Raw genomic sequence first — 57,671 nt, 5'->3', positions numbered from 1 at the left:
TGCCGCTGCAAGTTCAAAGGGCAGAAGTGCTATCTAAAATTCAAACTGATAAGTAGTTTGAGGCTGATAGCAATCCCCAGAGCTCAACACCCCATTGTTGAGTCCCCATTCTGGTTTGTTTGGCCCGTCTGGAAAGTACTGCGTTTCCAATGCTAGGCCGTCATAGCGTTCGTAAGTTTTACTTGCACCTGGCGTACCGGCTAAGAAATTACCTGAATAGAACTGGATGGCAGGTTTGGTGGTTTTCACCTTCATCACCACATCTTCTTTTGGTGCAATTAAAACCGCAGTGACAGACACGCCATCGGTCACTTCAGGCGTGAATACAAAGGCGTGATCGTAGCCACCAGCAGTTTTCTGATCTTGCTCGGCAAGAAATTCTTGGCCAATCGATTTTGGCTCGGTGAAGTCGAAACTGGTGCCCGAAACTGGCTTTTGTTCACCGGTAGGAATTAACCCCGCATCCGTTGGCAAGTAATGCCCAGCATTGAGCTGTAAAGTATGATCCAAACTTTTCGCGCGGCTCGCCTCACCAGCCAAGTTAAAGTAAGCGTGATTGGTTAAATTCACTGGAGATGTTTTGTCGGTCTTAGCATCATAGGCGATAGCTAGTTCATTCTCGTCAGTGAGCGTGTACATCACCTTCACATCGAGGTTTCCCGGATAGCCTTGGTCACCGTCCGGGGAGCGAAGTGAAAATGTGACCTGTTGATCATTTTGCTTTTCAACCTTCCAGCGGCGTTTATCAAACCCTTCCAGCCCACCGTGCAGTGAGTTTTCACCGTTATTGATACCAAGTTGATACTTCTCTCCGTCTATCTCAAACTGCCCTTTCGCAATTCGGTTAGCAAAGCGGCCAACAATGGAACCGAAGTAAGCGTCTTGCTTCATGTGTTCAGCCATATTTGGTGAGCGCAACAACACTTCACGGTTTTCACCATTTACCGGTAATGTGCAACTCAACCACGTCGCACCGATATCCATAAACGACGCTGTCATACCATTCGCGTTGGTCAAATGAATCAGATTCGCAGTTTGGCCATCAAACGACGGCGTTTGCGCCATCGCTTGTTCTAGTTGTTGAAAATAGGCTTTCATCATCATTCCTTACAGCACTTCAACCAAACCCGCACCATTTTTGGCTTGGCAAACATAAATCGACTCTTTTAAGCCCGTAGCGGCTTGGTACTTCGCTTCAACTGCCGCTTTCACGTCATCAACCAGTGCTGGCGGTACAATTGCCACGATGCAGCCACCAAAGCCACCGCCAGTCATGCGCACGCCGCCTTGATCGCCGATCACCTCTTTGACTATCTCCACCAGCGTATCGATTTCTTTTACCGTAATTTCGAAATCATCGCGCATCGAGGCATGAGACTCGGCCATCAGCTCGCCCATACGCTTCATGTCGTGTGCTCGCAGCGCTTGCGCCGCTTCCACAGTACGATCGTTTTCTGTGATGACGTGACGGGCACGTTTTGCCACCATTTCATCCAGCTCAGCAACTTTCTCGTTGAACTGCTCAATCGTCACATCGCGCAGCGCTTTCACACCGAAAATGCGCGCCGCTTCTTCACATTGCTGACGACGAGTGTTGTATTCACTGTCGACCAAACCACGCTTTTTATTCGAGTTGATGATCACGACAGCCATCTCTTCTGGCATAGAGACAGCTTCAGTTTCTAAGCTACGGCAATCCAATAGCATCGCGTGATTTTCACGCCCTTCCGCTGAAATCATTTGGTCCATGATGCCGCAGTTACAACCAACGAATTCGTTCTCGGCTTGCTGACCGTTTAAGGCGATTTCCGCTTGGCTGATCTCAAGATTGAACAGCACTTTGAACGTCTGGCCAATCACCACTTCCAACGCCGCCGATGAGCTCAAACCCGCACCTTGAGGCACGTTGCCGCTGACTGAAATATCCGCTCCCGTGAACGCGTAACCGCGTGCAAGAAGGCACTTCACCACGCCGCGAATGTAGTTCGCCCACACTTTGTCTTGCTGGAAAGTAATGGCTTGCGTGATATCGAATTCGTCCATTGCGTTACCGTAATCGACCGACACCACACGCACGATATTGTCTTCACGCTTTGCCGCCGCCACGACCGTTTGGTAGTTAATGGCACACGGTAGGACAAAACCATCGTTGTAATCGGTGTGCTCACCAATCAAGTTCACACGACCAGGCGCTTGGATAATATGGCTAGGTGCGTAGCCCAACACTTGCTCAAATGACGCTTTCACATTTTGGATAAGTTCAGACATAGGGACGTTCTCTTAAAATAGTAATTTGTGTGGGATAGCGCGTTGAGCCTAACTTTCTATCTGGAAAGTCGCGCTATCCCGTTATTCGTAATCAGTCCAATTTAAAGACTTAGCATTCTTTGTAATGGACATCACTCACATCACGCAGACGCTGCGCCGCTTGCTCTGCGGTGAGGTCACGTTGGCTTTCTGCCAGCATTTCGTAGCCCACCATGAACTTACGAACCGTGGCACTGCGCAGTAGTGGCGGATAAAAAAGTGCATGAAGCTGCCAATGGTCGATGTCTGTGCCTTGGTCAAAAAACGGTGCGTAGTGCCAGCCCATTGAGTAAGGGAAAGAGCATTGGAATAAATTGTCGTAACGGCTGGTCAGCTTCTTAATCGCTCGCGCTAAATCGTCTCGTTGCTCATCGCTGAGTTCGCTCATGCGACGAATGTGCGTTTTCGGCAACAACATGGTTTCGAACGGCCAAGCAGCCCAGTAAGGCACCACCGCCAGCCAGTGTTCGGTTTCCACCACGATGCGTGAGCCGTCTTTGAGTTCCGCTTGTACGTAATCCACCAGCAAGTTGCTGCCGTGTTCTTGGTAGTAGGCTTTTAGGTTGTGCTCTTTGCGCTCGATCTCATTTGGTAAGAAGCTGTTCGCCCAGATTTGACCGTGTGGATGCGGCTGAGAACAGCCCATGGTTTCGCCTTTGTTTTCGAACGCCTGAACCCAAACGTACTCTTTGCCTAGCTCTTCAATTTGCTCATTCCATGTATCAATCACGCCACGAATATTATCCACTGGCAGCTCCGGTAAGGTTTTGCTGTGATCTGGCGAGAAGCAAATCACTCGGCTCAAACCACGCACACCTTGCGTTTTGAATAGCGGGTTGTTTGACTCTGGTGCATCTGGTGAATCCACCATCAGCGCAGCAAAATCGTTATTGAACACATAGGTGCCTTGGTAGTCTGGATTGACATCGCCAGAGATACGTTCGTTGGTTGGACAAAGGAAACATTTACCGTCATAGCTTGGTAGCTCATCCAATGCGGGCTTTTCATCTGCGCCGCTCCAAGGGCGTTTTGCACGGTGAGGTGAAACCAAAATCCATTGCCCAGTCAGAGGGTTGTAACGGCGGTGTGGATGATCCACTGGGTTAAATTCGACATTCGACATGTTACTTACTCAACTTTTAAGAACTCTTTCATCTGCATTTCTCAATGGAATTGGAAAGTGCAGACAACAATGCGGTGACATAAACTACGCAGGGGAATAGCCACTAGGGTTATTTGACTGCCAGTTCCACGTATCGACAGTCATTTCAGCTACCGTGCGTGTTGCTTTCCAGCCTAGTTCACGCTCAGCTTTTTCCGTGCTTGCCCAACATTCAGCAATATCCCCAGGACGACGCGGGCATAACTCGTAAGGCACAGGTTTACCGCAAGCGGCCGCGAACGCATCCACCATCTCAAGTACGCTCGAGCCTTTACCTGTACCTAAGTTGTAAATGTGCAAACCCGATTTCTCACCCACCGATTTCAATGCGGCGATGTGGCCGTCGGCCAGATCCATCACATGGATGTAATCACGTACGCCAGTGCCGTCAGGGGTTGGGTAGTCGCTACCGAATACCGCGAGTTTTTCTCGGCGACCAACAGCGACTTGGGCGATAAATGGCATCAGGTTATTGGGAATGCCTTGTGGGTCTTCCCCCATGCTGCCCGATGGGTGCGCGCCAACTGGGTTGAAGTAACGCAGTAAGGTGATGCTCCAGTCGTTTTCAGCATGGAACAGATCGCTTAAGCACTGCTCCACCATATATTTGCTGCGTCCGTATGGATTGGTGGTTGCGCCTGTTGGTGAGTCTTCCGTAATCGGCACTATTTCAGGGTCACCGTAAACCGTTGCCGATGAACTGAATACGATGCTTTTCACGCCCGCTTTACGCATACTGCGCGCTAACACCAATGAGCCATTGACGTTGTTGTCGTAGTACTCAAGTGGTTTTGCCACCGATTCGCCAACTGCTTTGAGGCCAGCAAAGTGGATCACGGCTTGGATGTCGTGCTGCGCGAATACCGTATCCAAAAAGGCTTCGTCACGGATGTCACCTTGGTGGAACGCAGGCTGTTTGCCAGTCAGCGCTTCAATACGGTTTAACACGTCCAGTTTGGCGTTACACAAGTTGTCGACGATGATAGGTTCCATTCCCGCTTCAATCATCTGAACGCAAGTGTGAGTACCGATGTATCCCATACCGCCTGTGACAAGAACTTTCACTTTTGCTTCTCCACGTTTGCTGCTTTCTGTTCATACCTCACTCTGATGCGCTAAAAGCCAATCGCCATTGCATCGAATCGGTACGCCCATTTCTTAACTGGCTAAAAGTCTAGCAACCAATCTCGATCCAGATCCGTGATCGAATTCAAATTGTGTAAACGTTTCCACAAAATTACACGAAAGCCTTATTTTAGATGCAGACTTTAGTTAAATTAAACCGGGAAGATGATGAGCAGTGAAGATGAGTCGAACAGATACCGCTCTCTTTCATGGATCGCACGATTTTACTAAAAGTTTGTGCATCCCTAAGTAGCTGTTTACAATAGCCAGATTATTGAGTTCTCACTTGGACTGTGAGCAATGCCAACGGGAAATGTACATGGCAACACTAAAAGATATCGCCACTGAAGCGGGCGTCTCACTTGCAACTGTATCGCGAGTTTTGAATGACGATCCGACGTTGAGCGTTAAAGAAGAAACCAAACGCCGCATTTTAGAAATCGCAGAAAAGCTGGAGTACCGCACCAGCAGTTCGAAGAAAGCCACCAAAGAAGCCAAGCAAAAACATCACTTTTTGGCCTTGTACAATTACAAACAAGAAGCAGAAGTGAATGACCCGTACTACTTGTCGATTCGTCATGGGATTGAAACTCAGTGCGACAAACTCGGCATTACGCTAACCAATTGCTACAACAGCGAAATTGATGTTGAAACGCAAAAGATCACGGGTGTCCTTTTAGTCGGAAAAGTCGACCAAAAAGTGGTCAATAAGTTACCTAAACGCTTAGCCGATAGCATCTGTTACATCGACTTTTCAGATCCAACTAGTCCTTACGATTGCGTTGATATCGATCTTGTAAGAATCAGCAAGCAAGTGGTTGATTTCTTTGTACAACAAGGCTACGAGCGCATCGGATTTATTGGTGGACAAGACGAGCCCAACACCGCAGACATTCGTGAAAATGCGTTTGTGGACTACGGCAGCCTAAAAGGTGTGGTTTCTGAAGACGACATTTATCGTGGCGATTTCTCTAGCTTGTCCGGTTATGACTTAGCGAAAGAGATGCTGGCCAAAGGCGATTTCCCAAAAGCGATGTTCATTGCTTCGGACTCCATTGCGATTGGTGTGTTACGAGCAGTGCATGAGTTTGGTTTAAACATTCCTGATGATATTGCGCTGATCAGCGTGAACGACATCCCTACCGCGCGCTTTACCTTCCCACCTCTATCTACCGTTCGTATTCATTCTGAAATGATGGGGATTCAAGGCGTGAACTTGTTAGTAGAAAAATACCGTGACGGACGCGCACTGCCCCTTCAAGTGCACGTTCCAAGCAAGCTCAAGCTACGCGGCACAACTCGATAAAAACACCCTCAAAACTGTTCAAATAAAGCACTGAATTTTCAGTGCTTTTTTATTTCTTCTTTTATTTTCTACCGAATTTTTACTGTTTTTACTTTCCAAAACAATCTAGATCTCATTCCTTTACGCTGATCACATCTTGCTCAACATTGGTCATTTAAAACGTGACCAAGTTAAAGTAAAACGTTTTCACTGATTTATTTTAGTAAAACTTTTACTAATATCTTTCTCAGATTATTCATAAGCATTTTTCACAATACATCGGCCGTTATTTTTGCACTGATGTTGAGCCGCGATGAAACCAATCCGCACTCCAACATAAGCGCACCAAGCCGAGGGGAGATCAAAACGTGAACAATTGGGAAAACTTCCAACACTTACACGAGAATCGTATGGCACCACGTGCGTACTTTTTCTCCTACGACTCTGTTCAGAGCGCACAAACCTTTCAACGTGAACTGAGTCGCCGCTTTATGTTGCTCAGCGGCCAATGGACATTCCGTTATTTCACCAACCCAATGTTGGTGCCTGATGCGTTTTACTCACAAACAATGAACGACTGAGGACACATTACCGTCCCAAACATGTGGCAAATGGAAGGCCACGGCGATCTGCAATACACCGATGAAGGCTTCCCATTCCCGATCGACGTCCCGTTTGTACCAACCGACAACCCAACGGGCGCTTATCAACGCACATTTACACTTGGTCCACAGTGGGATAACCAACAAACCATCATCAAGTTCGATGGCGTGGAAACCTACTTTGAAGTGTACGTAAACGGCGAGTACGTCGGCTTTAGCAAAGGCAGCCGTCTTACTGCGGAGTTCGACATTTCTGCCTACGCACACCAAGGCGAAAACTTGCTCTCTGTACGCGTGATGCTGTGGGCCGATTCCACTTACATTGAAGACCAAGACATGTGGTGGACGGCGGGGATCTTCCGCGATGTTTACCTTGTGGGCAAAGAGCAGGTTCACGTCCAAGACCTAACAATTCGCACCGATTTCGCCGACGATTACCAAAGTGCGACGCTCAGTGCTCAAGTCGAATTGGAAAACCTTTCCACCGCTATCGCGTCTGGCTACACGCTGGAATACGCGCTGCATGACAAAGGCACTGTCGTAGCCAGTGGTCAATGCGATTCACTGACCATCCAAAACCACCACTCAACAAGCTTTGCGATTGATATGGTGAGCCCAACACATTGGACGGCTGAAAATCCTTACCTTTACCACTTGTTCATTACCTTAAAAGATCACCAAGGCAACGTAGTGGAAGTGATCCCACAACGCGTGGGGTTCCGTGACATCAAAGTGCGCGATGGCCTGTTTTACATCAACAATCAATACATGATGCTGCATGGTGTAAACCGTCATGACAACGACCACCTAAAAGGTCGCGCAGTGGGCATGGACCGCGTGGAAAAAGATCTGATTTTGATGAAGCAACACAACATCAACTCGGTTCGCACCGCACACTACCCGAACGACCCACGCTTCTACGAGCTGTGTGATATTTACGGCCTGTTTGTGATGGCAGAAACCGATGTGGAAACCCACGGTTTTGCCAACGTTGGCGACCTGAGCCGTATCACCAATGATCCTGCTTGGGAAGCGGTGTTTGTCGATCGCGCAGTGCGTCATGTTCATGCGCAAAAGAACCACCCTTCTATCATCATGTGGTCACTCGGTAACGAATCGGGTTATGGCTGTAACATCCGCGCCATGTACGCCGCAACCAAAGCCCTTGATGACACCCGTTTGGTTCACTACGAAGAAGACCGCGATGCTGAAGTGGTGGATGTGATTTCCACTATGTACTCACGCGCTCAACTGATGAATTACTTTGGCGAACACCCACACGAGAAGCCACGCATTATCTGCGAATACGCACACGCGATGGGTAACGGGCCGGGTGGTTTAACCGAATACCAAAACGTGTTCTATGCGCACGACCACATTCAAGGTCACTACGTTTGGGAATGGTGTGATCACGGCATTCTAGCGCGTGATGAACACGGCCAAGAGTTCTACAAATATGGCGGCGATTACGGCGACTACCCAAACAACTACAACTTCTGCATGGATGGTCTGATTTACCCAGATCAAACCCCAGGCCCAGGTCTCAAAGAATACAAACAAGTCATTGCACCGGTGAAAATCCGCGCCGTTGAAGGTTGCTATGACCGCTTTATCGTTGAGAACAAATTGTGGTTCACCAGCCTCGATGATTACACCATTACTGCTGACGTGCGTGCCGAAGGTGAAACCCTGCGTAGCGTGCAATTCAAAGTCGAAGCTTTGGTCGCCAACAGCGAACGTGAAGTGACCATCGACTTGCCAGAATTGGATGAGCGCGAAGCCTTTGTTAACTTCACCGTACGCAAAGACAGTCGCACGCTTTACAGCGAAGCCAACCATGAAATTGCGGTGTATCAGTTCCAACTGAAAGAAAACACCGCGACGTTGCCTGCGCTGGTCAACCACAATATTCAACCCTTGGCGCTTGAAGAAAGCCGCCTAGAGCACGTGATCACAGGTCATAACTTCGCGCTTACTTTCTCGAAAGTAAACGGCAAGCTGACTTCTTGGCGCGTAAATGGCGAAGAGATCATTCAATCAGAGCCTAGACTGAACTTCTTCAAACCGATGATTGATAACCACAAACAAGAGTATGAAGGTTTGTGGCATCCAGCGCATCTGCAAATCATGCAGGAGCACTTCCGCACACTTGCTGTGGAAGCAACCAATGATTCCGTCTTGATTACGACCACCAGCATCATTGCGCCGCCGGTCTTTGATTTTGGCATGCGTTGTACCTATCGCTATCAAATCAATGCTCAAGGCCATTTGAACGTGGAACTGAGTGGCGAACGCTACGGCGACTACCCTCACGTGATTCCGGTCATCGGCTTGGATTTGGGCATCAACGGCAGCTTTGATCAAGTGAGTTACTACGGTCGCGGCCCAGAAGAAAACTACCAAGACAGTCGCCAAGCTAACCTCATTGATGTTTACCACACCAATGTGGCGGACATGTTCGAGAACTACCCGTTCCCGCAAAACAACGGCAACCGCCAACACGTGCGCTGGGCATCGCTCACCAACCGTCATGGCACAGGGTTATTGGTGAAACCTCAGCAAGAAATCAACTTCAGCGCGTGGTTCTACACCAACCAAAATCTGCATGAAGCGCAACATACGATCGAGCTAGAAAAGAGTGGCTACATCACCCTTAATCTTGACCATCAAGTGATGGGGTTAGGCTCGAACTCATGGGGCAGTGAAGTGCTCGACTCTTACCGCGTGTACATGGACGAGTTCCGTTACGGTTTGACGCTGATGCCACTGCAAGCAGGCGATTGCAACGCACAAGTGATGGCAAACCATGATTTCGACAACGCATTTTTCACTCAAACCAATACTCAATCAGTCAACGAGGCGTAATCCATGATCGTGTTAGACAGCTTAGAGCAATTCAAACAGGTATATCGCAACGGTCGTAAATGGAACCGCTGTGTGGAAGCCATTGGCAACATCGGCAACATCAAAGATGGCGTGATGCACTCGATTGGCGATTCACTGGTGTACATGGTTGAAGATGGCATCGCGAAACAAACCGAAATGTTCATCGGTAACCGTCGTTACTTCGATGTGCATTACTACCTCGAAGGCCGAGAAACCGTTGAGTTCGCGGATAAAACCGCGTTGACACGAGAACAAACTTATCGTGATGAAACTGACCGCGAATTTTTTTCTGGTCAGGGTGAAACACGTGAGCTTTGCGAAGGCCAAGTGGCGATTTTTGAAAACAGTGAAGCGTACCGCTTCCATGGAGACAACCGCGTAAGAAAAGTGGTGCTCAAAGTGACCATCGAAGATGGCTACTTCCTAAATAAATAAAACAAGAGAAGGGCTGTGGTCACAGCATTACAAGCCCTTCCTCCCTACAATTCCAACGTGATTCACCGGAGATAGAACATGTCTGAATCCAAACGTAATACGATAGGTAAATTCGGGTTGTTATCCCTCACCTTTGCCGCAGTATTTAGCTTTAATAACGTAATCAATAACAACATCGAGATCGGTCTAGCTTCTGCGCCAATGTTCTTTCTGGCGACCATTTTTTATTTCATCCCTTTCTGTTTGATCATCGCAGAATTCGTATCTCTGAATAAAGATTCTGAGGCGGGGGTCTACGCATGGGTAAAAAGCTCACTCGGCGGTCGCTGGGCGTTTATCTCTGCCTACACTTACTGGTTCGTTAACCTATTCTTCTTCACGTCCTTGCTGCCGCGTGTTATCGCTTATGCGTCTTACGCGTTCTTGGGCTATGAATACATTCTGACGCCATTCACCACTACCGTGCTCAGTATGATTTTGTTTGCGTTTGCGACCTACGTATCGACGAACGGCGCGAAAATGTTGGGGCCAATTACGTCGGTGACCTCCTCCCTCATGCTGCTACTGACAATGTCGTACATTTTACTGGCTGGCGCAGCGTTGATCGGCGGCGTAGAACCAGCTGACCCAATTACTGTAGAAGCGATGATCCCTGATTTCAGCTGGGCATTTTTAGGCATTACTACATGGATCTTTATGGCGGCAGGCGGTGCGGAATCGGTCGCGGTTTACGTAAACGATGTGAAAGGCGGCTCGAAATCGTTCGTTAAAGTCATCATCATCGCAGGTATCTTTATCGGCGTGCTTTACTCAGTTGCGTCTGTTTTGATTAACGTATTTGTTCCTAGCGAAACCCTAAAATACACGGGCGGCTCGGTACAAGTATTTGAAGGTTTGGCTGCGTACTTTGGTTTGCCAGAAATATTGATGAACCGCTTCGTAGGCTTGGTATCCTTTACCGCTATGTTTGGCTCTCTACTGATGTGGACAGCAACGCCAGTGAAAATCTTCTTCTCTGAGATTCCAGAAGGCATTTTTGGTAAGAAAACCGTAGAGCTGAACGAAAACGGCGTGCCAGCTCGCGCAGCTTGGTATCAGTTCCTTATCGTTATCCCATTGATGATCATCCCAACATTAGGTTCTAACACCGCTCAAGATCTGATGAACACCGTGATCAACATGACCGCGGCGGCATCCATGCTGCCACCGCTGTTCATCATGCTGGCTTACCTGAATCTGCGCTTGAAACTGGATCACGTCGAGCGTGATTTCAAAATGGGCTCACGCAAAATGGGCATCGCTACCGTATCGGTACTGATCGCTATCTTTACAGTTGGTTTCTTAGCATCGACCTTCCCTACTGGGGCCGACATCATGACCATCATTTTCTACAACGTTGGCGGTATCGTGATTTTCCTTGGCTTTGCTTGGTGGAAGTACAGCCAATACGAAAAATCATTGAATCAGGAAGAGCGTATAAAAGAGGCCGCGCCAGCTTCGCAAGCGGTATAACACAGACTCTCAATGACAAACATTCTGGGCACCCTTTGGTGCCCTTTTTATATGTGAGAGGTGATGGTCGAAGAAACCAACTCGCGTAGCCAAATCCCTTTTTCTTCATTGTTTCGGCTGGAATGCCACAGCATGGCAATATCAAAATCCGCAACAGCGAGCGGCGGCTTAACAGTAATGAGATCGTCCGAAAAGCCCTCCGCCAACGCCATTTTTTCTGGCACGATGGCAATGAGATCGCGCTTTTTCAATAAATGCCGAATAGTGAGAAAGTTGCGCGACGCCACGGTGACTTTACGGCTCAAGCCATGTTCTGCGAGCTTTTGGTCTACTTGTGTCTTTAAGCTCCCATCGGGACTTACCAGAGCTTGCTCTATGTTCGCGAACGCTTCCAGAGACAGCTGTGTTTCCCCTTTCAATACCTGTTTATCACACATACACACGTGTTTTTCCGTGTACAAGTACAAGCTCTCAAAGTTGTCATCCAACACCGGCATACTGCCAATAATGACGTCGAGCTTTTCGTGCTCAGTTAATGCCACGTAGTTGCTACGATTGACGTTAATAAAACTGATCTGCGCCTCTGGTGCGCGCTGGCGTATTTCGTCATAAAGCCGAGGAGCAAAGATAAACTCGGCATAATCCGTTAATCCGATGCGACATACACCCGCGTAATTTTCAGGTTGGAAAGCAGACTTAGTGAGCAAGTCTTTGGCGATAGAGTCCAGCAAATGATGCACGGTTGGCGCGATGTGGTGAGCGTGCTCGGTGGGCTCCATCTTGTGTCCTTTTCGCTCAAAAAGCGGGTCGTCAAACAACAACCTTAAACGAGACAAACTATGACTCATCGCCGACTGGCTAACGTAACTTTTCTCTGCCGCGACGCTAACGCTTCGATGTCGATACAAGTAGGAAAACGTCACCAATAAGTTCAAGTCAATGTTGCGCCACTGAATGTCCTCTTTCACCTCAACACCTTTATCCCATTTCATTCATAGATGAAATTAAATTTATCAATTTGAGTCATTTTAGAGCATTCGATAAATTAGCAACAATGCTTTTTAGATAAACAGGCTCGACATGTTCACCATCTTCAAAACTTTTTTCTGGCTAGGTTGGTTCAGCTTCGGCGGCCCTGCGGCTCATATTGGTTATTTTCGCCAAACCTTTGTTGAGAAACTGAAATGGCTTGATGACAGCGAGTACGCGCAAATTGTCGCGCTCAGTCAGTTTTTGCCGGGACCGGGCTCAAGCCAAGTTGGCTTTGCTTTAGGCTATAAACGTGGCGGTTTAGGTGGCGCATGCGCAGCATTTGTCGGATTCACGCTTCCTTCGGTGATAATCATGTTGGCGCTGGCAATGGTGAGCAGCCAAATCACCGACACAGCAGTGTTCCAAAACATCGTTCACGGCCTAAAACTGCTCGCAGTCGTCGTCGTGGCGGATGCGGCTTGGGGCATGTACAAAAACTTCTGCCAAGGCAAACTGACCGCGGGTTTGTGCGTCGCGACTGCGATTGCGTTGCTGGTGGCACCAAGCATCATGACGCAAATGCTCGTGTTGCTCGCAGCAGGTTTTGTCGGCATGCGATATCTGAAGAAAGACTCCGCGCCATCAGCCGAGCCGTTTAAACCGTCTATCGCACCATTGGCTCTATTTACGGTGCTTTTGCTCGGCTTACCGTTAGTGGCTCATACGTTACCTTTGCTTGGACTGTTTAGTGATTTTTTCCAAGCTGGTAGTTTAGTGTTTGGTGGCGGTCATGTGGTGCTGCCGCTTCTACAAAACATTGTTGGCGACCAGCTCAGCCAAGATGCATTTTTAACAGGCTACGCCGCTGCACAAGCTGTACCGGGGCCAATGTTCACCTTTGCGACTTTTATCGGTTATGAGCTTTCGGATACGCCAATTTTAGGTGCGCTGATCGCAACGCTTGGCGTATTCCTCCCAGGGTTTCTTTTACTGCTTGGCGTTCTTAAAAACTGGCAAGCACTGGCAGGCAAACCGCTGGTCTCCGGCGCCATCAACGGTGTAAATGCCTCAGTTGTAGGGTTGCTACTCGCGGCACTTTACCAGCCAGTATTTAGCAGCGCAGTTGTTGCTCCCATCGACATGGCGTTAGTGATTGCGGGTTTCTATCTACACAAAAAGCTCAACCTTTCGGTGCTGTGGATGATCGTGTTTTTTGTGGTGGCAGGCCTTGTCACGGGCATGATGTAAAAATCTTAAACGACAAACTCTTAGCGGGCACTTAAATACAAGCGCCCGTTTTCTCAACTAAGCTTAATGACATTGGAAGGATAGAGATGATGGATCGTCGATGGAACAAGACAACAATTACCAGATCAACGTAAGTTGGCAGCAAAAAGCAGCGACTTGGCTCCAGTCTATGAAGAACGAGTTATTGATCGATAAGATTTTCTACACCTATTGCTTTATCTCGACTGCTGTCATTTATCTTTGTTCTTTATATCTCGATTTCCCTATTGATTACTCTTTTACCACTTACCTTGAAACGCTCATGCAAGCTTTGTATGTCACAGGTTTAAGCTGGTGTATCTATTATTATTTCTATCTCATACTGCGCAAAGAAAAACAGCCTGCAAAGCGCTTCATACGAAAACTGAAGCATCTTATTTTTCCACTGCACCGCCCTGTATCAATGTTTGTTTCGATGATGGCACTTAACCTGATTTTCTCTAACCACACGTTTTTGAAATCGCTTATTCCAATCATCAATCCTTTTAAATGGGATCTAACCTTTGCGAATATTGATACGCTGTTGCACTTCGGCTTTGCACCTTGGGAATTGACCCATGCATTGTTCTCCAATGCTTGGGCCTCACTGGCGCTAAACGTTGCCTACAACGCATGGTTTTTTTGTATGTGGGGTATACTCATCTTTTTCCTTATCTACAAAAAATACCCGTTGGTAAGGCAACAATTTTTACTCACGTTCGCATTGTCTTGGATGATTCTTGGTGTCTTCTTCGCCACGTTACTCTCTTCAGCAGGTCCTTGCTACGTGGAGCTTATCACTGGAGATGAACAGTTTGTTCCTCTGATGAAAACGCTCGAAGCCCAAAGCCAATATCTTACCAATGTGGACGCTGGGCAATTGTGGGCATTGCCTACACAGCAATATCTTTGGGATGAGTACATCGCCAATGCCAATGGTATTGGTTCTGGTATTTCGGCAATGCCGAGTTTGCACGTCTCCATTGCTGTTTTGATGGCGCTATCAATTTATAGACTCAACAAAACCATCGGCTACTTTGCTTACGCTTTCGCAGTCATCATTCAAATCGGTTCGGTACATTTAGCCTGGCATTATGCGATTGATGGCTACCTCGCAACACTCTTGACGGTGATGTTATGGAAGATAGTTGGTTGGGCTTTGCGGCGCTATGCTTCTTACCCTGAAAGAAGCGAATGAACGGCTAATTGAACAAACAATTTTACAACGGCACTACTCCCCAGAAATGAAAAAGTCCCCAAAAATGAAAAAGCCACTCTATCTTACAGAGTGGCTTTCTTTTAAAAGAGTCTTCGAATCTATTGGAGAAGCGCGGTAGAGGTATCCCCTCGCTCTCTGACCATTGCTAATGCTCGCTCTAAGTTTTTATTTGCCAGTTCATAGTAGGCAGGGTTCTTATCAATAGCCTGTTGTAAATAAGGAATCGCCTCTCCTGGTTTGCCTTGAAGGATCAAGAAATAACCAACATTGTTGAGCGCTTCCGGCTCTGTCATGTGTCGACTAAAAATACTCAGAGCTTGTCGTGGTTGATCTTTTGCCAGTGCAATGAGACCCAAGTTATTGATTCCCTTTTCATCCCCCGGCTTAATGCTCAGCGCAGCTTGAGTAAAGTGCGCCGCTTTTGAATAAGCTTTTTCCATGTAGTAGGAATAGCCTAGACTGACTAAAGCGTTGACGTTTCTTGAATCAATATCCAACGCTTTTCGAATTAATGCCTGCGCAATATCGTGGTCGCCACGAATGTCGTAAAGTACACCTAGACCAGAGTAAGCAGAAACCGGTGATTTATCATCATAGCGATACGTTGCAACGCTCTCAGCTGTAATGTTGTCTTTGGTGATAATAGGATCGCCATCCATACGAATTTGGTCAGCGTTCAAAGCGCGGATGTAGTAACTCTTCCCGACGTCCTTTTCGCCACGTTTCGTATACAGAGTGCCAAGTTCTGTGAGGGAACCAATGTGATCAGGGTTCTCTGCTAAAGATGCTCGAAATGATTTATCCGCAAGTTCTGAATTCTCTCTTGCCAAATGGATACGCCCCACGGTGTATAAGGTTTTGTCTTTATGGACCGCGTTAGGAAAAGAGAGCGAGCGAATGTATTCATACAACGCTAAGTCGACATTTTTATTGCTTAATGCAATATCCCCTCGAGAGATTGCCTCCTCCTCTGTTTTTGGAGGTTCATCATTGGTGAGTGACTCAACGGGCTTACCTGAGTACAGCGTTGAATCGAAGTCTGATGACTGTTCAGTTGTTGAACATGCGGTAAGCACCAACAACGAGATGATGACGTATTTCTTAATCCACATAACGATCCCTATTTTGCTTTTTAATTAGAAAATGCCTCAGCCAATGAAATTAACGCAGGTCCAATAGCCACGATGAAAAAACATGGCCAAATAAACAGCACCATTGGAAACATCATTTTGACTGGGATTTTTGCAGCAATTTCTTCTGCTGCTTGTTGACGCTTATCCCTATAGTCTTCGGTATACTCACGCAAGGAGTTGACTAAGCTCCCACCTATTCGAGAGGCGTGGCTAAGCATGCTCACCAGCCCCATCAATTCTTCTAACCCTGTCCTTAATACTAGCTCCCTTAAGGCTTCAGGCATTGGTTTACCCGCTTTAATTTTGTTGCACACCGTGTCGATTTCATCGGCAAGCTCTGGGTGAGAGATAACCAGCTCATCTGCAACGCGACGCAAAGCCGCATTAAAGCCAAGCCCTGATTCGGTACAAACCACCAGCAAATCGAGCATGTCGGGCACACCTGCACGAATCGCTTGCTGACGCTTGTTGACCATTCGGCGCAAAATAAAATCAGGAATCAGAAGCCCAATAAATACGGATAACGCCATGTAGGTGTACAGATATTTAGATTCCGGAATCGAGAAATACACCAGTGCTGCCACCATCACACCTAGTATTGTTGTGACCGATTTAATGGCATAAAACATCGACAATGCATTGCTTTCATGAAACCCAGCATGCATCAGTTTATTGCGTGTCGTTTGGCGCTCTTTTTCACTGGTTGGCGAAGTTAAAGGCGCTAACGACTCCAATGTGTCAGCCATTTTTTTGTTGTGGTGAGAGACTTCCTTTTTATCACCAGACAGTTCGGCTAACTTTCTTTTAATTGGCGAGTTGACCCCGATAATTATCGAGCCCAGCGTCATCACCACTAACACGGTGGTGATGAGGATCAACCCCATGAGTAACGTCTCTTGGCCGACAGCAAAACCGTTTAACCATCCTTGAATGCTTTCCATAGCTACACCTCAATATTGACGATTTTACGAATCCACAGCGTCCCGATAAATAAGGCCACCATCCCACCAATCACCATTTTGATCCCCATTGGGTGCGTATGAAGCAGCTCAATATACTCAGGCCGAACGAGTGAAATGATGACGTACAACCCAAAAGGCGCTAATACTAATACCCATGCCGACATTCGAGATTCCGCAGAAATGGTTTTGATTTTTCGAGCGAGTTTGAAACGAGCACGTAGGATATGAGAGAGCTTTTCAATGTTTTCGACTAAGTTACCACCCGTTTCTTTTTGCAGTAACACCGCACTCGAGAAAGCAAGCATGGATACCGTAGGGGTTCTTTCCGACATTTGCATAATCGCCAAGCGGAGGTCATAACCATAGTTGAGTAAGTTAAAGGTATTCATGAACTCAGGGCCAAGCGGCGCACTGACCTCTCTGCCTACTTCCCCAAACGCTTGTGTAATTGGCTGACCGGCCTGTAGTACTCGCTTAATGATATCGAGCGCCTCTGGTAGTTGCTCTTCGAACTTCATTAAACGATCTGCAATTCTTTTCTGTAGGTAGAAGTAAACCGACACCCAACAAGCGACAGCAACACCGGCACAGAGGTACCAAACTTGCCCGAATAAGAACAGAAATAGCCCAACCGCAACCCCACCGAGGAAGGTGAGAAAAATAAACCGACTGAACCCCATGTGTATCCCAGCCAATTCCAACTTCTTCTTAAAGTTATCGAATAGGCTGAACCTCACAAGCCATCGCTCTAATGGAGAAAGGTTTTTGAGCGAGTTTTCCCTTAGTAGGGAAATACTCTCTTGATCGATGTGTTTATGACTTTCGTGTATCCGCTTAATTAACTGCTTATGCTTAACCTTTTTACCCGCAGAAGGCAGAATTAACGCCTGGCTAATAAAGAATACGGACAAAAAAAGCAGCACAAGAAAAAGGGGGAATTGACTATCCATAGCAATCTCCTAACGGGCTTTTTCATTGAATATTTCAAATGGTACGTCTAAGCCTCGTTTTACTAATTGGTCATGACAGCTTGGTACAATCCCTGTTGCCATGTAATCACCTAATACATTGCCTTCTTGATCGACCCCTCTTCTTTGGAAGGTGAAGATCTCCGACATGGTGATAACGTCGCCTTCCATGCCATTGATTTCTTGTACGCTGACCATGCGGCGTTTACCATCTTCTTGGCGATCCATTTGCACGACAATATTGATGGCGGAGGCAATCTGCGCTCTCAAGTTTTTGGTCGACACATTCCAACCCGCCATCGAGAACATATTCTCAATACGGCTCAACGCATCCCTTGGTGTGTTCGCGTGAATGGTGGCCAGCGACCCATCATGACCCGTGTTCATTGCCGATAACATATCCACCGCTTCTGAGCCACGAACCTCACCAACAACTATCCGGTCAGGACGCATACGTAGCGAGTTTTTCACTAAATCGCGCTGAGATATTTCGCCTTTACCCTCGATGTTAGAAGGACGTGTTTCTAAGCGAATAATATGTGGTTGTTGGAGTTGTAACTCTGCCGAATCCTCAATGGTCACAATACGTTGATCACTTGGAATGAAGCCCGACAAAATATTCAGCGTGGTTGTTTTACCAGAGCCTGTACCACCAGATATCAGGATATTCATTTCCCCCACAACCGCAGCATTGAGAAACTTCGCCATCTCTGGAGATAACGAACCAAGCTCTAATAGGTTATCCATATTCAAACGTTCAACCGCAAAACGTCGAATAGAAACGGAAGGGCCATCAATGGCAAGAGGAGGAATAATCGCATTGAAACGCGAACCGTCTTTGAGTCGAGCATCCACCATTGGTGATGCTTCATCGATTCTTCGTCCAACCTGGCTAACAATGCGATCAATGATGTTGCGCAGATGGCGCTCATCTAAGAAGGTATGTGGCGTTTTCTCGAGCTTACCAAAACGTTCGACAAAGATATTTTTCGGACCATTGACCAAGATATCTGAAATCGTTGGGTCTTCAAGCAGCGGTTCCAGCGGCCCTAGACCAAACACTTCATCTTCAATTTGATGTATCACGCGATTGCGAGCTTCAGAGCTCAACGGGTGTGTTTGATCTTCAGCAATGAGCTGAACGACCGCTTCGCGTAACTCCTCTTTCGCGCGATCTTCTTGCAAGTGCGATAGAAGCCCGAGATCCAAGGTATCCAGTAGCTTTTTGTGATAGTAGTGTTTGATCGAGAGATCTTGTTCTAGCTGTTTTTTCTGCTCCTCGATCGCTTTCATCTTGGCTTCAACAGGCGATAAAGCCCTTTGCTCATCTGACGTATCTTCGTCAGATTTTGCCAACTCGACATTCACAACTTTGGATTCTTTTGTTTCATCTACGGAATTGAAAGAACTCCCGACGCCTTTCCGTTTGAAAAACATAACTCCCCCTTACTAAGAAAATAGTTTTTTGATCCAACTTTGATTCTCTTTGGTCGGACTTTCTAATAAGTGCGATATTTCAGCCAAAGAAGCTTTCAGCGCACTATTTTTCTTAGATTGAACAATTGGGTTACCCAAATTAGCGCTCTCGATAGCAATAGCAAAATTATTAGGTACTAAATGTATCGCATGTCCACTAACTGCATTTTCAATGTCTTTCAAAGATATTGTTGATTTCTTTTCAAAACGATTAACAATCAGTTCAACCTGATGACTACTTAAACCATAGTCTAATTCTAAAGAACGTATGTAGCTGACAGCATGCTTAACCGAAGTAACATTCTGCTGCATAATTAAAAAGATATGCGTAGCCGGAGAAACAATTTGTTGATAAACATGCTCAACACCATGAGACAAATCCACAATAATATGTGAGTAAAACTGCCTCAGAATAGGTAATAACTTACTGACTTGAACTGCGTGTTTATGATTATCCTTGGTATCATTTTGGTTAAAGCACAAATAATTCAAACCTGAAGGATGTTGATATACGAGACCTTCTAGTGATAACTCATCCAAATCATTAACAGAATCAATCACATCATTAATATTGTATTTTGGCTTACAGTTTAAATAATCGGCCGCATCACTAAACTGCATATCTAAGTCAATGAGCAATACTTTACTCTTCGCGTAACTTGACAGTTCTATCGCGGTGTTGATCGCCAGTGTTGTTGCACCCGAACCACCTTTTGTATTGATAAATAAAGTTAAGTCGCCCATTTGTTTATTGGCAATCTTTTCATCCGCGGTCGATTTTAATAGCGGATAAAGCTCACCAAGATCAACAGAACGCGACAAATAGTCTGTTGCGCCAAGCCTCAATGCCATTTTGAGAGATGCAGTATCGTTTTCATCACCAAAGACAATCAAAGCGGTGTGATTATGCTGTAAGCTACTGTCACTAGAGTACACATGAGCCACTTTCTGCGCCCAACTTTCACCGGTTTCAATATAAATAAGATCGGGAATTTGCTTATTTTTAACAAAGTCTAAATTAAAAGACTCTAGCTCTATCCAATCAATATTTAGATTGACACATCCGGATAATTCATCAGCAATATGAATTTTAAAGTTTGACGTAGAATAAACTATCCAAACAATCAAGTTAGTTTTTAAACTTTTATATGTTTCTTCATTTATTTTAACTGGTTTCAACATAAAGCTACTCCATTAGCAATCCGTAATGACATTGGTCCCTTCGGGTCTAAGTATTCCTAAACTCTCTGCAGGCAATATAGTTTCAAAAGCTGGAGTACTCCCTACTGCATTAATTAAAGCAGCTAAAACAAAAAACTGAAAAGTATAATTCACCGCTCTTGCTCGAACATATTTAATTTGAGAAAACTGCGCATTTAATACGTCATTAGACGCTGGAGGGGTAGAAAGAAAGCCTGATACATCAACACTTGCACCAGCTTCATCAAGATAATCTATCTGTAAATTACTCGCAGAAAAGCCTGATGGATAGAGATCTGATACAGCTGGTAAGTTAGGAATGTCATCCCTATCAGCGATATAGCACACGGTAGCAAGCCTCGCAGCTCTTCGTGTTACCTCATTGACCATTTGCACCGAAAAGAAATAGATCGCAAACTCGATGATCAAAAACAGGACTAATATAACGGCCAAAGCGATTACCGAGAACTCAAGCTGCGTCACTCCTTTTTGTTTCGTTATCAATCGTTTCATGGGCCTGTCCTCATAGACGTGGTCGCCCCAATGCTAAATTGCAAAGAAGTGGTCGAAAAAGGTAAGGTCGAGAATATCGGCACGTAATTGTAAGTCGCCGATAGAGTGACCACCTTATTGGTACTCGTTGGTTGGGTAATGACAATATCGTCCACACTGATATGGTCTATCACAGGTGTAGTAGAGGCAATTGGGCTTCCATACACAACGACATTCTTGATACTGGTTTCGTCAGCAATTGACTCAAAGTTCAACGTGCCGTACGTATCAACGACCGCATACCTTGCCCCATTCTGCAGCGCTTTATTGACCTCGGTATACTGAATAAAAGCCCGGCTCACATCGATCACTAAAACGGTGAGCATCAATAGCACTGGCAAGGCGAGAATAAACTCTATGATTGCCAGCCCTTGTTGACTGCAAATATTTGGCCTTTGATGCTTTCTATTTGAATACAACATATCAAGAGGCCCCGCTAAACGGATCTTTGTACAGCTGGATACGGTAGAAGCCTTTATCTGTCGGATCCGTGCCAGTCGAACCGTTATTAATTAAACAATCATAAAGAAATTGCCCAAACACTGATGATTGACCTGAGTTACTGACTTTTTGTAGTAAAAAGAAGCAACCAAAGCCCAAAACATCAAAATCAGACTTACCTGTAGAAGCCGTACAATCTACGATAGGGATACGCAAAATCCGGCGTCCGTTCAGACCACCATCACCTGTATAACTACTGCCATCACAAGCACCACCGCTTTCACAAGAGCTTAGCTCCTGACGATAGTTGGCGTAATACAGGTCGCCTGCGTACTCCGCATCGGTCTCAGCCAAAACATCGGGCTCTCTCACGTATTTGTCTGGTAAAACCGTTCCGTCATTTTTAATCGGTCCCGAAAAGTCGTTGAGCCTCACATTCAGTCCCTGTGCAACTGGACCTGCACTATTACCTGGTTTAGTCGTAACGGTATCGCCAATTGAGGCGCAACCGTTGTAAGCACCAGACAATGCATCACGAACTAAGGCTGCACCACTATTACCCGTTCCTTGCCCAAAATCGAGTAACTGAAAGTTCCCGGGCCCCATATCGGTGTTATTCTGATCCCCGACTTTCAGCTCATGCACTAGAGAAGGATCCATATCTACATTAGGGTCGTAACCCGGCGGACGATACCCCCATGCATCACTCACATCACCAGCAGGATCACCACACATGGCGATTGGCGTTAAATTACACGTATATGCAATAGCCGCACTCCGCCCTGCAACCGCACTCGCAGAGACCTCTTTATCAATCCCAAACAAACCACTCAGATACTGCGTTAGGCTAATATCGGTGACCGCTACGCGGACATAAATATCGTACTCCCCCAATGGCGGTGTAAAACTTGCTGCACTTACAAACGTCTGCATATCATGCGAGAATGTCACCGCTGTATTACTGTCACTAAACGTCAGCTCAGAATTTCCAGGCTCGGTTGATATTCCACTAAGCGTTGTTCTCACTGCGGTTTCAGCCTGATTCACATCCTCTGTCTTATCAGCAACGACAGCACCTGCAAGGGCCGCAGTATCGACCGCATTCTGTAAACGTGTTTTATTAAGAACTTGGTGGTTTAAATCAATACCAAACGCCGCAACGCCCAGTAGAATCAACAAAACCAAGCTTATCAACACTAAGGTAATCCCTTTCTGGGTTCGCCTTGGTGCTATATGCATATTCCTTCGCATAGCCCCTCCTAAGTGAACACATCACTTACTCATCTTTGGCTACCCCGTTGTTGTTATATACCTCTAAGCTAACTTGTGTACGCTCACCACTACCTTCCGGTAAATAACCCAAATTCTCATACCACGCTTCTGGATTAAGAGTTTGTTCAGCGCGCAACTGGCTAACCGAGATACCAAGCTCGGGGTCATTCGCACAGCCAAACAAGCCGAATGATGTGAAACAAATGGTCATTATCATTATGCTTTTCATCTTGCTCTCCCACTTATAGACTGTGCCCAAACTTGCCCTCAGAGCCACCTTCTGACGAACCGTATTGAATAAAGTTGTTGTTAGTATCTTCTTCGCTGATGTCGTTTAGCTGGTATCTATCGAAATCCAACTCAGCACCTTTACCAAGCAAATAGAACTCCACATCGTTCGGAGCCACAAAGCCATCCGTTGGCAGTGTGATTCGACGTCGATCGATTGGGGTTGCTAATCGAGGGGTGACCAGAATGACAAGTTCTGTTTCCCCTGAGGTAAACTCTTCACTCTTGAACAAGCGCCCCAAAACAGGTAAATCACTCGCTCCAGGTATGCCATCCGCGACATTACGTGCGTTTTCACTCAATAAGCCTGCAATACCAATGGTTTGGCCATCAGCCAGCTCAATCGTGGTGCCAGCACTTCGTTTGGTGATTGGCGGAATAAAGAACGTGGCATTCACTTCGTTTGGATTAAACGTCAGCACACCTGAGTTGGAGATTTCACTCACATTGACGTTCAATTTGAGGTTGATTCTCTTATCACTCAAAATAAACGGAACGAAGTCGAGTTGAACACCGTACTCTTTATAATCGATGGTAATACCATCTTCATTTGGTACTGGAATTGGGAATTCACCACCAGCGACAAACTCGGCTTGCGTACCACTTAATGCGGTAAGGCTAGGCTCTGCTAACACTTTCGCCACGCCATTTTGTTTCGCCACATCAAGCGCGAAGGTAAACAAGGTATTACTGTCGATAAACGACCCAAGAAAACCGAAATCTTCGACTGTTGGAACGTTCAAAATCGGTCCAATGCCATCAATACCGCCACCAGCAGTCGTACCACCCCAGGTAAAGTCTCCACTTCTTTGGAAAAAGTGGAAGTTTGAGTCAAAGCGTCTTACTAGTGTGCGCTGCACTTCGGCAACGGTCACTTCTAGCGTCACCTGTTGAGCCCCGCCAATAGAAAGTAGATTGATCACCATGCTGTCATCATCTTTAGAGCTGTCATCTTCTTCATCTGCCGCTTCACCCAAAGCGAAGGTTTCAGCAATTTTGACCGCAGTGTCCATGTTTTGCTGACTGCTGACCAAGCCTCTAAGTACCACTTTTTCTTGCGCACTGTGCACTTCGATATTTTCATCCGGCAAGAACTGATAAAGCTTCGACTTAAGCGTGTTTAGATCATGCGTGACTTCCACGTTAAACTGCTCAATTAACCGGCCTCGGCGATCCCACACCGACACATTCGTGGTACCTAACTTCTTACCAATAAGAAACAGCTCGTTCGATCTGAGCACTAAAATATCCAAGACTTCTGGATCCCCTAACGTCACTTTCTTCGCTTGGCCGGATATCATCAATTGGGTTGATTGGTGATGCGCAACGGTCACGACTTTTCCTGACTGCACCGTGGCTGCGTTAACAGACAAGCTGACAAAAAGTAACTGGCTAACGAGTAATATTATTGTTTTCATAATTCACCTAATTGCTGACTCGGACACTGGATGCCTGAGATCCCTTAATAATGGTCACACTAGGTCGTGGCGTGTATTTTCTTGCTACAACAGGTTTATCCACTTCATGAGGGTTGCGTAGAGCAAGTTGAATGTCGCCTTTGCTGTTCGCCGATAGGAGCTTTTCAGCCTCTTTCGGTGTTACTTCTAAAGTCACCGCACGCACAATAACGGGTTTGTTATCATTGGTTTTGGCTGTTTGGTCGACCGCAAGGACGTTGATGTTTTTAAGCACCGTTTTTGTTGTGGCGTTTTTACCTTGTCCATAACTCACGGTATTCAATACATCGACCTTATTGCCCGGTAACAAGAACCCAGCCACACCGATAACGTCATTGACACGAATGGTGATTGCTCGTTTGTTTTCAGGGATTAAAGCAGCAAGTGTCGCGCCCTCACCGGGCAATGCAAGACGATTCGAGTTAACCAGCTCGCCCGCATAAATGGTATTGGCAACAATTCTTCCCAATGCCTGTTCTTGTACTTTTAGCGTTTCATCGTCTATCCAATCCACTTCCATGAGCTTAGTAGACAAATGTTTCTCAGATAGAATCGTCCCTGGCTCTAGTTCCATGGCGGCAACTAAAACTGGGTGTCTTTCGACCTCTTCTAACTCGACAGTTGGTTGGTTTCTGCCATCCATCCATTGTTTAGCGATCAGCACGGCAGCAAGGCCGAAAACAATGGAGAGCAACAGCAACATGATGACTTGAGTCCGACTCATAATTTAGATCTCCCTATTCATCCACTGTGAAGTACAGTCCCCAGGCACGGGTTAAAATGTCTGATGAGACGACCTTCTCTTTCCCTTCGAACACCAAAATATCGCGGCTAATACCGAGTAAGTCTTTTGGTAGACAAGGGTAGTTGGCGACATCATTGTCGCGATGTAACTGACTTAACGTATCGAAAAACTCAGGCACAAGCGTCATTTGGTAATCTTTAGCAAGCGAAACCCAAAGCGCTTGATAATCTGTCAAACCAAGCGGTGTAAACTCGATCTTGTAACCCAAACGACGTAAAAAAGCGGGGTCTGCAATTTTGCTTGGTGCAAAGTTGGAGGAGAATGCTAGAGTGAGCATAAACGGCACCGTGACTTGTTGACCATTTGGCAAAGCTAGGTGGTCAAATAAGTACTCCATAGGAACGATCCATCTGTTTAGCAGGGCATCAACAGGCATTGACTGACGACCAAGGTCATCAATCACCAAGATTCCGTTGTTAGCCATCATTTGCAGTGGCGCAATCCATACACGATTATGCTCGCTGTGGTTTACCTCAAGCATATCCAATGTCAGCTCACCGCCCACTTGAATGTTTGGTCTTTCACAAAGAACCCAGCGTTTGTCGTAATGCGTTTCCAACTTAACGAAAACCTGAGAATGGGAGTTGTCTAAACGACGGTGATGATGCTCTGAGAACACTTTGATGATGTTGCCATCGGCATATACGGCATAAGGAATGAATACCGAAGTGTTCATTGCATTGAGCACTCTTGATGCGACGTAACTTTTACCGGTACCCGCATGACCATACAGCAACAAAGCACGACCCGAGTTAATGGCCGGCCCTAAAACGGGTATCAAATGATCCGAACCAAACACGTCAGACAGCGCTCGCTCAACATCATTGCGATTAATAGGATGCTTGCGAAGATCTTGTCCCTCAACAACCGTCCAATATTCTTCCAAAGAGACGGGAACAGGACCGATATACGGATCTTTTCTATACGCAATGTCTGCTTCTGCAAGCCCAAGCTCAGTTAAACTGTAGCGTACGTTGGAATACGATGTACTCAACTTATCTGATGCTGGCTGATAAACTTCTACCCAACTTCGCTTTCTTAACTGCGCCAAAGCAAGCTCGACAATATTCGAAACAATACAAAGCCGTTGCGTTAATTCGATTAAGTCACATTTGGGATAGGCAGACAGATGTTTCAACACTAGGTTTTCAACAACTGAAGACGGCACGCCAAGACCCTCGACAGACGAAGGCACCTTTGGTGGATTTATTTGTGGCACGAGTTTTTCCCAATACACAGAGCCCATCACACTTCCCCTCTTGAAGTTGCCTAGTCAACTGATGCTGCATGCCATTTTTTATTATTATTTAATGGGTGTAGGAGAAATAAGCTAATCCAATTACGATTATCGGCGCGAAAGGAATGACTAACGGCTTATTAGACCTAAAGCCTGGTGTTACTTTTTCTAAGCAATACCCTTTTATCTGGTGTGATAGAGCAACACTAGTCGATGACACGTGTAACATTAGATAAAAAATGCCCACGATGCCTCCAGCAAGTATTATTCCAGTAGACGCTTCCCCAAGGTTACTCAGACCCAGCCATGCCCCTATGACGGCGAGCAACTTAACGTCTCCTCCAGCCATTACTTTGAACAGATACAGCGCGAAACACACTGCAAACGCAACCAACCCACCATATAAATGATCCAAGCCACTTGTTGCTGGGTTGTAAATTACGTTTGCAGTAACAGCAACCAAAAGCATAAGCACCGCTTTGTTTGGTATTCTGTGTTTCTGAGCGTCTGATACTCCAATAGCAATAAGCAATGACCAAATAACTAACTCGCTAACCATTACGAGCTGCTGATACGACCAGCTACTGAAGTAAACTTGTTAGACAAAGTCGTCCAGAAGCCTGAAGTCAAGAACGCTGTAACAATTAACGCCGCACCTAGAATGTACTCTAAAAGTGTTAGCCCCTCTTCATCTTCCATGAAGTCCTTGATTAGATTGCGAAAGTTATCCATATGATTATCCCCTTTAACGTATCTCGCGATTAATGATACAGGTCTCATGTGCACCTGAATCATGCTTAAACATTAGTCACCGAGAATTAGGGGGGTTAGGACTTTTTTGCCAAAGGTTGGTACTTTCTTGCCTACCTGCGCTTCAGAATCAAAATGTATCAATAACGAGACACATCACCACCAACTATGTGACACCTTTCACACTTGCAGTATGACTATATAAGCCTAAGCTTAATAAACGAAAGGGTGAGGTCTGAAGCTCAAGGAATGAGGCTCGACTGACCTCAATACATACTAACGTTGGTGTAGTACGTACTGAGCGGGATTCATATGGATAGACTGACCAAAGCTTATTGGATTGGAGAGACTCTTTGCTCGCTGCCGGAATCACTTCGCTGTGAGTTTGATAAGAGCTTTGAGATTATGGACTGTAGCAAAGATATCTCTGTGCTTAGCGATAAAGAACACAGCTATTTCTTCTACTACATGACTTGCGATCATCGAGAGCACCTGAAAGGCGTCATCACGCTCTGTGAAAATCTCGACAAAAAACTGATCGTTATACATCCAACCGATATCGAGCCTCACTTACCGCCAAAGCATATTTGTGCGGAATATTATACGTTGAATGAAATCACCCTCCCGATTTGGCTATCACAGATAAAATTGAAATACTTTTTGCACAGCAAGGTCGACGAAGAACAAATTTCGGTCGATAAACTCTTTTCTCGAAGCGGAAAGTCGAATTTTTCTGACGTGGTTCATTACATCGCCAATAACGTCCATAAAGACCTAAGAGAAGAGGAAGCTGCTGCGCTTTGTCACTACTCACCGAACTACTTTTCCAAAGTATTCCATCGCAAAGTTGGTATGTGCTTTCGTGATTATGTCACTGCGAAACGCATTTCATTAGCAAAGAAAATGCTCGTTGAAAATGAATCCATGAAAATTGCCTATATTGCTTATCAATGTGGATACCGAGATGTCTCTTACTTTTCTCGAATTTTTAAGAAAAAAACAGGCCTGTCCCCAGCGAATTATCGGCAACAGTTTTAGGCGCTATTAGTACCGACTTTAGGGGTAACTAACGCTATCCTCCCCACATATTTCATCAAAATGCATTCCCGTGTCGTTATTTAACATGCTAAAGTTAACAATGCGTTAACAATTATAAATACAACGAGAAGACATGGAGTCACTAAAAATGAATCAGCCGAATCTAAACAGCGCTGCTGGTTGCGCTCTCCCACCACCAAATGAAATGATTCTCAAATGGGCTCAAGAGCGTCCAAATGAGGTCTATCTAAAACAAATTATTAACCGACAATTTGTTGAATACACGTTCGCTGATGTTGCCGATCAAGCCTTAAAACTCGTCAGTGCACTACGCAACCTCGGAGTACAGCCTGGTGACAAAGTAGCATTAGTATCTAAAAACTGTGCAGAGTGGTTTATTTGCGATCTTGCGATGATGCTTGGCGATTATGTCAGTGTGCCAATCTTTCCTACCGCCGGCGCGGACACCATCGAATACTGTGTGACTCATAGTGAAAGTAAAGCGCTCATTGGCGGAAAACTCGATGATCCTAAAGCAACCCAGCAAGTCATTGATGCAATGCCGGAGCTTATTAGTATCTCGCTCCCCTACGATACTGCGCCAAAATGTCAGTATGAATACCAAGCACTCATTGCCGATGCAATGCCAAGTGAAGAGCGTCCACAGCACTACGACGATAAGCTAATGTCTTTGGTGTATACCTCTGGGACGTCAGGATTACCGAAAGGTGCGATGCTGACCTACGGAGCGTTTAACTGGTCCGTACAACAACTGATAAACCATATCGGTATTCAAGAAAATGATCGTCTATTTTCTTACTTACCTTTGGCTCATATTACAGAGCGCGTCTACATTTTTGGTTCATCCATCATGGGTGGTGTACCAACAGCATTTCCAGAATCATTGGATACCTTTATCGAAGATGTAAAAATGCACCGCCCGACTCTGTTTATCTCAGTCCCGCGATTATGGACGCTATTCCAACAACGTATTCAAGACAAACTTCCACAGAAGAAGCTCAACATTCTATTGAAAATCCCATTCGTCAATTCTCTGATCAAGAAAAAGCTCGCAGAAGGATTGGGGTTGGATCAGGCTCGAGTATTAGGCTGTGGCTCTGCCCCGGTATCACCAGCACTGCTGGAATGGTACCACTCTGTAGGACTCAATATTACTGAAGCTTGGGGCATGACAGAATCATTTGCCTATAGCACGCTCAACTACCCATTTAGAGCTGACAAAATTGGTAGTGTCGGTAATGCTGGACCAGGTATTGAGTTAAAAATCGCTGACGATGATGAAATCATGGTGCGTGGCAAAGGGCTATTTTCTGGCTACTACAAAAATGACATTGCCACCCAAGAGTCTTTTGATTCAGAGGGCTGGCTACACACAGGCGATATCGGCTCTATCGACTCAGATGGTTACCTAACCATTCAAGGCCGTAAAAAAGATAACTTTAAAACCGCCAAAGGTAAGTTTGTCTCTCCAGTTCCTATCGAGAAAAAACTTTTCGAATACAGTCGCGTAGAGATGATGTGTCTAATCGGTTTAGGGCTACCAGCTCCGATTCTTTTGGTTGTGCCACATGATTTCCCTAACTTTGATCGGGAACGGTACGCACGAACCACCCGCAAAGTCATTGCAAAAATGAACCAAGAACTCGCCTCTCATGAGCAAATCAAAGGCGTATTAATGATTAAAGAGCCTTGGAGCATTGAAAATGGCGTATTGACGCCAACACTCAAAATTAAACGTCATGTGCTTGAGCAAAAGTATCATGAAATTGGTCACAACTGGCCGAAAGGTGAATTGGTTGTGTGGGAAGAAGACTTATAGCCTTGTCTGCACTCCTCAATATCATTGGGGAGTGCAGTTTAATTCTGAGCTTGAATCAAACTCATAAACTACTCTCTCCAAAAAGGCTTCCTCACTTCACTATTAATCTCCTTTTCATCTAATCCTATATCGTCCCAAAGATGTTCTGGTAACTCTCTCAAGTGACGACGTGTCTTGTAGTTTCTTCTCCAACTAGCAAGTTTAGAATAAATTAACTGTAATCCGGTCTGATGGTCAGCTGATAAAGTGCGCTCACAAGTGTGTGTCATGTTTTCCATGTAACCAGCTCCTATAACAATGTTGACCACTTAATAATCAGCGACTAGGCTGATATCCTCAAACGATAGAATCTGCCATTGAGTTAAGGAAAACTAATGTGAAAGATCGAATGCCTCCCTTACAGGGCTTGTATTACTTCTTCATTGCAGCAAAGGAAGGAAGCTTTAAAACAGCGGCAAAAGAATTGTTTGTTACGCCAGCTGCCATTAGTCAGCAAATTCGTCATCTTGAAGAGTTTTTAGGAACGGACTTATTTGTTCGCCAGCACAGAAAAATCGTGCTCACACCTGAGGGAGAGCTGCTGTTTACTCAGGCAGAAAGAGGGTTTGCTCATTTGCAGCAAGGGGTGAGATCAGTTAATCAAGATCCTAATCCTAACCACCTTTCGATATCAACACTCCCCTCTTTCGCTCACCATTGGTTAGTCCCGAAAATTACGGCTTTTCGTCAGCGTCACCCTGATATCGCCTTACTATTAGAACCAACCAATGATTTGGTGTCTTTTCAAGATAGTCAGATCGATTTGTGTGTCCGTTACGGTTTAGGAAAATACCCTAATTTAGAATCACAATGGCTAATGGATGAAGCTTTTTATCCTGCCTGTCACCCGGTATATCAGAAAGAGCACGGCATCTATCGCATTGAAGATTTAAGCAAAGCAGAGCTCATCGAAGACGTTTGGCCAGATCTGGACTGGAACATGTGGTTAGCGAGACTTGGTCATTCAGCGGCAAAGCCTGCTTTAAAATACAGTGGCTCACACTTAGTGTTAGAAGCGGCGTTATCACTACAAGGCGTAGCGCTCGTCAAACACAGTTTAGCTCATCAATATTTCCGTTCAGGCAAACTGGTCCGAATTGGTGATATAGCCATTAAACCCAAATTTGCGTATTACCTGTGCGCTCCAAAAGGCTACTTAAAGCGACCTAAAGCCCAATTGTTTGCACAATGGTTGAGAGAAGAAATAGAAACATTTGAAAAATCAGTGATACCAGATTTTAAAACCATCGACCTCAATGTTAATAATACTGGCTCAGCTTCAGAATAGTCGGTAAACAATACCAAAGGCGTATATCAGCGAAACAAAAACGCGCTGTGTGTAAGCGGTTAGATACAAAAAGCCCCGCACTAGGCGGGGCTTTCAAGTTATAGAGTTAACTTAAGAATTACTTCTTAGCGTTACGCTCTTTAACGTCAGCAATTACTTGCTCAGCAACGTTTGCTGGACATGGTGCGTAGTGTGAGAACTCCATAGAGAACTGACCACGACCAGAAGTCATTGTACGTAGAGTACCGATGTAACCAAACATTTCTGATAGAGGTACATCACCCTTGATACGTACGCCAGTAGACGCAGCTTGTTGGTCTTTGATCATACCACGACGACGGTTAAGGTCACCGATTACGTCACCAACGTGATCTTCTGGAGTGAACACGTCAACTTTCATGATTGGTTCAAGAAGTTGCGCGCCAGCTTTAGGCATAGACTGACGGAATGCGCCTTTAGCAGCGATTTCGTAAGCGATTGCTGAAGAGTCAACTGCGTGGAAACCACCGTCGAATAGTTCAACTTCAACGTCTAGAGTTGGGAAGCCAGCTAGAACACCGTGCTCCATCATTGACGCAAAGCCTTTCTCAACTGCAGGCCAGAATTCTTTAGGTACGTTACCACCAACAACTGTTGACTTGAACGTGAAGCCAGAGTTTGGCTCACCTGGTTTGATGCGGTAATCGATCTTACCGAACTGACCAGAACCACCAGACTGTTTCTTGTGCGTGTAGCTGTCTTCGATTGCTTGAGTGATAGTTTCACGGTAAGCAACCTGTGGAGCACCAACTTCTAGCTCAACGCCGTAAGTACGCTTAAGGATATCTACCTTGATGTCTAGGTGAAGTTCACCCATACCTTTCAGGATAGTTTCGCCTGAATCTTCATCAGTCTCAACTTGGAATGATGGATCTTCTGCAACCATTTTACCGATCGCGATACCCATCTTCTCAGAACCGCCTTTATCTTTAGGCTTAACTGCGATAGAGATTACTGGATCTGGGAAGATCATTGGCTCAAGAGTACATTCGTGCTTAGGATCACATAGAGTGTGACCAGTTTGAACGTTCTTCATACCAACTACAGCGATGATGTCACCAGCTTGTGCTGAATCGATCTCGTTACGCTCGTCTGCGTGCATCTCAACCATACGGCCGATACGCTCTGTTTTACCAGTTGCAGAGTTAAGTACTGTGTCACCTTTCTTCATCTTACCAGAGTAGATGCGGATAAAGGTTAGAGCACCAAAACGGTCGTCCATGATCTTAAATGCAAGCGCACGTAGTGGCTCGTCTGCAGATACAGTCGCAACTTCACCAGTTGGCTCACCAGTCTCTGAATCAGTTAGAGGCTGTGGATCAACTTCTGTTGGAGATGGTAGGTAATCAATTACCGCGTCAAGAATAAGTTGGATACCTTTGTTCTTGTACGCTGAACCACAGTAAGTTGGGAAGAATGCTAGATCACGAGTACCTTTACGGATACAACGTTTGATGTCTTCTAGAGATGGCTCTTCGCCTTCTTCTAGGTAAGCCATCATTAGATCTTCGTCTTGCTCTAGAGCAGTTTCGATTAGCATTTCACGGTATTCAGCAGCTTTTTCTACCATGTCTGCTGGAATATCTTGAACTTCGTAGTTCTCTGGCTGGCCAGACTCATCCCATACGTAAGCTTGTTGGCTTAGTACGTCTACAACACCTACGAAATCTTCTTCGATACCGATAGGTAGAGTCATAACTAGAGGTGTAGCACCTAGTACGTTTTGTACTTGATCTACAACTTTGTAGAAATCTGCGCCCATACGGTCTAGTTTGTTAACGAAGATCAGACGTGATACGTGTGATTCGTCAGCGTAACGCCAGTTAGTTTCTGACTGAGGCTCAACACCACCAGAACCACAGAATACACCGATACCACCGTCAAGTACTTTTAGAGAACGGTAAACTTCGATAGTGAAGTCAACGTGTCCAGGAGTATCGATGATGTTTAGACGGTGATCGTTCCAGAAACAAGTTGTTGCTGCAGACTGGATTGTGATACCACGTTCAGCTTCCTGCTCCATGAAGTCAGTTGTAGTTGAACCGTCGTGTGTATCACCGATCTTATGGATCTTACCAGTTAGCTTTAGGATACGCTCTGTAGAGGTAGTTTTACCCGCGTCTACGTGAGCAAAAATACCAATGTTTCTGTATTTTGATAAATCAGTCATTGTCTTACTCTGTTAATAAGGTATAAAGTGCGCGCAGAGTATATCACATTCTGTCAATACTGATACCCTTGCGTGCGGATGGAAGAAAAAAAATTTTAACGTGAAATTTCCGTCCCCAAAGCATAGTCAAACACAGCAATTTATGTACTTTATTCGCATTTTATTGAGGACGGATAGAACAGTTTGTGATTACACAAATACCATTCTTATGAGCATTACAGCTCGTCAAAAGCCTCTATAGCTTCCGACAATTTCTTAACGCCGTGAATTTGCATGCCAGGAATGCCGCCTTTCGGCATGTTGGCTGCAGGCACAATGGCTTTCTTGAAACCATGTTTGAACGCTTCATTCAAACGTTCTTGCCCACTTGGCACAGGACGGATTTCGCCTGCAAGCCCGACCTCACCAAAAATAACCACATCTTTGGGAAGTGGACGGTCACGAAAACTCGATAAAAGCGCCATAACTAACGCAAGATCGGCACTCGTCTCCGTCACCTTAACACCGCCAACCACATTAACAAAGACATCTTGGTCTGCCATTTGTAAGCCACCATGCTTATGCAACACAGCGAGCAAAAGTGATAAGCGGTTCTGCTCCAAACCGACCGCAACACGGCGAGGGTTTGCCAATTGCGAGTAATCCACCAACGCTTGAATCTCTACTAATAGAGGACGCGTACCTTCCCAAACCACCATAACAGAAGAACCAGATGTTTCTTCTTCACCACGAGAAAGGAAAATCGCGGATGGGTTACTCACTTCTTTCAACCCTTGGCCTGTCATTGCAAAAACACCGAGCTCATTCACAGCGCCAAAGCGGTTTTTATGACTACGCAATGTGCGAAAGCGGCTATCAGTACCACCATCAAGCAGCACTGAACAGTCTATAATGTGCTCAAGAACTTTAGGGCCCGCAAGGGTACCATCTTTTGTTACGTGACCAACAATAAATACCGCGACGTTATTCTGTTTTGCGTATCGTGTCAGAGCAGTCGCAGATTCACGTACTTGAGCAACACTGCCCGGTGACGATTGGACATCTGAAACGTGCATTACCTGAATCGAGTCAATCACCATAATGCGAGGTTGCTCTTTTTCGGCAATTTGGCAAATTTTGTCGACGTTCGTTTCCGATAGCATTTTTAAATGATCTTTTGGCAAGCCTAGTCGAGAAGCTCGCATTGCTACCTGCTGCAACGATTCTTCACCGGTTACATAGAGCGTTGGCATTTGCGCAGACAAACTACACATGGTTTGCAGCAGCAAGGTGGATTTACCCGCGCCAGGGTTACCACCAATCAAAATAGCGGCGCCGGGTACAACGCCCCCACCTAATACGCGGTCAAGTTCTTTAAACCCACTGGTGAAGCGTGGCACTTCCTGCAGATCAATTTCGGATAACGTTTGAACTGTAGCTTCTGTTGCGGAGCCCGCGTAGCCGGATAAACGTTCATTACGAGCAACCGTTGGCGATGCAGCGATACGGACTTCTGTTATCGTATTCCACGAACCACATGCGTTACACTGCCCCTGCCAACGGGGAAAATCCGCGCCACAATCATTACAAACATACGCTCGTTTTGCTTTCGCCATGATGCCTCGATTTTTTCTACAAATGTGACTAAGCACAGCCAAGTCAGACCTTAACTGAAATGAACTATTGATATACTTAAGTTTTACTTCGCTTAGCCGATACAATTTAAAGTAACGACATACTCTAACAGAAATAATGCAGCAATCTGAAATTCTCTCGATCGCAGAACGACTCATTCCCGTTTACGGTTCGGATGACTTTGACTTTGTCCTTGGCCAATTGACCGAGGAAGAGCCGCCTTCGGCCAAAATCTTAGTGAAAATGGAACTTAACCGCTTGATGGCTCCGTGCACAAAAAGCATCGATCTGCGCGGTCGCGTCCAAGGTGAATGTCGCGAGTATATTTTGGATGGTATTCCACATTGGTTAGATGACGTTGCTTTCAACGCTTACCATAAAAACATCAAAAAGTTTGGCGGCTACACTGAGGGAATGTGGGAAGCTTTGGTCAACACGCGGAATAACTTTCGCGTAATGAGCAAACGTCTTACTCAACAAAAAACGCAATCGTTAACGGATCCTAAAAGCCCTTTCTTAGCGGAGCCTGTTCACCTCGGCTATGACTTAAAGCGCCAAGAAAAGCGCTTGAAAGTCCAATCTCAAGTCGAGATTTGCCGCTCTAAAGGGCAACTTCTGCATGGGTTAAGCATTGACTTATCCTGCTCTGGCGCAAAGTTCAAAGTCCCAAGTGCGTTTAAATATAACCTTGGGGAGATTATTCAGGTCACGTTTACTGAATTTGCCAGCAAATCTCAGGTTGCCGGAATAGAGAAACCGCTGGCGTACCGCATACTTGCGGTTGATGACTGTTACGAGAATGACTCAGTTCGATACCTCAGAACCATACGTTTAACTGAAACCAATGTCGTTACTCGAGTGATCGATGAAGCGCTCAACAGCGCAGCGAAAAGAGCTCGTCACGATAATCAAGATAAGATCATTCGAGCTCGAACTCGTGGTTATGAGCACATCGCGCTTAAGCACACCAGCAGCTTACCCCTATTCTTTGATGGCAGTGAGCTGAAACTCGCTATGTTGACGCCAAACAATCAAAAGCTTTGGCAGTACTGGCATGATGAAAGGAACCAGCAAATGTTTGGGTCCTTATTTAATGAGAAGCGAGTCGCGTCACTCATTAAACCTGGCGTTAAAGGCACCACAAACGTCCTTTATTCATTTACTCACGAGCACGAAAACCGAACCTATTTCTATTCGATGCTTCGTCCTGAGGCCACTCGTGAACAACGCCAGCTATTTTGGCATTTAGGTGCTAAACGTGAAAGTTGGCGCGCGTTTAGAATTTCGATATTTGAACTGTCAGAGCAAGAACAGGAAGACTTAGCCGCTTTCTCTCCGGAGTTAGCTGAAACGTCCCAATCATTGACTCACATTGGCATCTTGCAAGAAATTGCTGACGAAAAATCAGGGCAGGATTATCTGCTCACTGAAAAGCCGCGCTTACCCGCAAATACGTTAAATGCATTTCGCCATCCGAGAAGAATTATAGGCAACCCGAAAGGCATTTATTTTGATGCCAAGTCTCGTCGTAAAGAGCCACGTTACCGATTTAAGACCCCAATAGAACTGCGTTCTGGGCCCGTCACAGCGATCGGCAGCACCGTCGATATTTCAAAGCGAGGGCTCGGCATTAAACTGGACGAACCTACCATGTTGCGCTCTGGGCAAGAGGTTCAGGTCAACTTTCGAGAGTTACAACTCTACGACAAAAAGCTGCCTTTAACGTCGGTGCCATACCGGGTAATTCGTGTTAGCCCAGATGGCTGTAGCGTACAGTTAGTTATTGATGAAAGCAGCCACACCATTAAAGTGATCGCCTTTTTCAACAGCATTATCGAACACAATCAAGATAAGTTGATCCCGCAAAAAGAGATGCTACCGAGTAATGCGTTACTTGAAAGACTGCACAGCATGTTGCTCTCTCGAACTCTGAGCACACCCATTTTTATCAGTAAAACAGCGTCGTCTTCAATCAAAACCCCCATTATTGGGGTGAATTTGCCGCTACCTAAGCACATTGAGCTTTTTGCACGCCTTGGGCACGATCAATTGTTGTCACTTGAACCTATCTTTAAAGGTCGAACAAGCACATTAATCGCAGAGCCGATAAAGCGTGTAGAGGGAGCTAAAGCAAGGCATCAGGATATTTACATTAGCGCAGCCAAAGTCGGCAATAAAATTACAGGCATTGAGTCTAAGCTTCATCAAGAGTTCAACAGCGTAAAAGAACGGATTCAATTTATAAAGAAAGCGCGAATGATGGGTGACTTCTACGTGATTCGCTTATCTACAGCCCCAATTTTCGATCCGATGACATCGTTGCTGCAACAAGATTTAAGTGACTTAACCCAATTTGGTGTACATCAAGCGAGCAAATTAGAAAAGGAGCTGACCGCTTTGGTCGGTTACAGTGAGTTTGAAGACATTACGGAAGAGGTTGTAATTAGATTGGAGTTAACCGAGTAAATTTAGAGCCATACTAAGTCAACGAAAAACACCGCCAGAAAGGCGGTGTTTTTGAATGGATAAATTAAGGTTTTGCTTTCCAGCTGACCTTTTGCTGCTTCACCAGTGCACCAGATAAAATACAGAGCACACCGCCTAAGCCTGCAAAGCGAATCGCAGATTGCGCTTGAGCTTCCACTTTAGGTTTTGCGTGGTACGCGATACCTAAACCAGCGACCGACATCATCACAAGATCGTTAGCGCCATCACCGACAGCAACCGTGTTGTGCTGCTCAATTTCGTATTCATCCGCCAACTCCACCAGGATATCTGACTTCATCTGCGCGGTAACCACATCGCCAAGTACGTTCCCCGTGAGCTTACCATCAATGATTTCTAACTGATTAGAGCGAGCAAAATCTAAATCGACTTTATCTTTGATGTAATCCGAGAAGTAAGTAAAACCACCGGAAGCAATCGCTGTTTTCCAACCTAGTGCTTTTAACGTTGCGATTAACGCTTCAAAGTCCGGCATAAATGGCAATTGGGAACGAACTTGTTCAAGAATTGATTCATCAGCACCTTTGAGCTTGCCTACGCGTTGACGCAAACTTTGCTCAAAATCCAGTTCACCTTGCATCGCACGTTCAGTAACTTCTGCAACCTCATCCCCGACTCCGGCCAATTTTGCGATTTCATCAATACACTCTATCTGGATTGCCGTTGAGTCCATGTCAAATACAATCAAACCTTGGGTTGAGAGATCTGGAACTTCATTAAGCGAGGCGTAATCCAAGTTGAGGCTTTGTAAGATCGTTTCGTGTTGAGGGGTCAACTCTCCTGCCATCAAGGCGACTTCATATTGGCCAACTTTCCACGTTTCTAACACGGGGTTGTAGACACCTGTGAAGAAATCAATGTCTTCAAAATGACGTGGCGAAAGGTATTCTGCAAACACTATCCAGTTTGCTTTTGCTTTATCTAGTTGGGAGGCAAATCGAGTCTCGGGTAATCGTTTTAAAAGTGTCGTATGTTTTCTGATAGGCAAGCTTTTTGACGCGTCCATGTATATAATCCCTTATGACTTTGCTAAAACGTTACCTCAACAAACTAAAAAGGCAAGTCTTTGTTTTATTTTAAATGGATGAGTAAAGAGCATGAGTGAATCCTTGTTCTCAGTAAGGAATGCCCTAAGAATTCTGGCACTAATCCTACTGTGTGTGATGTTGTTTATCACGATCAAAAACAGTGTTGTGATCAGTAAGGGCAACGAGAAAATTCAAGCACAGCAGCTTGAGACACTCACCAAAGTTTTGATTTCACAGGCGTCTCTTTCTGCCAGTGAAATGATTTTGACCAAAGATCAAGAACGCTTACTTAAGCTGACAAACCAGCTAGCACAAGACCGTTTGGTGTTTGATGCGACAATATATGATGCACAAGGCGTACGTTTAGCGTCTAGTGAAGATGCGCTATCGGTACGCGAAGTTTTAGGCTTAGACACGCCTTTGGCAACAGCTTCCATTGGCCGCCAGCAGTTGGTTGAACCAGTATTTGCCGATGAAGCACTCATCGGTTTTGTTCGCGTTACCTTTGAGACAGGTCGTGTAACCGCGATTTCTGACCACCACTATCGTAAGAGTGATCGCTACATGTACATGATGGTGCTAATGAGTTTTGTGTGCGGCATGTTATTCATTATGATTTTACGTAGACAGCCTATCCGCCGTAAAAAAGCGCAAAACCTACTGCTAACCAAATAGTCAGTCGGTAATCAACATCTAATACAAAAACAGCCCGCATTGTGCGGGCTGTTCTTTTAGTTCTTAATGTCAAGAAACTAAGATGACTCTTTGTCGCTTATTCTTCGTCGCCTAGCAATACTGAATCTAGTGCGATTAGCATCATGTCGTTGAATGTTGTTTGACGCTCATCAGAAGTTGTTTGCTCACCCGTTTTGATGTGATCTGAAACCGTACAGATTGTCAGAGCTTTTGCACCGTATTCTGCCGCTACGCCGTAAATGCCCGCCGCTTCCATTTCAACACCAACAATGCCGTACTTGTCCATTACGTCGAACATTTCTGGATCTGGCGTGTAGAAAAGCTCCGCTGAAAATAGGTTACCGACTTTCACATCAATGCCACGTGCTTTTGCTGCGTCTTCTGCCGCGCGAACCATTTTGTAGTCTGCGATTGCTGCAAAGTCATGACCTTTAAAACGGATACGGTTCACTTTAGAATCCGTACACGCGCCCATACCGATCACAACATCACGCACTTTGATGTCTTCGTTTACTGCGCCACAGCTACCAACACGGATGATTTTCTTCACGCCGAAGTCTTTAATTAGCTCCGTTGCGTAAATCGAGCATGATGGGATACCCATACCGTGGCCCATAACCGAGATCTTACGGCCTTTGTATGTGCCTGTGTAACCGAACATATTACGCACATCACACACTTGCACAACGTCTTCAAGGAAGGTTTCTGCGATGTATTTTGCACGTAGCGGGTCACCCGGCATCAGTACGACGTCTGCGAATGCACCCATTTCAGCATTGATATGTGGAGTTGCCATTTTCTTTTCCTTAACCTTTCTCTAGCGCTCCGCGCTTAAGGCGATATAAGCCAGAGTATTCTCATTTCCGACAAGCAGTACTTGCATACTGCAAACATAAAACTAGGAGCATTCAGCTCCTAGTTTTCAATATCCTAATTATAGGAAATTCTTACCGTAATCCATTGGAGAAGTACCGAAGTAGCTCGCCAATGTTTGGCCGATGTCTGCGAATGTTTCGCGGCGGCCAAGAGAGCCCGCTGGCACTTTTTGACCGTAAACCAATACTGGGATGTGCTCACGAGTATGGTCAGTACCTGGCCATGTTGGGTCACAGCCGTGATCTGCTGTTAGGATAAGCACGTCATCTTCACCCATCAGTTCTAGCACTTCATTGATGCGACCATCAAAGTACTCAAGCGCTGCAGCGTAACCCGCCACATCACGACGGTGACCGTAAGCTGAATCGAAGTCGACGAAGTTAGTGAATACGATGCTGTTATCACCCGCTTCTTTGATCGCTTCTTTCGTTGCTTCAAATAGTGCTGGAATGCCTGTTGCTTTGGTTTTTTTAGTGATCCCACAACCAGCATAAATATCTGAAATCTTACCGATGGAATGAACCTGACCGCCCTTCTCATCAACTAACTTTTGTAAGATAGTCGCTGATGGTGGCTCTACAGATAGGTCACGACGGTTACCCGTACGCTCAAATTGACCTTTACCCGGGCCAATGAATGGGCGCGCGATTACACGGCCGATGTTGTAATCTTCTAGTTCTTCACGCGCAATTTGGCAAAGCTCTAGTAAACGGTCTAGACCGAATGTCTCTTCGTGACAGGCGATTTGGAATACAGAGTCCGCAGAGGTGTAGAAGATTGGCTGCCCAGTCTTCATATGCTCTTCACCCAAGTCATCAAGAACTTGAGTACCAGATGCGTGGCAGTTACCTAGGAAACCGTCAAGACCCGCGCGCTCAAGGATGCGATCCGTCAGCTCTTTAGGGAAGCTGTTTGATTTGTCTGTGAAGTAACCCCAGTCAAACAGAACAGGAACACCTGCGATTTCCCAGTGACCAGACGGCGTATCTTTACCAGAAGAAAGCTCTGCTGCGTGACCGTACGCACCAATGATTTCGGCATCTGCGTCTAGGCCAGGTGCGAAGCGACCTGTTGACTCTTTATGTGCCATTGCCAAACCTAACTTAGATAGGTTTGGAAGGCGAAGTGCGCCTTGACGTTGGTCGTTATCTGCTAAGCCTTTTTCGCATTGTTCTGCGATGTGGCCTAGTGTGTCTGAACCTACATCACCAAATTTCTCAGCGTCAGCGGTTGCACCAATACCGAATGAGTCTAGTACTAAAATAAATGCTCTTTTCATTGCTCGTTCCTTAGGCCCACTCGGCTTTTTATTATGGTTGAGTAGGCCTTGTGTAATTACTTGTTCTATTAAATATCTTCTGCACGAATTTGGCGGTAAACCTCTGGAGTTGGTGTGTACTCACCACCTACTTTGATTGCACTGCGCAGTGCTTTTGCCGCTTCTTCCCACTGCTCTTCGCTGCGAGCGTGGATAACGGCAAGAGGTTTATCGCTATCTGCAACTTCACCCAAGCGGATGAACTCGTCGAAACCTACGGCATAGTCGATTTCATCAGTAGCAACACGGCGACCACCACCCATAGCAACGACAGCCATGCCAATCGCACGCGTGTCCATTGCTGAAACAATGCCCGTTTCCGTCGCGTAAACTGGCTTGATGATTTCCGCTTTTTCTAGGTAGTTATCGTAGTTTTCTACGAAGTCTGCTGGGCCGCCAAGACCAGCAACCATCTTGCCGAAGCATGCTGCTGCTTTGCCGTTGTCTAGTGCTTCCATCAATTTCGCACGTGCGTCTTCTGTGTTCTCAGCCAGTTTGCCAAGTACCAGCATTTCTGCACAAGAAGCCATGGTAACTTCAAGTAGGCGTGGGTTACGGTATTCACCAGTTAGGAAACGAACCGCTTCACGAACTTCCACCGCATTACCTGCCGAAGAGGCCAATACTTGGTTCATGTCTGTCAGGATTGCAGTGGTCTTAGTACCCGCACCGTTTGCTACTGCAACGATTGATTTCGCTAGCTCTTCAGACGCTTCGTAAGTTGGCATGAATGCACCAGAGCCGACTTTAACGTCCATCACTAGCGACTCCAGACCCGCCGCCAATTTCTTAGAAAGAATGGAAGCCGTGATCAGAGAAATGTTGTCTACGGTTGCGGTAATATCACGAGTCGCGTAAACACGCTTATCCGCTGGAGCAAGGTCACCAGTTTGACCGATGATCGCCACGCCTGCATCTTTAGTTACTTGCCCAAACACATCGTTGCTTGGTGTGATGTTGTAGCCTGGAATAGACTCAAGCTTATCTAGCGTACCACCTGTGTGGCCAAGACCACGGCCAGAGATCATTGGTACGAAACCGCCGCATGCTGCCACCATAGGGCCAAGCATCAAAGACGTTACGTCACCCACACCGCCGGTAGAGTGTTTGTCGACAATTGGGCCACCAAAGTTCATGTGGCTCCAGTCGATAACCATGCCCGAATCACGCATTGCACACGTTAAGGCGATGCGCTCGTCCATGGTCATTTCATTGAAGAAAATCGTCATAGCAAACGCCGCGATCTGACCTTCAGATACGGTGTTATTTGCTACGCCTTGAATAAAGAAGTTGATTTCGTCTGCGGTAAGTACTTCACCGTCACGTTTTTTACGAATGATTTCTTGTGGTAAATACATTAGTGCCTCCCATGCTCTCGTGAGCAATGGTTAAGTAGGATAGAAGAGGTTTGGTAGCACCCGTTTAGGTGCTACCGTTCAGACATATTATTGGGATTAGTACGCTGCTGGATCAGCGGTTTCGTCTGTCACTTCTAATGTATTTAGTAGGTTAGTTAGCAGGCTAGACGCACCGAAACGGTAGTGACGGGCATCAACCCAGTTGTCACCTAGGATTTCGTCAGCCATTGCTAGGTATGCAGCTGCGTCTTCAGCAGTGCGCACACCACCTGCTGGTTTGAAACCAACAGTTTCTGCAACACCCATGTCGCGAATCACTTCAAGCATCATGCGTGCATATTCTGGTGTTGCGTTTACTGGCACTTTACCAGTTGAAGTTTTAATGAAGTCAGCACCTGCTTCAATACAGATTTGAGATGCTTTCTTGATTAGTGCTTCTTCTTTTAGTTCACCTGTTTCGATGATCACTTTAAGAAGAATGTCACCACAAGCTTCTTTACATTGCTTAACTAGCTCGAAGCCTACTTTCTCATCACCCGCCATTAGCGCGCGGTAAGGGAAAACTACGTCAACTTCGTCTGCACCGTAAGCAACCGCCGCTTTTGTTTCAGCAACTGCGATTTCAATGTCGTCGTTACCATGTGGGAAGTTCGTTACTGTTGCAATACGAACCTCTGGCGTACCTTGCTCACGAAGTGTCTTCTTAGCAATAGGAATAAAGCGAGGGTAAATACAAATTGCAGCTGTGTTGCCTACTGCTGTTTTCGCGTCATGACATAATGAGATCACTTTTGCATCAGTGTCATCGTCATTCAACGTAGTTAGGTCCATAAGTTTAAGTGCACGTAGCGCTGCTGCTTTTAAATCGCTCATTTCTATCTCCGATCAATATTCAAAAAATTCACTACTCAGCCTTACATCACGTCTCTAACTATAATCAACAAGTCGAGACAATGTGAGTAAATGGCTAAACAGTCTATTAATGAACGGACTTGGTTCCCTGAAGACTCGGCATATACAGCGAAAATTTCATATGCCAATTGCTATCCTTGTCACCGCACAGTACCAGTTTGGCCTATGGCACAACAATCTATGATTGCGGTGTCTTTAATATCACATCACACAGCAAAACGCCTATTAGATCTGATATTGCTGGGCAAGTCATTTGCCCATCGATTATGTAATATTCATTACGTGATTAAGTATCAACCTTAACCACTATCCTGTGATTAATACATTATAGAGTTTCACCGCAAAACTGTAGCACCAAATAGAGCGCAAACGGTTTGTATCTCAAAATTTCCTAGCCCCTATTCCATCGGCTGCGTAACTCCTAGACTGAGTCCGGCACCCGGTGAGATTTTGGAGCCCGAAAAACGAAAAATGCCCCGCAGCAATCTCTTGCTACAGGGCATGATGTAAAACGGCGTCTATATATTAAGAACCGATTCTAATTATAGTGCTGCAAGGCTTAAGCAGAAGCCTGCAATTGTCGCTGCCATAAGGTTAGACAACGTACCTGCAAGAACAGCTTTAACACCCATGCGAGCGATGTCACTACGACGGTTTGGTGCAAGGCTACCTAGACCACCAAGTAGAATCGCGATAGAAGAAAGGTTCGCGAAACCACATAGTGCGAATGAGATGATAGCTGTTGTCTTCTCAGACATTACTTCACCAGTTGCCGCGATTACTTGAGCGTTTTCACCTAGGTATGGTGTGAAGTTCAAGTAAGCAACGAATTCGTTCACTACGATTTTCTGACCGATGAATGAACCAGCAGTTACTGCTTCAGCCCATGGAACACCGATTAGGAATGCTAGTGGAGAGAATGCGTAACCTAGGATTAGCTCTAGCGTTAGTTCTGGCATGCCGAACCAACCACCGATGCCACCTAGCATACCGTTGATCAGCGCGATTAGACCAACGAATGCGATTAGCATTGCACCTACGTTAAGCGCAAGTTGTAGACCAGAAGCCGCACCGCCCGCTGCTGCGTCGATTACGTTTACTGGTTTGTCGTCGCCGCCGTCCATCGCTTCTTCGATACTTTCGTGAGGCTGGTCAGTCTCTGGGTGAAGGATTTTAGCGAATAGTAGACCACCTGGTGCCGCCATGAATGATGCTGCTACTAGGTACTCTAGTGGAACACCCATTGAAGCGTAGCCCGCTAGTACACCACCAGCAACAGAAGCTAGACCACCACACATTACCGCGAATAGCTCTGATTGAGTCATTTTTGGAACGAATGGACGAACAACTAGAGGTGCTTCTGTTTGACCTACGAAAATGTTTGCTGCTGCTGACATTGATTCCGCACGTGAAGTGCCCAGCGCTTTTTGTAGTGCGCCACCAAGAATCTTGATAACCCATTGCATAACGCCAATGTAGTAAAGAACTGAAATCAGTGCAGAGAAGAAGATCAGTGTAGGAAGAACACGGAATGCGAAGATGAAACCGCCGCCGCCGAATACTTCGAACATCTTGTCAGAAACAAGACCACCGAACAGGAATGATGAACCATCGTTACCGTAGTTGATAACGTTAGAAACACCTGAAGAGAAACCGTTTAGTAGATCACGGCCCCAAGGTACATACAGAACAAATGCACCTAATGCGAATTGGATAGCGAATGCGCCACCCACAGTTCTTAGATTGATAGCTTTTCGGTTATTAGAAAATGCCACTGCAATCGCAAGAAGCACTACCATACCGATTAGGCTCATAAACAGGCTCATAGTTTATGACTTCCTTATAAGTTATTTATTGGCGTGTTACAAAATGGAGCTATAAAGCGGGAGCAATTATACTCATGCAGAATCAATTAAAGTAATGCCAGCCTCACACTTTCCTATAAGATTCATGATTGATTCAGCCAGCTTTGTGAGTTAATTCACAATAAGCAGGAAAACGTTTTCTATTTCAAACCACATCTTTAGATTTTATTCACATATCGAGAAAGCAAAATTGCTATTTTTCCATAACTGAGAAGCAATCGATTGCTTTGAGCCGTTATGCAACTCTACGAGCTCATTAAAGACGTGGATGAGTTTGGCTGGGTGATTCGACTCCCCTTGATACCCAAGTATAGGCATATCCGGTGCATCTGTTTCGATCACGAGATGTTTGAGTGGTAATTTTTGAATTGCGTCGCGCGTTTTCTTCGCTCTTGGGTAGGTGATGGTTCCTCCTACACCGATAAAAAAACCTAATTTGACCCACTCCATTGCTTGCTGATAACTCCCAGAGAAAGCATGTAGCACACCGCCCCGAGGGAGCTTCGCCGCTTTAACTATTTGAATAAGGCGATTGTGCGCTTTTCGGCTATGTAAAATAACTGGGAGTTCGAAGCGTCTAGCCAGTTCAAATTGAACTTCAAGTGTCTCTTCTTGCAACTGTGGGTCAACATCAATGGCAAAATCTAGCCCACACTCTCCTATTGCCACGCACTGGGGAGCATTTTGTTTTAGATAATGTTCCAATTCAGCAAAGTGCTGCTCGACGTTATCTTCAAGAAAATACGGATGAAACCCAAGGGCATAATACAAATTGGCATGTTGATCTGCCAAGGTTTGAATACGAGCCCAGTTTTGAGGTCCCACTGACGGAATCAGAATTCTTGTCACGCCTTGCGTTTGAGCTAGCTGAAGTTGATGTGCAAAGTCACCTTGGAATACATCAAAGTCAAAGTGACAATGGGTATCAAAGAGCTTCATCTTGAGACTTTTTATCTGTACAAACAAGCTGAGAATCAGAAAATAGCAGAGCTTCACTGTTCTCTTCATTTTGATGGGCAGGATCTTTTCTATACGGAACGCAGCTGCGTTTTTGATCGGGGGTTAGCCCCATCTCCTTGCACCAATCGTCGTAACGCTTCAATCCTCGTTTAAACCAGTTCATATCTCATCCTTATAAAAAACGCCCTTGGCTAAGTTTATAGCCAAGGGCGTTTTAAAATCTAGTTTGCGTTAAAGCTTACCCAAACCGCTTTTTGATTAGTGCTCACGCGTCGCACGGAAATCAATATCAGGGAAACGCTCTTTCGCCAAGTTTAAGTTAACCATTGTTGGTGCAATATACGTTAGGTTATCACCACCATCCAATGCTAAGTTTGCTTGGTTCTTACGTTGGAACTCATCCAGTTTCTTCGCATCATCACACTCAACCCAACGCGCAGTTGCAACGTTAATGCCTTCATAAATCGCTTCAACGTTATATTCAGACTTCAAACGAGCCACAACAACATCGAACTGAAGTACACCAACGGCACCAACGATCAGATCGTTGTTTTGTAGTGGACGGAATACCTGTACCGCACCTTCTTCTGATAGTTGCACCAAGCCTTTTAGTAGCTGTTTCTGCTTTAGTGGATCTTTCAAACGAATACGACGGAACAATTCAGGCGCAAAGTTTGGAATACCAGAGAACTTCAGTGACTCACCTTGCGTGAAAGTATCACCAATTTGAATAGTGCCGTGGTTATGCAGCCCAATGATGTCACCCGCGTAAGCGTGTTCTGCACGTGAACGGTCACCAGCCATAAAGGTTACTGCATCAGAGATACTCACCTGCTTGCCAAGACGAACGTGGTTCATCTTCATACCCTGCGTGTAAGTACCCGATACAATACGCATGAATGCGATACGGTCACGGTGTTTCGGGTCCATGTTTGCTTGGATTTTGAATACGAAACCAGAGAACTTCTCTTCTGTCGCTTCAACTTCACGCTCAACCGCCTGACGCGTTTTCGGTGCTGGCGCCCACTCTGTTAGACCATCTAGCATGTGGTCTACACCGAAGTTACCTAATGCGGTACCGAAGTAAACTGGCGTCAGGTCACCTGTTAAGAACATTTCCAAATCAAACTCAGGGCAAGCACCCATAACAAGCTCAAGCTCTTCTCGAACACTTTCCGCAAGGCCTGCACCGACTTTTTCATCAAGCTCTGGGTTATCTAGACCTTTGATGATTCGAACTTCTTGAATCTCATGACCGTGACCAGATTCGTATAAAATCGTTTCATCACGGTGAATGTGATACACACCTTTAAACTCTTTACCACAGCCGATTGGCCACGTGATAGGCGCACACATCATGCCCAATTCGTTTTCTACTTCGTCCAATACTTCCATTGGATCACGAACGTCACGGTCAAGTTTGTTCATAAAGGTCACGATTGGCGTATCGCGTAGACGGGTTACTTCCATCAGCTTACGAGTACGATCCTCGACACCTTTCGCAGCATCGATAACCATCAAACACGAGTCGACTGCCGTTAGAGTACGATATGTATCTTCCGAGAAGTCTTCGTGTCCAGGAGTATCAAGTAGGTTTACCAGGCAATCATTGTAAGGGAACTGCATCACAGACGTGGTTACCGAGATACCACGTTCCTTTTCCATTTCCATCCAGTCTGATTTTGCGTGCTGTGCATTACCACGACCTTTAACCGTACCTGCTTTTTGAATCGCGTTTCCGAATAAAAGGACTTTTTCAGTAATGGTGGTTTTACCCGCATCCGGGTGAGAAATAATAGCGAACGTTCTACGTTTAGACACTTCGCTTAGAAAAGGTGTATTTGACATGAAACTGGTCTTCTTTGATGTCTGAATGCTTGCTCGAAAAGCAAACACGCTTTTTAGATTCAATATTGCGCGGTATTCTCGCTTATTATTGCCTCAGGGGCAACTGATCGCTTTAGGGGCGACCTCCCTTATGGGATGCGTTAACGTTAGTGAAAGAAGAGATAACTCATGATGATCGCATCTTCTTTTCCCGTGCCAGTTTTCGCAGGGTAATAGTTATGACGTCGATCAACTTCATTGAATCCAGCTTGTTCATAAATATAAATAGCAGGCTTATTACTCTCTCGCACCTCAAGCCAAGCACTCTCCGCTTTTGATTGCTCACAATGTTCTAAAAACGCATCCAAAAGTTTTTGACCATAGCCTTTACCCTGAAGATGCGGCGCGATAGCAATATTCAGCAACGTAACTTCACCGACAATATTCTGCGCATAGAAGTAGCCAATCACCATCTCGCCATCGAGCATCACATGATGACATGCTCCACGGCTGGATAAATCACGTACCAAAGACTCTGCCCACGGATGCGAGTGTGCTTGCTGCTCAATTTGCCAAACTTGATCTAAGTGCTCAGCGCACATTGGTAAGATTTTAGTTGTCATTATTTACCTAGGGGTTCATGTGCAATACCAATTGCAGTAAAACGGGAATTAATGCTTATTTGCTCGAATTGTTGTAAGAACAAATCTGTTGCCAAAGTGCACGTTTTTGTTGGGTATTCCCATCCACATCTTGCAACAATGGCGATGTCAGCGGTTTAGTGTCAGGCAATACTTCGGCTTCACACCCTGCAAACCAAACCCACTCAAGCTCGTGCTGGCCAAGTAATGGAAATCGCTCTGGCTCAATATGTAACGCTTGGTCAAGCGTTAACTTCATACTCTTTAGGATGTTTTCAAACAAAACCGCCGTCTCATTCTCTGGACATACCGGAGAGATCAACAGGAGTTTGCAAGAACTTTGCAAATCGATTTTTGGCGATTGGTAACCTGCCAATCTATCTGGGTGTACCAGCTCCCATGTGCTGATGCCCATTTCGTGTAAATACTGTTTCTCGTTAATTGACATTTTCCGTCACCTATTTGAACGAGGGCAATCCTAACAAATAATCGTGATTATACCTAAAGGACTTCAAGGAACACCTCAATACATTGGAATGATTGAACTGTTCTGCCTATGACAATGGCCACACCGTAGGTATAACATATGAGGTACATTATGAAATTCTTACCTACACTGCTGCTTTGCGCACTGGTAGCCACCACCAGCATGAGTGTTTTTGCTAATAGCAGCGATGAGTGGGAGCTGATTGCAACGAAAACCGTCAAATTCCAAACAGAAACGGATACCGTGACACCAAATAGTCTATTCCGAAATCGCAGCTTCAGTAAAATTAAACTGAAATGTGTGCAGGGCACGGTAGACATTAACGACTTAAAAGTCGTGATGACGGACGGTAGTGAGAAAAAGCTAACCTCTATGGGTGTGCTAACAAGTGGATTATCGACTCGTGCATGGAGCCTTCCTGGCTCAAAAGAAGCGAAGCTAAAACAGATTGAAATGACTTACAGCAGTTGGGGCAGCAGAAAACTCAATGTTTTAGGGCTAAGTAAGAAAGCAAAAATAGAGGTTTGGGGTAAGAAGAAAAGTGACCAGCCATCCTAATCTCCCTATCTCAGTTTTCAATGAACTAAGAAAGAAGCCCACTGAGTTAGTGGGCTTCTTTCATTTACAGTTCAGAGAACTCTGGCGCGTAATCTATGCGTCCGGAGTGTCCGGCACATTGACCTTGGACCAACTCTGCGATACGAAATGCACCTTTAGGAACATCCCAAGCGCATTCGAATCCCATCTCGTCGCATGATTGAAAGCCCTGGCGCGCGTAATAATCAGGATCGCCCAACACCACACACACTGGATAGCCAAAATCACGAAGTGAATCAAAACCTTCTTTGATCAACTCTGCAGCGATGCCTTGGCGACGGTAATCTTCATGAACAGCCAATGGCGCCAGCCCTTGCCACGACAAATCTTCACCATTTAAGGTCACTGGGCTAAATAAAGCATGGCCTATCACCTCTCCCTCATCTGTACACGCGACTAAGGAAAGTGTGAATTTGCTGTTTTCGCGCAAACGCATCACAAGCTTAGCTTCAGCTTCCGTCGGGAAGGCGTGTTTCAATAAGCGGTCAATGGTAAGAATGTCCGCAGGGGCTTCAGTTCGAATAAGCATTCGCTACTCCGGTTGGTTGTGCAGGCGCTTGAACTCCTTTCTGAACAAAATCAGCCAATTGATTCAAAGCGACTTGCATTGCTTTCGGTAACTGCTCTAAGTCGACACTGTCCATTAAGTTTTTCACTTCTAAGCCAAGCTCAGTATCGCCTTCAATTGAAAGACGACGTTGGAAGAACAGTGTGTCAGGGTCTTCTTTACGACCAGCTATCAGTACTAGGTCGTTTAGATTACCACTAAAACTCACATCTTCCTGAACTGGTTTTTCAGCTACCACTAATTTTTCGTCTTGATAGCTGATGTACCATGCTAAGTTCAAGTCTTTAATCGCAACTTTTAACCACTTGTCTTCAAGGAACTCAAAGTCACCATCTTCCAAGGCTTCTTTAAACACCATTTTTAGCCCTTCCAGCAATGCTTTTTGCTGAATTGGCTGTGGTAATAACTGGACTGGAGAACGCAAAATGTTGGCTGCGTTCTTTACTAGTTGACTGCGAATCTTGTTTAACACGTTCATTATCCGTTACTTTGTCATTAGGTTGCCTATATTAAGCAATCGTGGCAATGAGATTACTGTTATGTATCAATAAAGTGCTTATTTTAGATTGGTTGATTATTGTTCACTAACGCTTCTTTTTTTGAAGTTACGTGTATTATTGATGCGAACAGGTGGATAAACACTTTTACAACCGTATTTTCAAAGTTATAGTTATCTGAGCGTATCCATGTGATTGTCGACTGTAAAGTTAAAACCGCGAGCCCTTTAATGGCAAGCGATACTGGACTTGATAGTAGACCGCCGCAGGCTTATCAGGGTGTCGCTTTTTATACACGGACGAATAATCTGGCTCATTGGAGATCGGTAATACCCTAATGCCTTCCCAGCAATTAAAACATTGGTTTGCCACGCTAACCTCAAATAGCCCTTTCTTCTTTGCTATTCTTGATAAAAAACACAATTATCGAATGGTAAGTGACCGTTACTGCGATATCGCAGGTTTAAGTCATGAGGAAATCATCGGCTTAAACGATTGCCAGGTACTGGGTGAGCAGTTTTATAAAAAGCTGGCCCCTTACTATCAGCGTGCATTCAAAGGAACGCATGTCGAAGCCGAAATCACCCTCGATGAAACCGACCTTGAAACCAGCCTGCACTTTAGTCTGTCACCGGTTTTTGAAGGTAACGAAATTCGCTTTGTCGTTTTTCACGCCGTGGATACTTCAGAAAAGCAGATCCTCGTACGCTCCTTAGAGGAGTCCGAAAGTAAGTTTGCGAAATTAACACAACTACTGCCTGACGGTCTGCTGCTTATCGAAGATGACATTATCATCTCTGCCAACCCTGCATCAGCACGCCTTCTGGGACTGAACTCTCCCCATGAGTTGCTAGGCGAAGAGCTCAGCCGTTTATTCATCGATGAAAACAGCAAGAAAGTGTTTAGTCATCGTTTGAGTACATTAATTTCTGACAAGCCTTTTGTTTGCTTAACCAGCGCGAGATGTGGCTTTGAACGAAAAGTTCAGTTACACGCTGATTCCACGGCGATATTAGGCAGCGAGTCTCAAATCATCTTGATCCAAGACGCTGACGATACACCTAAGAATTTGTCTTCTGCATCGAATGAAGACATGCATATTGATTCGCTCACCAAACTCTACAACCGCTTTGGTTTTACCAAACGTTTGGAACAGCTGATCAAAAAGCAAACGCCGCTTCTGGTGTTCTATTTGGATATCGATAACTTCAAAAACATTAATGACTCACTTGGTCACCACATTGGCGATAAAGTGATTCAAGAGGTATCGGCCCGTCTTAAACGATTGCTGCCAAATCAAGCGATTATTGGTCATTTGGGTGGCGATGAGTTTGGCGTCATTCTGCCAGAACCAGAAAATACCCGCATGGCTGAAATTTTGTCAGATCGCATTATCTCGTTGATCAACCAGCCTTTCGACTTGCACCACTTCAGTAAACGCCTTGCGTGCTCAATTGGTAGCGTTCGTTACCCTGAAGACGGGCAAGATGCGAGAATCCTGCTACAAAATGCCGATACAGCGATGTATGAAGCCAAAGATCGTGGCCGAAATCGCCTGATCAAATTTAACGACCAGATGAACAAAGAAGCGCGCATGCGTTTGTGGCTTGAAATCGAACTGCAAAAAGCATTGCAGCAGAACGGTTTAGAAGTGTGGTATCAACCAAAGGTTAACGCGCGTGACTTCAGTATTAACGGTGCCGAAGCGCTCGTTCGTTGGAAACACCCTGTCGAAGGTTACATTAGCCCAGGTTCATTCATTCCTGTCGCCGAGCGTGCAGGGTTAATCGAACACCTTGGACGCGTCGTGATGCGTGATGTTTTCAATACGGTAAAACGTTGGAAACAACAAGGCATACTGCCAGGTCGTGTCGCTATCAACCTCTCTCCCGAGCAATTTGGTAACCCACAGCTGATCGACTTTATGGAAAAGTTACTTCGCACTACCGAGCTTGACCCAAGCTGCATTACCTTCGAGCTAACCGAAAGTGCCGTGATGAGTGATAGCGAGCATACACTGCAAATGCTGAATGCGATTAAGAAGCTGGGCTTCGCCCTCTCTATCGATGACTTTGGTACCGGTTACTCTTCCCTTTCCTACTTAGCGCGCTTCCCTATCGACGAGCTAAAAATCGACCGCGCGTTTATTAACGATATCGACACGCTACCCAAACAGGTCACTGTGATTGAAAACATCATTAATCTGGGTAAGTCACTCGACTTGACGGTCGTTGCCGAGGGGGTGGAAACCCACCAGCAAGCTACTTTGCTCTCTAACCTTCAATGTAATGCGATTCAAGGATTCCATTTTTATCGCCCACAGCCAAAACATGAAATTGAAGAGCTGTTTGTACAGAATCGTCGTCATAAGAACTAACCCCGACTCGATACCCTTACTCTCAAGGGGTAAATATCGACTTTATTGAGCTAAACCTAACTTAGGTCAATTTCGCTATTCATAATTCTTCATAAAATGCGGACACCTTTTTATTCTCAATGATTGTGAGCATATGGAACTCTTGTGTCCCGCGGGTAACCTGCCTGCGTTAAAAACTGCGATTGATTGCGGTGCCGATGCCGTCTACATTGGCTTCAAAGATGATACCAACGCCCGTCACTTTGCTGGCCTCAACTTTAACGGCAAAAAGTTAGAAAAAGCGGTGCAATACGTTCACGACCGCGACAAAAAAATTCATGTCGCGTTGAATACCTTCGCTCATCCCAATGGCTTTGAGCGCTGGACGAACGCGGTAGACAATGCAGCGGCACTGGGTGTGGACGCGCTGATTGTTGCAGACATTGCAGTGCTGGAGTACGCGGCTCGCAAATATCCCGATCTGGAACTACACCTTTCAGTGCAAGCATCAGCGACTAACGTCGCAGCCATTGATTTTTATAAACAAAACTTCAACGTAAAACGTGTGGTACTACCTCGCGTCTTATCGATTCATCAGGTGAAACAGCTTTCGCGCAACATCACTAGCGATGTCGAATTAGAAGTCTTTGCTTTTGGTAGCCTTTGTATTATGTCCGAAGGCCGTTGTTATTTGTCATCATACATGACGGGTGAGTCACCAAACACTGTGGGTGCCTGTTCTCCTGCCAAATACGTTCGTTGGCAAGAAACTGAACAAGGTCTTGAGTCTCGTCTAAACAATATCCTAATTGACCGCTACTGCGCAGGAGAAAACGCGGGCTACCCTACACTTTGTAAAGGTCGTTTTGAAACAGAAATTGATGGTGAGAAAAAACGCTATCATGCTCTGGAAGAGCCAACCAGTTTGAACACCCTTTCGATGCTGCCAGAACTGTTTGCCGCTAATGTCGCATCTGTAAAAATTGAAGGGCGCCAACGCAGCCCAGCTTACGTAGAGCAAGTCACTCGAACATGGCGAGCCGCGATTGATCGCTACCAAGCCAACCCAGAAGCTTACCAAGTTGAAGCCGCATGGGATGCGACGCTCGCAAATGTGTCGGAAGGAACGCAAACCACCTTAGGTGCTTACCACCGTAAATGGCAGTAGAGGTTAAGATGGATAACTCAATGAAATACGCACTTGGCCCACTACTCTATTTTTGGCCAAAACAAGATGTAGAAGCCTTCTACCAACAAGCAAAACAAAGCTCTGCAGACATTATTTACCTGGGTGAATCGGTTTGCTCTAAACGCAGAGAAATGAAATCAGCCCACTGGTTGGAAATCGCTAAAGACTTATCTGCCTCTGGCAAACAAGTCGTTATCTCTACGATGGCGCTACTGGAAGCACCGAGTGAAGTAAACATCATGAAGAAGTACATCAATAACGGTGACTTCGCCATTGAGGCTAATGACGTATCGGCGGTTCAATTAGCATCAGAGCATAAAGTGCCTTTCGTCGTTGGTCCTGCAATCAATACTTATAACGCACACACGCTCAACTTATTTTTGAAGCAAGGTATGATGCGTTGGTGCATGCCTGTCGAGCTCTCTCGCGAATGGTTAAACGATACTTTAGTTCAGTGTGACGAGCTGGGTATTCGTAACAAGTTTGAAGTTGAGGTATTTAGCCACGGTTATTTACCTTTAGCGTATTCCGCTCGCTGTTTCACAGCCCGAGCTGAAAACCGAGCGAAAGACGATTGCGAAACCTGCTGTATCAAATACCCAACAGGAATCCAGGTCAGTAGCCAAGAAGGGCAAGAAGTCTTTAACCTTAACGGCATTCAAACGCAATCAGGGTATTGTTATAACCTGATCAATGACTTACCAAGCATGCAAGGGCTGGTTGATGTGGTCCGCTTAAGCCCTCTCGGTGTGAGTACACTTTCTGAGTTAGAGCATTTTCGCTCAAACGAGCACGGCGACAACCCTGAAAAACTTGAAAGCCGCCAATGCAATGGCTATTGGCATCAGCTAGCTGGCTTAGAAGTAAAAAACATTTAGCTCTCCAAAAAAGAAAAGCGAGGCCCAACCTCGCTTTTCTCTATCAGCCATTGTTAACAGGCTTGCACTGTTGGCTCAGCCGAAGTTTCGTTTAGCAGCTTTTTCACGTCCCGCCACAACATACTGACCACGACTAAACTCAGCGCAATATTGGACAATGGGAAAGCCAGCCAAATGCCTGTCACGCCAAACAGTTTCGGCATAACGAATAAAAACGGCAGTTGAACCAACATGTTGCCTAGTGTCACAAACATGGCTTTGCTGCCTTTGTTTACCGATTGGTAGTACGCAGCCGCCACGACTAAAAAGCCATCTAGGAACAACGCAAACATGTGTAAACGAATCCCGATCACCGTGCTATCAATCAACTGCTGATCAGCATTGTTAAACACCGAGACCAACTCGTACGGGAAAAGGTTCATCAAACCCACAAACGCTACACCACCAAGCACAGATGTCCCCATTGCGACTTGCAGTAATTTTCTGACGTTCGCCGGGTTGCGCGCCCCGTGATTGAAGCTCACTAGAGGTTGCATACCGTTCGCGATTCCCTCTGCAATCAGATAGTAAACCGTCACGATGTACCCCAAAATAGCATACGCCCCGATCAACATTGCACTTCCGTACTGAGCAAATAATGCGTTGTGCATTGCCACCATCACAGAACCGTACGCGTACATAAAGAAGCTAGATGTACCGATCATTATAATCTTTGGTGCAACATCAACTTGAAACTTAAAGTCACTGATTCGAAGGCGTAAGGTCGCTTTTGAAGTAAAGAAGTAACCAATACCAAGCACGGTTACCACCAATTGTGCCAGCGCTGTAGCAATGGCCGCTCCGGTTAACTCCCACCCCAACCAAGCAATAAATACGTAGTCTAATACAATATTAATGACGGCACCGATGACCATCAGCATCGTTGCTAAGTTCGGGCTGTCGTCATTGCGTAAAAGAAATGGAACCGCGATAGAGCCTAGCGTAAATACGCACGCGACAATCAGAATATGCAGATATTGCAGCGCGAGTTCAAACACTCGCCCTTCCGCCCCCTGCCAGCGAATAAATTCATCAGCAAAATAGAACAATATGGTAGCAACGACCGGCATCAATATCGCTAACAACCCCAATCCGGTCGTTAAAATACGCTTCGCACCTTCATGATCGTTTTCTCCTTGCTTAATCGACGTTAGCGCACCAGTCCCCACCCCAATCATCATCCCTATACCGAGGATAGAACCGATGATCGGCCACGCAACATTGATCCCTGCTAATCCGTCAGCACCAACATAACGGCCAATAAAAATGCCATCAACTATTTGATATAAACCGTTCACGAGCATTGCTGCGACGGTTGGAATCGTATATTTCCAAAACTGTCTATAAATTGAGTTTTGCATGACTGCCACCAGTAGTTAGCAAAGCTAACCATTTAATTAGCAAGACTAACTAAATGGTTAAATTAAATAAAAGAAAAATGAAACACCAAAGGCTAATGCGTACAGCGGAGGCCTTTGGTTTAATTTAAAATGACTTATTGCTCAATGCTTTATTCAGTAAAGCTTGTAACTGCTCAGCTTCTTGCTGATTTAATTGTTGCATCATTTGTTCAGAGATATCTTTGTAAACCACCTGCTCCAAAGACATTTTTTCTGCGACTTCTTCTGTCAGCAATACACGCTTAGCACGGGCATCCTCATTACATGCGATGCGTTTCACCAAACCCTTTTTTTCCAAACGAACAACCATTGTCGATGCGGAAGGCTTAGTCAC

General features: G+C 45.6%; 51 protein-coding genes and 1 pseudogene (1 of these 52 cut by a window edge). 15 read left to right on the top strand and 37 right to left on the bottom strand.

The features are described 5' to 3' along the window. Positions 1-33: 33 nt before the first annotated feature. From galM to galE, 4 genes are all read right to left on the bottom strand, one after another. A complete protein-coding gene (gene galM, locus NL643_RS02625; protein WP_253643859.1) occupies positions 34-1,098 on the bottom strand; it encodes a galactose-1-epimerase in 1,065 nt (354 codons plus the stop codon). Between the two features lie 9 nt (positions 1,099-1,107). After that, a complete protein-coding gene (gene galK, locus NL643_RS02620) occupies positions 1,108-2,268 on the bottom strand; it encodes a galactokinase (protein ID WP_253643858.1) in 1,161 nt (386 codons plus the stop codon). Positions 2,269-2,377: 109 nt separating this feature from the next. After that, the gene (locus tag NL643_RS02615) at positions 2,378-3,430 is read right to left on the bottom strand and encodes a UDP-glucose--hexose-1-phosphate uridylyltransferase (RefSeq protein ID WP_015297203.1); all 1,053 of its coding nucleotides are present in this window, start codon (positions 3,428-3,430) and stop codon (positions 2,378-2,380) included. Between the two features lie 84 nt (positions 3,431-3,514). Continuing rightward, positions 3,515-4,534, bottom strand: coding sequence for a UDP-glucose 4-epimerase GalE (gene galE / locus NL643_RS02610; protein WP_253643857.1), 1,020 nt, complete (start codon positions 4,532-4,534; stop codon positions 3,515-3,517). A gap of 379 nt (positions 4,535-4,913) precedes the next feature. Between galE and ebgR the strand changes: the two genes are divergently transcribed. The 4 genes and pseudogenes from ebgR to NL643_RS02590 all read left to right on the top strand — a co-directional run bounded on the left by ebgR (position 4,914) and on the right by NL643_RS02590 (position 11,314). Then, positions 4,914-5,900 (top strand): transcriptional regulator EbgR, encoded by a 987-nt coding sequence (gene ebgR, locus NL643_RS02605; RefSeq protein ID WP_140375218.1) that lies wholly within the window; start codon positions 4,914-4,916, stop codon positions 5,898-5,900. 347 nt (positions 5,901-6,247) lie between these two features. Next, a pseudogene (gene ebgA, locus NL643_RS02600) lies at positions 6,248-9,346 on the top strand (beta-galactosidase subunit alpha). Between the two features lie 3 nt (positions 9,347-9,349). Then, a complete protein-coding gene (locus NL643_RS02595) occupies positions 9,350-9,802 on the top strand; it encodes a beta-galactosidase subunit beta (RefSeq protein ID WP_064354265.1) in 453 nt (150 codons plus the stop codon). A 78-nt stretch (positions 9,803-9,880) separates the two neighbouring features. After that, a complete protein-coding gene (locus NL643_RS02590) occupies positions 9,881-11,314 on the top strand; it encodes an amino acid permease (RefSeq protein ID WP_005456559.1) in 1,434 nt (477 codons plus the stop codon). 47 nt (positions 11,315-11,361) lie between these two features. On the opposite strand, the gene NL643_RS02585 is transcribed toward NL643_RS02590, so the two are convergent. Further along, complete coding sequence (locus tag NL643_RS02585; RefSeq protein WP_253643856.1) at positions 11,362-12,306, bottom strand: LysR family transcriptional regulator; 945 nt, start codon at positions 12,304-12,306, stop codon at positions 11,362-11,364. An 88-nt stretch (positions 12,307-12,394) separates the two neighbouring features. On the opposite strand from NL643_RS02585, the gene chrA reads away from it, so the two are divergent. After that, complete coding sequence (gene chrA / locus NL643_RS02580; RefSeq protein WP_253643855.1) at positions 12,395-13,534, top strand: chromate efflux transporter; 1,140 nt, start codon at positions 12,395-12,397, stop codon at positions 13,532-13,534. A 100-nt stretch (positions 13,535-13,634) separates the two neighbouring features. Continuing rightward, a complete protein-coding gene (locus NL643_RS02575) occupies positions 13,635-14,750 on the top strand; it encodes a phosphatase PAP2 family protein (RefSeq protein WP_253643854.1) in 1,116 nt (371 codons plus the stop codon). A 119-nt stretch (positions 14,751-14,869) separates the two neighbouring features. On the opposite strand, the gene NL643_RS02570 is transcribed toward NL643_RS02575, so the two are convergent. The 14 genes from NL643_RS02570 to NL643_RS02505 form a co-directional block, all read right to left on the bottom strand. Continuing rightward, the gene (locus NL643_RS02570) at positions 14,870-15,883 is read right to left on the bottom strand and encodes a lipopolysaccharide assembly protein LapB (RefSeq protein WP_006742396.1); all 1,014 of its coding nucleotides are present in this window, start codon (positions 15,881-15,883) and stop codon (positions 14,870-14,872) included. Positions 15,884-15,903: 20 nt separating this feature from the next. Next, positions 15,904-16,845, bottom strand: a complete 942-nt coding sequence (locus NL643_RS02565; RefSeq protein WP_047008928.1) for a type II secretion system F family protein — start codon at positions 16,843-16,845, stop codon at positions 15,904-15,906. A gap of 2 nt (positions 16,846-16,847) precedes the next feature. Next, positions 16,848-17,816: a type II secretion system F family protein gene (locus tag NL643_RS02560; RefSeq protein ID WP_006742394.1), complete on the bottom strand. Its 969-nt coding sequence runs from the start codon at positions 17,814-17,816 to the stop codon at positions 16,848-16,850. A 9-nt stretch (positions 17,817-17,825) separates the two neighbouring features. Beyond that, a complete protein-coding gene (locus NL643_RS02555; protein ID WP_006742393.1) occupies positions 17,826-19,271 on the bottom strand; it encodes a CpaF family protein in 1,446 nt (481 codons plus the stop codon). 12 nt (positions 19,272-19,283) lie between these two features. Continuing rightward, on the bottom strand, positions 19,284-20,492 hold the full coding sequence (locus tag NL643_RS02550) for an AAA family ATPase (RefSeq protein WP_048625931.1): 1,209 nt from the start codon (positions 20,490-20,492) through the stop codon (positions 19,284-19,286). A 12-nt stretch (positions 20,493-20,504) separates the two neighbouring features. Further along, positions 20,505-21,023 carry a TadE/TadG family type IV pilus assembly protein gene (locus NL643_RS02545; RefSeq protein WP_041852895.1) on the bottom strand — a complete coding sequence of 173 codons (519 nt, stop codon included), beginning with the start codon at positions 21,021-21,023 and terminating at the stop codon, positions 20,505-20,507. Continuing rightward, positions 21,020-21,484, bottom strand: coding sequence for a TadE/TadG family type IV pilus assembly protein (locus NL643_RS02540; protein WP_048625932.1), 465 nt, complete (start codon positions 21,482-21,484; stop codon positions 21,020-21,022). The genes NL643_RS02545 and NL643_RS02540 overlap by 4 nt, the downstream gene beginning before the upstream one ends. 1 nt (position 21,485) lies before the next feature. Then, complete coding sequence (locus tag NL643_RS02535; RefSeq protein ID WP_109169524.1) at positions 21,486-22,754, bottom strand: pilus assembly protein TadG-related protein; 1,269 nt, start codon at positions 22,752-22,754, stop codon at positions 21,486-21,488. A 25-nt stretch (positions 22,755-22,779) separates the two neighbouring features. Continuing rightward, complete coding sequence (locus NL643_RS02530; protein WP_012841463.1) at positions 22,780-23,004, bottom strand: hypothetical protein; 225 nt, start codon at positions 23,002-23,004, stop codon at positions 22,780-22,782. Positions 23,005-23,017: 13 nt separating this feature from the next. After that, positions 23,018-24,481, bottom strand: a complete 1,464-nt coding sequence (locus NL643_RS02525; protein ID WP_006742390.1) for a type II and III secretion system protein family protein — start codon at positions 24,479-24,481, stop codon at positions 23,018-23,020. A 7-nt stretch (positions 24,482-24,488) separates the two neighbouring features. After that, on the bottom strand, positions 24,489-25,244 hold the full coding sequence (gene cpaB, locus NL643_RS02520; protein ID WP_006742389.1) for a Flp pilus assembly protein CpaB: 756 nt from the start codon (positions 25,242-25,244) through the stop codon (positions 24,489-24,491). A gap of 13 nt (positions 25,245-25,257) precedes the next feature. Next, positions 25,258-26,571 (bottom strand): hypothetical protein, encoded by a 1,314-nt coding sequence (locus tag NL643_RS02515; RefSeq protein ID WP_006742388.1) that lies wholly within the window; start codon positions 26,569-26,571, stop codon positions 25,258-25,260. 61 nt (positions 26,572-26,632) lie between these two features. Continuing rightward, positions 26,633-27,121 carry a prepilin peptidase gene (locus NL643_RS02510; RefSeq protein WP_041852894.1) on the bottom strand — a complete coding sequence of 163 codons (489 nt, stop codon included), beginning with the start codon at positions 27,119-27,121 and terminating at the stop codon, positions 26,633-26,635. Further along, a complete protein-coding gene (locus NL643_RS02505) occupies positions 27,121-27,294 on the bottom strand; it encodes a Flp family type IVb pilin (protein WP_031781043.1) in 174 nt (57 codons plus the stop codon). The genes NL643_RS02510 and NL643_RS02505 overlap by 1 nt, the downstream gene beginning before the upstream one ends. A gap of 330 nt (positions 27,295-27,624) precedes the next feature. Here NL643_RS02505 and NL643_RS02500 point away from each other — a divergent pair, with 330 nt between their 5' ends. Together NL643_RS02500 and NL643_RS02495 are read left to right on the top strand one after the other, a co-directional pair. After that, a complete protein-coding gene (locus tag NL643_RS02500; protein ID WP_006742387.1) occupies positions 27,625-28,350 on the top strand; it encodes an AraC family transcriptional regulator in 726 nt (241 codons plus the stop codon). A gap of 148 nt (positions 28,351-28,498) precedes the next feature. Beyond that, on the top strand, positions 28,499-30,190 hold the full coding sequence (locus NL643_RS02495; RefSeq protein WP_048625935.1) for an AMP-binding protein: 1,692 nt from the start codon (positions 28,499-28,501) through the stop codon (positions 30,188-30,190). A gap of 68 nt (positions 30,191-30,258) precedes the next feature. Here the strand turns inward: NL643_RS02495 and NL643_RS02490 are convergent, their stop codons facing one another. Beyond that, the gene (locus NL643_RS02490; protein WP_047008935.1) at positions 30,259-30,468 is read right to left on the bottom strand and encodes a DUF1127 domain-containing protein; all 210 of its coding nucleotides are present in this window, start codon (positions 30,466-30,468) and stop codon (positions 30,259-30,261) included. Positions 30,469-30,566: 98 nt separating this feature from the next. Here NL643_RS02490 and NL643_RS02485 point away from each other — a divergent pair, with 98 nt between their 5' ends. Then, positions 30,567-31,517, top strand: a complete 951-nt coding sequence (locus NL643_RS02485; RefSeq protein WP_047008936.1) for a LysR substrate-binding domain-containing protein — start codon at positions 30,567-30,569, stop codon at positions 31,515-31,517. Between the two features lie 118 nt (positions 31,518-31,635). Here the strand turns inward: NL643_RS02485 and fusA are convergent, their stop codons facing one another. Further along, positions 31,636-33,726, bottom strand: coding sequence for an elongation factor G (fusA, locus tag NL643_RS02480; protein WP_012841459.1), 2,091 nt, complete (start codon positions 33,724-33,726; stop codon positions 31,636-31,638). Between the two features lie 215 nt (positions 33,727-33,941). After that, a complete protein-coding gene (radA, locus tag NL643_RS02475) occupies positions 33,942-35,321 on the bottom strand; it encodes a DNA repair protein RadA (RefSeq protein WP_012841458.1) in 1,380 nt (459 codons plus the stop codon). A gap of 136 nt (positions 35,322-35,457) precedes the next feature. On the opposite strand from radA, the gene NL643_RS02470 reads away from it, so the two are divergent. Continuing rightward, entirely contained in the window at positions 35,458-37,806 is a 2,349-nt protein-coding gene (locus NL643_RS02470; RefSeq protein WP_253643853.1) for a PilZ domain-containing protein, read from the top strand. 64 nt (positions 37,807-37,870) lie between these two features. Here the strand turns inward: NL643_RS02470 and serB are convergent, their stop codons facing one another. After that, on the bottom strand, positions 37,871-38,851 hold the full coding sequence (serB, locus tag NL643_RS02465) for a phosphoserine phosphatase (RefSeq protein ID WP_046875038.1): 981 nt from the start codon (positions 38,849-38,851) through the stop codon (positions 37,871-37,873). 91 nt (positions 38,852-38,942) lie between these two features. Between serB and NL643_RS02460 the strand changes: the two genes are divergently transcribed. After that, positions 38,943-39,548, top strand: coding sequence for a YtjB family periplasmic protein (locus NL643_RS02460; RefSeq protein ID WP_041852892.1), 606 nt, complete (start codon positions 38,943-38,945; stop codon positions 39,546-39,548). A gap of 97 nt (positions 39,549-39,645) precedes the next feature. Here the strand turns inward: NL643_RS02460 and deoD are convergent, their stop codons facing one another. The 10 genes from deoD to NL643_RS02410 form a co-directional block, all read right to left on the bottom strand. Continuing rightward, positions 39,646-40,365 (bottom strand): purine-nucleoside phosphorylase, encoded by a 720-nt coding sequence (gene deoD / locus NL643_RS02455; RefSeq protein WP_006742381.1) that lies wholly within the window; start codon positions 40,363-40,365, stop codon positions 39,646-39,648. Between the two features lie 138 nt (positions 40,366-40,503). Continuing rightward, complete coding sequence (locus NL643_RS02450; protein ID WP_253643852.1) at positions 40,504-41,724, bottom strand: phosphopentomutase; 1,221 nt, start codon at positions 41,722-41,724, stop codon at positions 40,504-40,506. A gap of 68 nt (positions 41,725-41,792) precedes the next feature. After that, positions 41,793-43,121, bottom strand: coding sequence for a thymidine phosphorylase (gene deoA / locus NL643_RS02445; RefSeq protein WP_048625940.1), 1,329 nt, complete (start codon positions 43,119-43,121; stop codon positions 41,793-41,795). A gap of 96 nt (positions 43,122-43,217) precedes the next feature. Next, positions 43,218-43,994, bottom strand: coding sequence for a deoxyribose-phosphate aldolase (deoC, locus tag NL643_RS02440; RefSeq protein ID WP_006742378.1), 777 nt, complete (start codon positions 43,992-43,994; stop codon positions 43,218-43,220). Positions 43,995-44,575: 581 nt separating this feature from the next. Beyond that, entirely contained in the window at positions 44,576-45,859 is a 1,284-nt protein-coding gene (locus NL643_RS02435; protein WP_006742377.1) for a NupC/NupG family nucleoside CNT transporter, read from the bottom strand. A gap of 204 nt (positions 45,860-46,063) precedes the next feature. After that, positions 46,064-46,837 carry a TatD family hydrolase gene (locus NL643_RS02430; RefSeq protein WP_182032746.1) on the bottom strand — a complete coding sequence of 258 codons (774 nt, stop codon included), beginning with the start codon at positions 46,835-46,837 and terminating at the stop codon, positions 46,064-46,066. Beyond that, positions 46,824-47,021 (bottom strand): DUF5363 family protein, encoded by a 198-nt coding sequence (locus tag NL643_RS02425; protein WP_253643851.1) that lies wholly within the window; start codon positions 47,019-47,021, stop codon positions 46,824-46,826. Before NL643_RS02425 ends, NL643_RS02430 begins: the two co-directional genes overlap by 14 nt. A 95-nt stretch (positions 47,022-47,116) precedes the next feature. Next, on the bottom strand, positions 47,117-48,706 hold the full coding sequence (gene prfC / locus NL643_RS02420) for a peptide chain release factor 3 (RefSeq protein ID WP_012841453.1): 1,590 nt from the start codon (positions 48,704-48,706) through the stop codon (positions 47,117-47,119). Between the two features lie 146 nt (positions 48,707-48,852). Continuing rightward, positions 48,853-49,308: a ribosomal protein S18-alanine N-acetyltransferase gene (gene rimI, locus NL643_RS02415; RefSeq protein WP_005394641.1), complete on the bottom strand. Its 456-nt coding sequence runs from the start codon at positions 49,306-49,308 to the stop codon at positions 48,853-48,855. A gap of 55 nt (positions 49,309-49,363) precedes the next feature. Then, positions 49,364-49,774 (bottom strand): DNA polymerase III subunit psi, encoded by a 411-nt coding sequence (locus tag NL643_RS02410; protein WP_005394642.1) that lies wholly within the window; start codon positions 49,772-49,774, stop codon positions 49,364-49,366. Positions 49,775-49,924: 150 nt separating this feature from the next. Here NL643_RS02410 and NL643_RS02405 point away from each other — a divergent pair, with 150 nt between their 5' ends. After that, positions 49,925-50,371 (top strand): hypothetical protein, encoded by a 447-nt coding sequence (locus NL643_RS02405; RefSeq protein WP_253643850.1) that lies wholly within the window; start codon positions 49,925-49,927, stop codon positions 50,369-50,371. A 64-nt stretch (positions 50,372-50,435) separates the two neighbouring features. Here NL643_RS02405 and NL643_RS02400 read toward each other — a convergent pair whose 3' ends face one another. Together NL643_RS02400 and NL643_RS02395 are read right to left on the bottom strand one after the other, a co-directional pair. Next, positions 50,436-50,939 (bottom strand): GNAT family N-acetyltransferase, encoded by a 504-nt coding sequence (locus NL643_RS02400; protein ID WP_253643849.1) that lies wholly within the window; start codon positions 50,937-50,939, stop codon positions 50,436-50,438. After that, positions 50,923-51,450 carry an SCP2 domain-containing protein gene (locus NL643_RS02395; RefSeq protein WP_005394645.1) on the bottom strand — a complete coding sequence of 176 codons (528 nt, stop codon included), beginning with the start codon at positions 51,448-51,450 and terminating at the stop codon, positions 50,923-50,925. Before NL643_RS02395 ends, NL643_RS02400 begins: the two co-directional genes overlap by 17 nt. 362 nt (positions 51,451-51,812) lie before the next feature. Between NL643_RS02395 and NL643_RS02390 the strand changes: the two genes are divergently transcribed. From NL643_RS02390 to NL643_RS02380, 3 genes are all read left to right on the top strand, one after another. After that, the gene (locus NL643_RS02390) at positions 51,813-53,852 is read left to right on the top strand and encodes a bifunctional diguanylate cyclase/phosphodiesterase (RefSeq protein WP_253643848.1); all 2,040 of its coding nucleotides are present in this window, start codon (positions 51,813-51,815) and stop codon (positions 53,850-53,852) included. A gap of 133 nt (positions 53,853-53,985) precedes the next feature. Then, complete coding sequence (locus NL643_RS02385) at positions 53,986-54,999, top strand: peptidase U32 family protein (RefSeq protein ID WP_124008478.1); 1,014 nt, start codon at positions 53,986-53,988, stop codon at positions 54,997-54,999. 20 nt (positions 55,000-55,019) lie between these two features. Next, positions 55,020-55,898 carry a U32 family peptidase gene (locus tag NL643_RS02380; protein ID WP_053809267.1) on the top strand — a complete coding sequence of 293 codons (879 nt, stop codon included), beginning with the start codon at positions 55,020-55,022 and terminating at the stop codon, positions 55,896-55,898. Positions 55,899-55,951: 53 nt separating this feature from the next. On the opposite strand, the gene NL643_RS02375 is transcribed toward NL643_RS02380, so the two are convergent. Both NL643_RS02375 and NL643_RS02370 read right to left on the bottom strand, forming a co-directional pair. Then, positions 55,952-57,298, bottom strand: a complete 1,347-nt coding sequence (locus tag NL643_RS02375; RefSeq protein ID WP_253643847.1) for an MATE family efflux transporter — start codon at positions 57,296-57,298, stop codon at positions 55,952-55,954. A 124-nt stretch (positions 57,299-57,422) separates the two neighbouring features. Further along, on the bottom strand, positions 57,423-57,671 hold the 3' portion of the coding sequence (locus NL643_RS02370) for a MarR family winged helix-turn-helix transcriptional regulator (protein WP_005394653.1). It continues 174 nt past the right edge of the window; the window shows 249 of its 423 coding nt (coding positions 175-423); its start codon lies off the right edge, out of view; its stop codon occupies positions 57,423-57,425.

The organism is Vibrio sp. Y42_MX_L11 (assembly GCF_024181785.1).
Classification (GTDB): Bacteria; Pseudomonadota; Gammaproteobacteria; order Enterobacterales; family Vibrionaceae; genus Vibrio; species Vibrio diabolicus.
The sequence above is the reverse complement of the archived record's forward strand: the minus strand, read 5'-3'. Positions and strand labels throughout refer to the sequence as shown.

Coding starts and splice junctions, on each gene's coding strand:
- NL643_RS02560 (WP_006742394.1), bottom strand. CDS start 17,816: ATGGATAGTCAATTCCCCCTTTTTCTTGTGCTGCTTTTTTTGTCCGTA.
- NL643_RS02565 (WP_047008928.1), bottom strand. CDS start 16,845: ATGGAAAGCATTCAAGGATGGTTAAACGGTTTTGCTGTCGGCCAAGAG.
- rimI (WP_005394641.1), bottom strand. CDS start 49,308: ATGACAACTAAAATCTTACCAATGTGCGCTGAGCACTTAGATCAAGTT.
- NL643_RS02390 (WP_253643848.1), top strand. CDS start 51,813: ATGCCTTCCCAGCAATTAAAACATTGGTTTGCCACGCTAACCTCAAAT.
- fusA (WP_012841459.1), bottom strand. CDS start 33,726: ATGACTGATTTATCAAAATACAGAAACATTGGTATTTTTGCTCACGTA.
- NL643_RS02595 (WP_064354265.1), top strand. CDS start 9,350: ATGATCGTGTTAGACAGCTTAGAGCAATTCAAACAGGTATATCGCAAC.
- NL643_RS02460 (WP_041852892.1), top strand. CDS start 38,943: ATGAGTGAATCCTTGTTCTCAGTAAGGAATGCCCTAAGAATTCTGGCA.
- NL643_RS02550 (WP_048625931.1), bottom strand. CDS start 20,492: ATGTTGAAACCAGTTAAAATAAATGAAGAAACATATAAAAGTTTAAAA.
- deoA (WP_048625940.1), bottom strand. CDS start 43,121: ATGTATTTACCACAAGAAATCATTCGTAAAAAACGTGACGGTGAAGTA.
- NL643_RS02490 (WP_047008935.1), bottom strand. CDS start 30,468: ATGGAAAACATGACACACACTTGTGAGCGCACTTTATCAGCTGACCAT.
- NL643_RS02615 (WP_015297203.1), bottom strand. CDS start 3,430: ATGTCGAATGTCGAATTTAACCCAGTGGATCATCCACACCGCCGTTAC.
- NL643_RS02575 (WP_253643854.1), top strand. CDS start 13,635: ATGGAACAAGACAACAATTACCAGATCAACGTAAGTTGGCAGCAAAAA.
- NL643_RS02570 (WP_006742396.1), bottom strand. CDS start 15,883: ATGTGGATTAAGAAATACGTCATCATCTCGTTGTTGGTGCTTACCGCA.
- NL643_RS02450 (WP_253643852.1), bottom strand. CDS start 41,724: ATGAAAAGAGCATTTATTTTAGTACTAGACTCATTCGGTATTGGTGCA.
- NL643_RS02545 (WP_041852895.1), bottom strand. CDS start 21,023: ATGAAACGATTGATAACGAAACAAAAAGGAGTGACGCAGCTTGAGTTC.
- chrA (WP_253643855.1), top strand. CDS start 12,395: ATGTTCACCATCTTCAAAACTTTTTTCTGGCTAGGTTGGTTCAGCTTC.
- NL643_RS02515 (WP_006742388.1), bottom strand. CDS start 26,571: ATGGGCTCTGTGTATTGGGAAAAACTCGTGCCACAAATAAATCCACCA.
- galK (WP_253643858.1), bottom strand. CDS start 2,268: ATGTCTGAACTTATCCAAAATGTGAAAGCGTCATTTGAGCAAGTGTTG.
- radA (WP_012841458.1), bottom strand. CDS start 35,321: ATGGCGAAAGCAAAACGAGCGTATGTTTGTAATGATTGTGGCGCGGAT.
- NL643_RS02385 (WP_124008478.1), top strand. CDS start 53,986: ATGGAACTCTTGTGTCCCGCGGGTAACCTGCCTGCGTTAAAAACTGCG.
- NL643_RS02400 (WP_253643849.1), bottom strand. CDS start 50,939: ATGCTTATTCGAACTGAAGCCCCTGCGGACATTCTTACCATTGACCGC.
- NL643_RS02525 (WP_006742390.1), bottom strand. CDS start 24,481: ATGAAAACAATAATATTACTCGTTAGCCAGTTACTTTTTGTCAGCTTG.
- NL643_RS02405 (WP_253643850.1), top strand. CDS start 49,925: ATGAAATTCTTACCTACACTGCTGCTTTGCGCACTGGTAGCCACCACC.
- NL643_RS02430 (WP_182032746.1), bottom strand. CDS start 46,837: ATGAAGCTCTTTGATACCCATTGTCACTTTGACTTTGATGTATTCCAA.
- NL643_RS02380 (WP_053809267.1), top strand. CDS start 55,020: ATGAAATACGCACTTGGCCCACTACTCTATTTTTGGCCAAAACAAGAT.
- NL643_RS02435 (WP_006742377.1), bottom strand. CDS start 45,859: ATGAGCCTGTTTATGAGCCTAATCGGTATGGTAGTGCTTCTTGCGATT.
- serB (WP_046875038.1), bottom strand. CDS start 38,851: ATGGACGCGTCAAAAAGCTTGCCTATCAGAAAACATACGACACTTTTA.
- NL643_RS02540 (WP_048625932.1), bottom strand. CDS start 21,484: ATGTTGTATTCAAATAGAAAGCATCAAAGGCCAAATATTTGCAGTCAA.
- NL643_RS02510 (WP_041852894.1), bottom strand. CDS start 27,121: ATGGTTAGCGAGTTAGTTATTTGGTCATTGCTTATTGCTATTGGAGTA.
- deoD (WP_006742381.1), bottom strand. CDS start 40,365: ATGGCAACTCCACATATCAATGCTGAAATGGGTGCATTCGCAGACGTC.
- deoC (WP_006742378.1), bottom strand. CDS start 43,994: ATGAGCGATTTAAAAGCAGCAGCGCTACGTGCACTTAAACTTATGGAC.
- NL643_RS02495 (WP_048625935.1), top strand. CDS start 28,499: ATGAATCAGCCGAATCTAAACAGCGCTGCTGGTTGCGCTCTCCCACCA.
- NL643_RS02505 (WP_031781043.1), bottom strand. CDS start 27,294: ATGGATAACTTTCGCAATCTAATCAAGGACTTCATGGAAGATGAAGAG.
- NL643_RS02535 (WP_109169524.1), bottom strand. CDS start 22,754: ATGCGAAGGAATATGCATATAGCACCAAGGCGAACCCAGAAAGGGATT.
- NL643_RS02585 (WP_253643856.1), bottom strand. CDS start 12,306: ATGAAATGGGATAAAGGTGTTGAGGTGAAAGAGGACATTCAGTGGCGC.
- ebgR (WP_140375218.1), top strand. CDS start 4,914: ATGGCAACACTAAAAGATATCGCCACTGAAGCGGGCGTCTCACTTGCA.
- NL643_RS02375 (WP_253643847.1), bottom strand. CDS start 57,298: ATGCAAAACTCAATTTATAGACAGTTTTGGAAATATACGATTCCAACC.
- NL643_RS02590 (WP_005456559.1), top strand. CDS start 9,881: ATGTCTGAATCCAAACGTAATACGATAGGTAAATTCGGGTTGTTATCC.
- NL643_RS02500 (WP_006742387.1), top strand. CDS start 27,625: ATGGATAGACTGACCAAAGCTTATTGGATTGGAGAGACTCTTTGCTCG.
- NL643_RS02555 (WP_006742393.1), bottom strand. CDS start 19,271: ATGTTTTTCAAACGGAAAGGCGTCGGGAGTTCTTTCAATTCCGTAGAT.
- cpaB (WP_006742389.1), bottom strand. CDS start 25,244: ATGAGTCGGACTCAAGTCATCATGTTGCTGTTGCTCTCCATTGTTTTC.
- NL643_RS02470 (WP_253643853.1), top strand. CDS start 35,458: ATGCAGCAATCTGAAATTCTCTCGATCGCAGAACGACTCATTCCCGTT.
- NL643_RS02530 (WP_012841463.1), bottom strand. CDS start 23,004: ATGAAAAGCATAATGATAATGACCATTTGTTTCACATCATTCGGCTTG.
- NL643_RS02410 (WP_005394642.1), bottom strand. CDS start 49,774: ATGTCAATTAACGAGAAACAGTATTTACACGAAATGGGCATCAGCACA.
- galM (WP_253643859.1), bottom strand. CDS start 1,098: ATGAAAGCCTATTTTCAACAACTAGAACAAGCGATGGCGCAAACGCCG.
- prfC (WP_012841453.1), bottom strand. CDS start 48,706: ATGTCAAATACACCTTTTCTAAGCGAAGTGTCTAAACGTAGAACGTTC.
- NL643_RS02425 (WP_253643851.1), bottom strand. CDS start 47,021: ATGAACTGGTTTAAACGAGGATTGAAGCGTTACGACGATTGGTGCAAG.